53 protein-coding genes (2 of these 53 running past the window's edge) are annotated in these 57,671 nt (G+C 50.7%); 35 read left to right on the top strand and 18 right to left on the bottom strand.

Annotation, left to right across the window (positions count from 1 at the left end):
* Window positions 1-23, top strand: the end of a protein-coding gene (locus BMW65_RS18470) for a peptidylprolyl isomerase (protein WP_394332226.1). The gene continues 1,303 nt to the left of window position 1, outside the view; only the last 23 of its 1,326 coding nucleotides appear in the window; the start codon falls outside the window, past its left edge; it ends in the stop codon at window positions 21-23.
* Window positions 24-44: 21 nt separating this feature from the next.
* On the opposite strand, the gene BMW65_RS18465 is transcribed toward BMW65_RS18470, so the two are convergent.
* From BMW65_RS18465 to recJ, 7 genes are read right to left on the bottom strand one after another with little or no spacing between them, the layout of a single operon-like run.
* Window positions 45-911: a YybH family protein gene (locus tag BMW65_RS18465; RefSeq protein WP_090607626.1), complete on the bottom strand. Its 867-nt coding sequence runs from the start codon at window positions 909-911 to the stop codon at window positions 45-47.
* A gap of 16 nt (window positions 912-927) precedes the next feature.
* Complete coding sequence (gene cysS / locus BMW65_RS18460; RefSeq protein ID WP_090607624.1) at window positions 928-2,391, bottom strand: cysteine--tRNA ligase; 1,464 nt, start codon at window positions 2,389-2,391, stop codon at window positions 928-930.
* Window positions 2,392-2,409: 18 nt separating this feature from the next.
* A complete protein-coding gene (gene der, locus BMW65_RS18455; RefSeq protein WP_090607623.1) occupies window positions 2,410-3,711 on the bottom strand; it encodes a ribosome biogenesis GTPase Der in 1,302 nt (433 codons plus the stop codon).
* Window positions 3,712-3,715: 4 nt separating this feature from the next.
* Complete coding sequence (locus BMW65_RS18450; protein ID WP_090607622.1) at window positions 3,716-5,080, bottom strand: sensor histidine kinase; 1,365 nt, start codon at window positions 5,078-5,080, stop codon at window positions 3,716-3,718.
* A 38-nt stretch (window positions 5,081-5,118) separates the two neighbouring features.
* Window positions 5,119-6,630, bottom strand: coding sequence for a GH3 auxin-responsive promoter family protein (locus BMW65_RS18445; protein ID WP_090607613.1), 1,512 nt, complete (start codon window positions 6,628-6,630; stop codon window positions 5,119-5,121).
* A gap of 3 nt (window positions 6,631-6,633) precedes the next feature.
* Window positions 6,634-7,368: an LPS export ABC transporter ATP-binding protein gene (gene lptB, locus BMW65_RS18440; RefSeq protein WP_090607612.1), complete on the bottom strand. Its 735-nt coding sequence runs from the start codon at window positions 7,366-7,368 to the stop codon at window positions 6,634-6,636.
* A gap of 37 nt (window positions 7,369-7,405) precedes the next feature.
* Window positions 7,406-9,106 (bottom strand): single-stranded-DNA-specific exonuclease RecJ, encoded by a 1,701-nt coding sequence (recJ, locus tag BMW65_RS18435; RefSeq protein ID WP_090607610.1) that lies wholly within the window; start codon window positions 9,104-9,106, stop codon window positions 7,406-7,408.
* A 112-nt stretch (window positions 9,107-9,218) separates the two neighbouring features.
* On the opposite strand from recJ, the gene BMW65_RS18430 reads away from it, so the two are divergent.
* Together BMW65_RS18430 and BMW65_RS18425 are read left to right on the top strand one after the other, a co-directional pair.
* Window positions 9,219-9,998 (top strand): MBL fold metallo-hydrolase, encoded by a 780-nt coding sequence (locus BMW65_RS18430; RefSeq protein WP_090607608.1) that lies wholly within the window; start codon window positions 9,219-9,221, stop codon window positions 9,996-9,998.
* 17 nt (window positions 9,999-10,015) lie between these two features.
* Window positions 10,016-11,068 carry a threonine aldolase family protein gene (locus BMW65_RS18425; RefSeq protein WP_090607607.1) on the top strand — a complete coding sequence of 351 codons (1,053 nt, stop codon included), beginning with the start codon at window positions 10,016-10,018 and terminating at the stop codon, window positions 11,066-11,068.
* Here the strand turns inward: BMW65_RS18425 and BMW65_RS18420 are convergent.
* The 3 genes from BMW65_RS18420 to BMW65_RS18410 are packed head-to-tail and all read right to left on the bottom strand — an operon-like array spanning window position 11,059 to window position 15,292.
* Window positions 11,059-12,351: a flexirubin biosynthesis putative acyl-CoA ligase FlxY gene (locus BMW65_RS18420; protein ID WP_090607605.1), complete on the bottom strand. Its 1,293-nt coding sequence runs from the start codon at window positions 12,349-12,351 to the stop codon at window positions 11,059-11,061. The two genes, BMW65_RS18425 and BMW65_RS18420, sit on opposite strands and share 10 nt — an antisense overlap.
* Entirely contained in the window at window positions 12,348-14,021 is a 1,674-nt protein-coding gene (locus BMW65_RS18415; protein WP_177181209.1) for a C45 family peptidase, read from the bottom strand. The genes BMW65_RS18420 and BMW65_RS18415 overlap by 4 nt, the downstream gene beginning before the upstream one ends.
* A 47-nt stretch (window positions 14,022-14,068) precedes the next feature.
* Complete coding sequence (locus tag BMW65_RS18410) at window positions 14,069-15,292, bottom strand: NAD(P)/FAD-dependent oxidoreductase (protein WP_090607602.1); 1,224 nt, start codon at window positions 15,290-15,292, stop codon at window positions 14,069-14,071.
* 412 nt (window positions 15,293-15,704) lie between these two features.
* On the opposite strand from BMW65_RS18410, the gene BMW65_RS18405 reads away from it, so the two are divergent.
* From BMW65_RS18405 to BMW65_RS18350, 12 genes are all read left to right on the top strand, one after another.
* Window positions 15,705-17,261 (top strand): flexirubin biosynthesis tyrosine ammonia-lyase FlxA, encoded by a 1,557-nt coding sequence (locus BMW65_RS18405; RefSeq protein ID WP_090607601.1) that lies wholly within the window; start codon window positions 15,705-15,707, stop codon window positions 17,259-17,261.
* Window positions 17,258-18,388, top strand: coding sequence for a WG repeat-containing protein (locus BMW65_RS18400; RefSeq protein ID WP_090607599.1), 1,131 nt, complete (start codon window positions 17,258-17,260; stop codon window positions 18,386-18,388). Before BMW65_RS18405 ends, BMW65_RS18400 begins: the two co-directional genes overlap by 4 nt.
* Window positions 18,388-19,128, top strand: a complete 741-nt coding sequence (fabG, locus tag BMW65_RS18395) for a flexirubin biosynthesis SDR family reductase FlxB (protein WP_090607597.1) — start codon at window positions 18,388-18,390, stop codon at window positions 19,126-19,128. Before BMW65_RS18400 ends, fabG begins: the two co-directional genes overlap by 1 nt.
* A gap of 3 nt (window positions 19,129-19,131) precedes the next feature.
* Window positions 19,132-20,352, top strand: coding sequence for a beta-ketoacyl-[acyl-carrier-protein] synthase family protein (locus BMW65_RS18390; protein ID WP_090607596.1), 1,221 nt, complete (start codon window positions 19,132-19,134; stop codon window positions 20,350-20,352).
* 12 nt (window positions 20,353-20,364) lie between these two features.
* Window positions 20,365-20,616, top strand: coding sequence for an acyl carrier protein (locus tag BMW65_RS18385; RefSeq protein ID WP_090607594.1), 252 nt, complete (start codon window positions 20,365-20,367; stop codon window positions 20,614-20,616).
* A 9-nt stretch (window positions 20,617-20,625) separates the two neighbouring features.
* Complete coding sequence (locus tag BMW65_RS18380; protein ID WP_090607593.1) at window positions 20,626-21,492, top strand: LpxL/LpxP family acyltransferase; 867 nt, start codon at window positions 20,626-20,628, stop codon at window positions 21,490-21,492.
* A gap of 69 nt (window positions 21,493-21,561) precedes the next feature.
* The gene (locus BMW65_RS18375) at window positions 21,562-22,497 is read left to right on the top strand and encodes a hypothetical protein (protein ID WP_090607591.1); all 936 of its coding nucleotides are present in this window, start codon (window positions 21,562-21,564) and stop codon (window positions 22,495-22,497) included.
* Window positions 22,497-23,633, top strand: a complete 1,137-nt coding sequence (locus tag BMW65_RS18370) for a dialkylresorcinol biosynthesis protein DarB (protein WP_090607590.1) — start codon at window positions 22,497-22,499, stop codon at window positions 23,631-23,633. Before BMW65_RS18375 ends, BMW65_RS18370 begins: the two co-directional genes overlap by 1 nt.
* A 4-nt stretch (window positions 23,634-23,637) precedes the next feature.
* Window positions 23,638-24,075: a hotdog family protein gene (locus tag BMW65_RS18365; RefSeq protein ID WP_090607588.1), complete on the top strand. Its 438-nt coding sequence runs from the start codon at window positions 23,638-23,640 to the stop codon at window positions 24,073-24,075.
* Entirely contained in the window at window positions 24,068-24,529 is a 462-nt protein-coding gene (locus BMW65_RS18360) for an ApeP family dehydratase (RefSeq protein ID WP_143053921.1), read from the top strand. Before BMW65_RS18365 ends, BMW65_RS18360 begins: the two co-directional genes overlap by 8 nt.
* A gap of 6 nt (window positions 24,530-24,535) precedes the next feature.
* On the top strand, window positions 24,536-24,949 hold the full coding sequence (locus BMW65_RS18355) for a flexirubin biosynthesis protein DarG (RefSeq protein ID WP_090607585.1): 414 nt from the start codon (window positions 24,536-24,538) through the stop codon (window positions 24,947-24,949).
* Window positions 24,946-25,941, top strand: coding sequence for a BtrH-related acyltransferase DarH (locus BMW65_RS18350; RefSeq protein WP_090607583.1), 996 nt, complete (start codon window positions 24,946-24,948; stop codon window positions 25,939-25,941). Before BMW65_RS18355 ends, BMW65_RS18350 begins: the two co-directional genes overlap by 4 nt.
* Window positions 25,942-26,385: 444 nt before the next feature.
* Here BMW65_RS18350 and BMW65_RS18345 read toward each other — a convergent pair whose 3' ends face one another.
* On the bottom strand, window positions 26,386-28,917 hold the full coding sequence (locus BMW65_RS18345; protein WP_218145458.1) for a family 20 glycosylhydrolase: 2,532 nt from the start codon (window positions 28,915-28,917) through the stop codon (window positions 26,386-26,388).
* A 101-nt stretch (window positions 28,918-29,018) separates the two neighbouring features.
* Here BMW65_RS18345 and BMW65_RS18340 point away from each other — a divergent pair, with 101 nt between their 5' ends.
* From BMW65_RS18340 to BMW65_RS18255, 17 genes are all read left to right on the top strand, one after another.
* The gene (locus BMW65_RS18340) at window positions 29,019-29,771 is read left to right on the top strand and encodes an ABC transporter ATP-binding protein (RefSeq protein WP_090607581.1); all 753 of its coding nucleotides are present in this window, start codon (window positions 29,019-29,021) and stop codon (window positions 29,769-29,771) included.
* Window positions 29,764-31,053, top strand: a complete 1,290-nt coding sequence (locus BMW65_RS18335) for an ABC transporter permease (protein WP_090607580.1) — start codon at window positions 29,764-29,766, stop codon at window positions 31,051-31,053. Before BMW65_RS18340 ends, BMW65_RS18335 begins: the two co-directional genes overlap by 8 nt.
* Window positions 31,053-31,469 carry an acyl-CoA thioesterase gene (locus tag BMW65_RS18330; RefSeq protein WP_090607579.1) on the top strand — a complete coding sequence of 139 codons (417 nt, stop codon included), beginning with the start codon at window positions 31,053-31,055 and terminating at the stop codon, window positions 31,467-31,469. The genes BMW65_RS18335 and BMW65_RS18330 overlap by 1 nt, the downstream gene beginning before the upstream one ends.
* Complete coding sequence (locus tag BMW65_RS18325; RefSeq protein ID WP_090607577.1) at window positions 31,445-32,611, top strand: beta-ketoacyl-[acyl-carrier-protein] synthase family protein; 1,167 nt, start codon at window positions 31,445-31,447, stop codon at window positions 32,609-32,611. The genes BMW65_RS18330 and BMW65_RS18325 overlap by 25 nt, the downstream gene beginning before the upstream one ends.
* A gap of 2 nt (window positions 32,612-32,613) precedes the next feature.
* Window positions 32,614-33,228 carry a hypothetical protein gene (locus BMW65_RS18320; protein WP_090607575.1) on the top strand — a complete coding sequence of 205 codons (615 nt, stop codon included), beginning with the start codon at window positions 32,614-32,616 and terminating at the stop codon, window positions 33,226-33,228.
* An 8-nt stretch (window positions 33,229-33,236) separates the two neighbouring features.
* The gene (locus BMW65_RS18315) at window positions 33,237-33,491 is read left to right on the top strand and encodes a phosphopantetheine-binding protein (protein ID WP_090607574.1); all 255 of its coding nucleotides are present in this window, start codon (window positions 33,237-33,239) and stop codon (window positions 33,489-33,491) included.
* The gene (locus BMW65_RS18310; protein WP_090607572.1) at window positions 33,488-34,702 is read left to right on the top strand and encodes a beta-ketoacyl-[acyl-carrier-protein] synthase family protein; all 1,215 of its coding nucleotides are present in this window, start codon (window positions 33,488-33,490) and stop codon (window positions 34,700-34,702) included. Before BMW65_RS18315 ends, BMW65_RS18310 begins: the two co-directional genes overlap by 4 nt.
* Window positions 34,695-35,759, top strand: coding sequence for a beta-ketoacyl synthase N-terminal-like domain-containing protein (locus BMW65_RS18305; protein ID WP_177181208.1), 1,065 nt, complete (start codon window positions 34,695-34,697; stop codon window positions 35,757-35,759). Before BMW65_RS18310 ends, BMW65_RS18305 begins: the two co-directional genes overlap by 8 nt.
* A gap of 92 nt (window positions 35,760-35,851) precedes the next feature.
* Window positions 35,852-36,058 (top strand): DUF2683 family protein, encoded by a 207-nt coding sequence (locus tag BMW65_RS18300; protein WP_090607569.1) that lies wholly within the window; start codon window positions 35,852-35,854, stop codon window positions 36,056-36,058.
* Between the two features lie 353 nt (window positions 36,059-36,411).
* Window positions 36,412-37,149 (top strand): polysaccharide deacetylase family protein, encoded by a 738-nt coding sequence (locus tag BMW65_RS18290; protein WP_177181207.1) that lies wholly within the window; start codon window positions 36,412-36,414, stop codon window positions 37,147-37,149.
* Window positions 37,142-37,783: a flexirubin biosynthesis/transport protein LolA2 gene (locus BMW65_RS18285; protein WP_090607565.1), complete on the top strand. Its 642-nt coding sequence runs from the start codon at window positions 37,142-37,144 to the stop codon at window positions 37,781-37,783. The genes BMW65_RS18290 and BMW65_RS18285 overlap by 8 nt, the downstream gene beginning before the upstream one ends.
* Before the next feature lie 46 nt (window positions 37,784-37,829).
* On the top strand, window positions 37,830-38,198 hold the full coding sequence (locus BMW65_RS18280; RefSeq protein ID WP_090607563.1) for an ApeI family dehydratase: 369 nt from the start codon (window positions 37,830-37,832) through the stop codon (window positions 38,196-38,198).
* Window positions 38,199-38,201: 3 nt separating this feature from the next.
* The gene (locus tag BMW65_RS18275; protein WP_090607562.1) at window positions 38,202-38,669 is read left to right on the top strand and encodes a hypothetical protein; all 468 of its coding nucleotides are present in this window, start codon (window positions 38,202-38,204) and stop codon (window positions 38,667-38,669) included.
* A gap of 13 nt (window positions 38,670-38,682) precedes the next feature.
* Entirely contained in the window at window positions 38,683-39,864 is a 1,182-nt protein-coding gene (locus tag BMW65_RS18270; protein ID WP_090607560.1) for a DUF2062 domain-containing protein, read from the top strand.
* 40 nt (window positions 39,865-39,904) lie between these two features.
* Complete coding sequence (locus BMW65_RS18265) at window positions 39,905-43,603, top strand: 1-acyl-sn-glycerol-3-phosphate acyltransferase (RefSeq protein WP_090607559.1); 3,699 nt, start codon at window positions 39,905-39,907, stop codon at window positions 43,601-43,603.
* Complete coding sequence (locus BMW65_RS18260) at window positions 43,587-45,128, top strand: phytoene desaturase family protein (protein WP_090607557.1); 1,542 nt, start codon at window positions 43,587-43,589, stop codon at window positions 45,126-45,128. Before BMW65_RS18265 ends, BMW65_RS18260 begins: the two co-directional genes overlap by 17 nt.
* Entirely contained in the window at window positions 45,100-45,993 is an 894-nt protein-coding gene (locus tag BMW65_RS18255; RefSeq protein WP_177181206.1) for a cupin-like domain-containing protein, read from the top strand. The genes BMW65_RS18260 and BMW65_RS18255 overlap by 29 nt, the downstream gene beginning before the upstream one ends.
* A 108-nt stretch (window positions 45,994-46,101) precedes the next feature.
* Here BMW65_RS18255 and BMW65_RS18250 read toward each other — a convergent pair whose 3' ends face one another.
* From BMW65_RS18250 to BMW65_RS18225, 6 genes are all read right to left on the bottom strand, one after another.
* A complete protein-coding gene (locus BMW65_RS18250) occupies window positions 46,102-46,746 on the bottom strand; it encodes a response regulator (RefSeq protein WP_090607556.1) in 645 nt (214 codons plus the stop codon).
* A 336-nt stretch (window positions 46,747-47,082) separates the two neighbouring features.
* Window positions 47,083-47,715, bottom strand: a complete 633-nt coding sequence (locus tag BMW65_RS18245) for a response regulator (protein WP_090607554.1) — start codon at window positions 47,713-47,715, stop codon at window positions 47,083-47,085.
* 123 nt (window positions 47,716-47,838) lie between these two features.
* Window positions 47,839-48,588, bottom strand: a complete 750-nt coding sequence (locus BMW65_RS18240; RefSeq protein ID WP_090607553.1) for a hypothetical protein — start codon at window positions 48,586-48,588, stop codon at window positions 47,839-47,841.
* Between the two features lie 2 nt (window positions 48,589-48,590).
* A complete protein-coding gene (locus BMW65_RS18235) occupies window positions 48,591-51,563 on the bottom strand; it encodes a sensor histidine kinase (protein ID WP_177181205.1) in 2,973 nt (990 codons plus the stop codon).
* A 53-nt stretch (window positions 51,564-51,616) separates the two neighbouring features.
* Window positions 51,617-52,129: a peptide-methionine (S)-S-oxide reductase MsrA gene (msrA, locus tag BMW65_RS18230; protein ID WP_090607550.1), complete on the bottom strand. Its 513-nt coding sequence runs from the start codon at window positions 52,127-52,129 to the stop codon at window positions 51,617-51,619.
* A gap of 117 nt (window positions 52,130-52,246) precedes the next feature.
* Window positions 52,247-53,272 (bottom strand): glycosylasparaginase, encoded by a 1,026-nt coding sequence (locus BMW65_RS18225; protein ID WP_090607548.1) that lies wholly within the window; start codon window positions 53,270-53,272, stop codon window positions 52,247-52,249.
* Between the two features lie 172 nt (window positions 53,273-53,444).
* Between BMW65_RS18225 and BMW65_RS18220 the strand changes: the two genes are divergently transcribed.
* The gene (locus BMW65_RS18220) at window positions 53,445-54,698 is read left to right on the top strand and encodes a C40 family peptidase (RefSeq protein ID WP_090607546.1); all 1,254 of its coding nucleotides are present in this window, start codon (window positions 53,445-53,447) and stop codon (window positions 54,696-54,698) included.
* Entirely contained in the window at window positions 54,695-55,762 is a 1,068-nt protein-coding gene (locus BMW65_RS18215; RefSeq protein WP_090607545.1) for a dipeptide epimerase, read from the top strand. The genes BMW65_RS18220 and BMW65_RS18215 overlap by 4 nt, the downstream gene beginning before the upstream one ends.
* Window positions 55,763-55,808: 46 nt before the next feature.
* On the opposite strand, the gene BMW65_RS18210 is transcribed toward BMW65_RS18215, so the two are convergent.
* Window positions 55,809-57,197, bottom strand: a complete 1,389-nt coding sequence (locus tag BMW65_RS18210) for a putative oxidoreductase C-terminal domain-containing protein (RefSeq protein ID WP_090607543.1) — start codon at window positions 57,195-57,197, stop codon at window positions 55,809-55,811.
* A gap of 235 nt (window positions 57,198-57,432) precedes the next feature.
* Here BMW65_RS18210 and BMW65_RS18205 point away from each other — a divergent pair, with 235 nt between their 5' ends.
* Window positions 57,433-57,671: the beginning of a serine hydrolase domain-containing protein gene (locus BMW65_RS18205; protein ID WP_090607542.1), read on the top strand. The gene runs 1,270 nt beyond the window's last position; 239 of the gene's 1,509 nt are visible here — the first part of the coding sequence; it begins with the start codon at window positions 57,433-57,435; its stop codon lies off the right edge, out of view.

Below are 57,671 nucleotides of genomic sequence, written 5' to 3'. Positions count from 1 at the left end.
GAGAAGCGGTAGCCCAACAATGAGGTAAGAGCAACCGCTTGAATCTAAGACTCAAACAGCATTTCAATGATGACACGCCATTGGAAATCTGGCTGTAGCTGCCAAATGCGCACATAATTGCATTTGAACTGCCCATCGGCTGTCGCTACCGTAGCCCTACCGTACGAATAAGCAAGCTCGCCGCTATACGAACGGCTGGAAACCAAGGACTCCGCCTGTATCGCCAAATCCTGCTTCTTCGCAAAGGCAATAATGTCACTTTTTCCCACAATCGGTGTTTTCCAAGGAAAATAAAACCGGGCGTCGTCTGCTAAAAATTCCTCGTAGGCAACACCCGCATTTGATTTCAGTACGGCGGAAAGCAGCTGGTCATTGCTGCTGACGATTTCCTTCCGTTGCTGTATCCGCTCTTTGGTACGAAACTTTGTATAGTCTTTGTCATCCGGCTCGATGTACTGCAGTTCGGGTTCGGTACTCCCGCCATGGTGCTCCACCTGTGCACGAAGGTCAATCTTCCAATTGCCTTTACGGTCGCGGCGCCATACGGCGAGGTATTCCCCATACCGTTGTATAGCGCCTACCCGCTGGAATGTCATCGATCCCGCAGTCACCCCCCATTCCATGCTCTTGGCTACGGCAGCAAAGGTAGGTTTCCACGTCAGCACGTCAGGAATATTCGGTCGATTATTCAGGTACTCCTGTGCCGGTGTAGGTGCAGGGGTAAAGAAAATGGAGTTGCGATCTACGATAGACAACAGCGCGGCATGCGGGCTCTCCGTGGCTGACAGCCGCGCGGCCGCGCGATCTGCCGACAACAGGCTACCCACTTTGCCCAATACCTGTGCATAGGTATGGAAGGAAACGATGGTCAGGAAGAAAATAAGGATACTTAATCGGACAATATACTTCATCAATGGTGGACTGATATCAAATCTTATTCCAAAGTGTACCTTCTTTGCTATCTTTAAGCTGGATGCCGATGGCACTGAGCCCCTCCCGGATTCGATCCGAGGTTGCATAATCTTTATTCTGTTTGGCACCGTTCCGCAGGGCAATGATCATCTCCATCAATTGCTCAAAATCATCAGAGCCGGTATTGTCATCGATGAGGCCCAGCACATCATGCACAAAATGCTGCATCAACGTTTTCAGTCCAGCAAGTGACGGTTCGTCAATAGCCAGTTTACCGTCGTATACACTATTTACAATGCGCACAGCCTCAAACAATTCAGCGATGAGCACCGGACTGTTGAAATCATCATCCATGGCCGCATAGCAACGCTGTTGAAGCTCGTCTACCTTGAATTCCGCTTTTTTGGCTGTTGCCTTCAGCTTGGGTAGCAGCGCCATGGCATTCATGAGCCGCTTGAATCCCTTATCGGCAGCATCAAGTGCTTCATTTGAAAAGTCGAGCGTACTCCGGTAATGCGCTTGCAGCATGAAAAACCGCACGGCCATCGGCGAGTATCCGCGGCTAAGCAGCGAATGGTTCCCGCTGAACAGTTCATGCGGGAGGAATCCGTTGCCGGCAGATTTTGACATCCGCGCACCGTTTACCGTCAACATATTCGTATGCATCCAGTATTTAGCGGGCTGGGTATGGTTGCAGGCCTGCGATTGGGCGATTTCATTCGTATGGTGCGTGGCGGCCAGATCCATCCCGCCACCGTGTATATCGAATTGTTCGCCGAGGTATTTGCTGCTCATGGCAGAGCACTCGATATGCCATCCCGGAAAACCTACCCCCCAAGGCGAAGGCCAACGCATGATGTGTTCGGGTTTCGCCTTGATCCACAGCGCAAAATCAAGCCTGCCACGCTTCTCGTCCTGTCCGTTCAGCTCACGTGTATTGTTGAGCATGTCATCCAGCTTGCGGTTGGTGAGGGTGGTATAGTCATATTCCTTTACATACTTCTCCACATCAAAGTACACCGTGCCGTTCACCTCATATGCATAGCCTTGCTCAATAATTTTTTTGACCATCTCAATCTGCTCGGAAATATGGCCGGTAGCAGTAGGCTCGATGCTCGGTGGTAAGGTATTGAAAAGCCGCAGTACTTCATGGAATCCCAAGGTATATTTCTGTACGATTTCCATGGGCTCCAGCTTTTCCAGCTTGGCCTTCTTGGCAAATTTGTCATCGCCCTCGTCGTGATCCCCTTCCAGGTGGCCCGCATCGGTAATATTGCGCACATACCGGACTTTATAGCCGAGATGCAGCAGGTAACGGAAGATCAGGTCAAAAGAGACAAATGTACGGCAGTTGCCCAGGTGTACATCGCTATATACGGTAGGCCCGCAGACATACATCCCCACAAAGGGCGGATGCAGCGGCTCAAATTTTTCTTTCTTCCTTGTTAATGTATTATACAGCACCAATTGGTTGTCCATGGCCGCGAAAATACGAATTTATTTCTGCCGGAAATAGACTTGCACGGGAACCCCCTCAAAATCGAAGTTTTCGCGCAACTTATTTTCTACGAAGCGCCTATAAGGCTCCTTAATGTATTGAGGAAGGTTGCAGAAAAAGGCAAACATCGGGGATCTGCCCATTATCTGCGTCGCATACTTGATTTTAATGTATTTGCCCTTGGTAGCTGGCGGTGGGTAGCTTTCGATGATGGGCAGCATCACGTCATTCAGCTTCGAGGTGGATATTTTCTTCACCTTATTTTGATAGACCTTCGATGCCGCCTCGATGGCTTTGAAAATCCGCTGCTTTTCGGTGACCGACGTAAAAACAATGGGTACATCCGTAAACGGTGCAATTTTCTCCCGGATGAGATCCTCAAACACCTTGGTGGTCTTGTGGTTTTTCTCGATGAGATCCCATTTGTTGACCAAGATGACTATCCCCTTACGGTTTTTTTCGGCCAGGTGGAAAATATTGATGTCCTGTGCTTCGATGCCTTCTGTGGCATCCAGCATGAGGACCACTACATCCGATTCTTCAAGAGCCTTAATGCTACGCATCACGGAGTAAAACTCGATATTCTCTTTCACCTTGGTCTTGCGCCGTAATCCGGCTGTATCGATGAGGATAAAATCGTGCCCGTATTGGTTGTAGTGGATGCGTATGGAGTCACGCGTGGTGCCTGCGATGGGTGTCACGATGTTGCGCTCCTTGCCCACCAATGCGTTGATTAAAGAAGACTTGCCCACATTGGGCCTGCCTACGATGGTGTATTTCGGGCGTTCGTCCTCTTCCTCCTCTTCTTGCTCAAAATGTGTCACCACTTCGTCCAGCAATTCACCGGTGCCGGATCCCGTGATGGACGAAACCGGATAAATCTCACCCAGTCCAAAGCTGTAGAAGATAGTTGCCTCCTGCTGCAGGAGCGGATGGTCTACCTTGTTGACCACGACAAATACCGGTTTCTTGCTGCGTCTCAGCATGTCGGCAATCGCATCATCCAAGTCCGTAATGCCGGTGGTCACATCCACCATAAACAGGATGACAGACGCCTCCTCTATGGCAATAAGTACCTGCTCCCGTATGGCCGACTCGAACACGTCTTCGGATCCATGTACATACCCGCCGGTATCCACAACGGTAAATTTCTTTCCGACCCACTCACCTTGCCCGTAATGGCGATCACGGGTCACGCCGCTAAAGTCGTCCACGATAGCCTTGCGGCTTTCCGTCAAGCGGTTGTACAGCGTGGATTTTCCAACGTTAGGCCGTCCTACAATTGCAATAATATTTGCCATAAGGCTACAAAGTTACGGATAAGGAACGGGAGTCCAATGATTTTTCTATGGGCAGGCGCAACACAAATGTGGTACCGACACCCTCACGGCTGTCAAACGTAAGCGTTCCGCCCAACGTTTCCGCCAGTTCTTTGCACAGCAATAGCCCCAGCCCGATCCCTTTTTCATTCGCTGTGCCCACTGTTGTATGCGCCTTGAGCTTGAAAATAAACTGCTGCTGCGATACCGGTATCCCCACGCCCGTGTCAGCCACCGCAATGGAGACATGGCCATCGCTTTCCTGCAGGGTCACGGCCACCTTACCGCCTGACGGCGTGAATTTCAAGGCATTGTTGACCAAATTGCGGACGACTATCTGGACTACCGCTTCATCCGTCATGACGATGACATCGTTTGCGGGCAATTCCAGCGCGACGGACTTGCGTTGGGCCGCGCTTATCTCCATCTCCAGCGCGTTGCAGATACACGTGTTCAGGCTTACCGATTTTAACGTGATGTTGACACCTTGTAGCTGTTGCTGGGCCCATAGCAACAGATTGGCCAGCATATCGGAGGTGCCGCCCATCTGCCGAAGCAATTCCTCTTCGATAAGGTACCGTTTATCCGGATCCAAGTTGGACTTGAAGAGGATATTCATGTAATTGTAGATGCCACTCAAGGGGGTGCGCAGGTCATGTGCAATGATGGAAAACAGCTTGTCCTTCTCGCTATTCAGGCGTTCCAGCTCTTCTTTCTGCGCATTGATTTCCAGGTTCTGCCTGCGTATCGATTCTGCACGGTTGGCGGCCGACACGCGTTCGTATTCGTAGTTTTCGATCAGGTACGAGGTGCCGTAGTACAATACGGCTGACAAAATCATGTATTGCAGCAAATGATCCACAAACCTATCGGCACGCCGGACGTACTCAAAGGATACCAAATCGGGGTAGGTATACTGTGCATAGAGCAGCGCAGCCAATAATCCTACATTGACTATGCTCCAACCTATCTTTGCCCGATTGCTGGGGGATATGATGATCATGAGGAACAGCGCGATGAGGAAGCTGAGCAGGTTGGGCCCATCTATCCCGCCGGCAAACAAAAAAATCAGCACAAAGAAAAGGTTGCAGGAGATGCCGAACATCCACGTAGCCAGCGACAGCCGCCTTGCAAGGCGCGAAAGCAGGTAAAACGCAAGCAACAACGTGATGGATGCAAATAAGATGTACGTCGCTTCATATTGCCCCATGAAAAGATTGATGGGTACAGAAATGAGCAATCCCGCCATCCCGAATACGCACAGTGAATGGAATATCCGCCCCTGCAAAGAAAAATCCTTCGGCGACCCTTTTAGTATTTTCCATATGTTCGCAAACCGGTTATTGCTCATGACAGACGGCGGTTAGCGGGACAAAAGTAAACGTATATTCAGCGGATAAGCTTTAAGATATCATCAAGATAAGAGCGTTCATTGGCCAGTCGGGGCACCTTGTTTTGCCCGCCAAGTTTGCCCCGCGATTTCATCCATCGGTAAAACGTACCTTTGGGTGCATTGTGGATGATGGGGAAGCGCAGAGCCATATCGTTGAACCGCTTGGCATCGTAATCCGAATTGATTTCACGTAGCGTAGTGTCCAGCACCTTGCAGAAGTTATCAAAATCATCGGGTTGTTCTTCAAATTCGATGATCCATTCGTGTGCCCCGGCTTCGCCGGCATTGAAGTAAACAGGCCCTGCCGTATAGTCCCGGATGGAAGCCCCTGTCTCCGTGCATGCCTGCTTCACCGCATCATCCGCGTTGTCGACGATGACTTCTTCACCAAATGTATTGATGTATTGCTTCGTACGCCCCGTAATCTGGATACGATAGGGATGCAGGTTCACGAATTTAACCGTATCACCCAGCATGTAACGCCATAATCCAGCATTTGTGGAAATAATGAGTGCATAGTTTTTTCCCAATTCCACTTCATGGAGTGCCAATGTCTTCGGATGTTCATCAAATAGGTTTTCCATGGGAAGAAATTCATAATAAATCCCATAGTCAAGCATGAGCAGCAAATCTTCCGAATCCGATTGATCTTGCAATGCAAAGTATCCTTCCGATGCATTGTAGTTTTCCAGGTAATACATGGTATCGGCGGGAATGAGTTTCTTGAACTGCTCCCGATAAGGCTTGAAACTTACGCCCCCATGGCTGTAAAATTCGAGGTTGGGCCATACGTCCAGCAGGTTATCTTTACCGGTGATCTCGAGGATGCGCTTGGCCAGCACCACATTCCACGTGGGTACACCCGACAAATTTGTTACGTTTTCATGAATCGTAATCTGGGCTACGTTTTCTATTTTTTCTTCAAAATTAGGGTTTAGTGTGGTTTCCACGTCCGGTATCCGGTTAAACTCTGCCCAAAAGGGAAGATTCCGGATAAGGATAGAAGAGAGATCGCCGTAATAGGAATCGGAATTGAAGCTGTTGATTTGCGAGCTGCCACCCAATACCACCGCCTTGCCCGTCAGGATTTTGGTATCCGGCCGGTTGTGGCAATAGACCGAGTACATATCTTTGCCGCCTTGAAAATGGCAGTCTTCCAAGGCTTCTTCACTCACGGGGATGAATTTACTGCGGTCGGCCGTGGTGCCGGATGACTTGGCAAACCATTTGATATCCGAGGGCCACAGGATATTTTGTTCGCCTTTGATCATGCGGTCAATATACGGTTTCAGGCTGTTGTAGTCCTGTATGGGCACACGCTCCTTGTAGGTTTCCGGGGTGAGAATGGAATTGTAGCCGTATTTTCTCCCCCATTCCGTGGCTTCGGCGGTAGCGATGAGGCTTTGGAACCATTCGTCCTGCACCTCATGCGGATATTTCATGAAAAGCTCAATCTGGTGGATGCGCTTTTTCATAATCCAGGTAAATATCGAATTGATAAAGGCCATGAATTAAAGTTTTTTCCTCCGTAGCTCAAAATTCCTGCCCAGGTAAAATTTGCGGGCCATCTCATTGACGGCTATTTCTTCCGGTGTACCCGCCAGCATAATTTTACCTTCGGTGAGCAAATAGGCACGATCCGTAATGGACAACGTTTCCTGTACATTGTGGTCGGTGATTAAGATGCCGATGTTGCGGTGTTTGAGCTTGGAAACGATGGTCTGTATTTCTTCCACAGCGATGGGATCTACGCCAGCAAACGGTTCATCCAGCAGAATGAAATTCGGGCTGGCAGCCAGTGCCCTAGCGATCTCGGTACGGCGGCGTTCGCCACCGGACAACAGATCCCCCCTGTTTTTCCGCACCCTATTGAGGCTGAATTCAGCCAGCAACTCCTCCAGCTTTTCCTTGCGTACAGCCTTGTCTTTATGGTTGATTTCCAATACCGCCATGATGTTGTCTTCCACCGACAATTTGCGGAATACCGACGCTTCCTGGGCAAGGTAGCCGATGCCCTTCTGTGCCCTGCGGTACATCGGATCTTCGGTGATTTCTTCCCCATCCAGGTACACGTGGCCCTCATTGGGCTTAATGAGTCCCACAATCATGTAAAACGACGTGGTTTTGCCTGCGCCATTCGGCCCGAGCAACCCCACAATCTCCCCTTGTGATACCTCAAACGACACATCGTTTACCACCGTACGCTGCCGGTATTTTTTGATGAGGTGTTCTGCTTTTAAAATCATGTTATTCAGCTATCGGCTTTGACTATCAGCTGCCAATTCAACACTTGATGTCTTTTAAATTCAATTGGATGCTCCGTTTGTCGCGCCATACGTTTTCTTCCACCGTGTAGCAAATGTCAAATGGTCTGTCTGCATTAATCGCATCCGCATATGCTCCCAATCCAAATCCGATGCAGTCAAATGCCACCGTATTTTTCTGCATGACGGTCATCTTCAGGTGGCTCCCACCAACTACCGCCGCCATCCCACAGACCTGCACCTTTTTGCTCACAAAAAGCGGCGCTTCATTATGCGGCCCGAACGGCTCGAATTGCCGCAAAATACGGAAAAATTTCGCATCGATGTCCGATAAGTCCAATATTGCATCGATGAGCAGTTCGCGCTGGAGCATACCCGGCAGGATACTGGCCGATACCACCGCTTCGAAACGTTGTTCAAATAGCGGAATATTTTCGGATTTCATGGTAAGCCCCGCAGCGTATTTGTGCCCGCCAAACTGGTCGAGCAGGTCGCTGCACGCGTTCAGCGCCTCATAAAGGTCGAAGCCCACCACCGAACGTGCCGAGCCGGATACATGCCCGTTCGTTTGCGTGAGCACCACCGTGGGCCGGTAGTACTTTTCCGTCAGGCGGGTGGCCACGATGCCGATGACCCCTTTATGCCAGTCGGGCCGGAATACCACGGTGGTCTTCCGTTGCTTCAGCCCTTCATCACCATCAATGATGGCGAGCGCCTCTTCCGTGATGCGCAGATCAAAATCTTTCCGCTGGGAATTTTGCTCGTCGATGCTGCTGCTGTATACCGCAGCCTCCTGCTGGGATTTGCAAGTGAGCAGCTTCACCGCGTCCTTGGCATGGTCTATCCGGCCTGCAGCATTGATGCGTGGGCCGATTTGGAAAATAATGTCATTGACAGTAAACTGGCCGCTCCGATGGGTAGACAAGTCAATCAGCGATTGCAGCCCGCAGCACGGATTGCTATTGAGTTTCTGGAGGCCGAAGTGGGTGAGTATCCGGTTTTCGCCGGTAATGGGTACGATATCCGAGGCAATGCCCACAGCCACCAAATCCAGGTATTGGTAGCATTGGTTGATATCCATGTTGTTTTTCTGGATAAAGGCTTGGATGATCTTGAAGCCAATGCCACATCCGGGCAATTCCTTATACGGATACGGACAATCCGGGCGCTTAGGGTCGAGCACAGCTACCGCATCGGGCAAGTGTTCGCCCGGCAAGTGGTGGTCGCCGATGATAAAATCAATGCCCCGCTCGCGCGCATGAGCAACTTTGTCCAACGCCTTGATGCCGCAATCCAGCGCGATGATGAGCGTAAAACCGTTTTCGGCCGCATAATCAATCCCTTGGAAGGATATGCCATACCCTTCGGCATAACGATCCGGCAGATAAAACTCCAGCCGCGAATGAAACTGCCTGAAAAAACTGTATACCACGGCTACCGCAGTGGTACCGTCTACGTCGTAGTCGCCGTAGACAAGCACCTTTTCCTTATTGCCAATAGCCTGTTCGATGCGCGCAATGGCCTTGTCCATATCCCGCATGAGAAACGGATCGTGCAGCAAAGACAAATCCGGACGGAAAAACTGGCGGGCTTCCTCAAAATGCGCTATTCCCCTATTCACCAGCAAATCAGCTAATACCGCACTTACGCCGAGTTCCTCGCGGAGCTTTTGCGATGTTGCCCGGTCGCGGCAAGAAGTGATTGCCCATCTTTTTTGCATATGTTTCCTCTATAATAATTTGTCTCCCAATGGCAGCCGAGTAGATCGATAAATTTGTAAAAAGGGCAAATTTATCTAAGTTTGTGCACTACGAAGCGGTAAAGATAAAAACATGCAAGCACATTCCTTATTCGAAGGTTCATTTTCCGTAGATTCATCCAAAAAATTCATTCCATTTGATGCAAGTAAAGACAGCAAGAAAGATCGCCCGGGATCGTTGTTTATCCATGTGCATCCGTTCCTGATCGAATCGGCAAACGGGTTGCTCCTGCTGGATACCGGCATCGGCCATACCAACGCCAATGGAGGGCTACAGCTCCATGACAACATCCGTAAGGCAGGCTTCGACCCCAGCGACGTGCGGTACGTGCTGCTGTCGCACCTCCACAAGGATCACGCAAGCGGAATGGTGGCGGAGCAGGACGGTGCATTCCGGCTGGCCTTTCCTGATGCCGAATATGTGGTGCAAGAAGGGGAGTGGGAAGATGCGTACAGCGGCAAATCCGACTCGTACAAGACCGAGATTTTCGACGTGTTGCAGCGCAGTGGCAACCTGCTGCTCGTGGCGGGCAATGGCGTGCTGAATAATGAAGTCAGCTATGAAGTATCGGGCGGCCATACACCCCATCACCAGGTATTCCATATCCATACTGGGGGCGAACATTTCTTTTTCGGCGGCGACGAAGCGCCCGAACCCGAGCAATTTTTCCGGCAGTTTGCCGCTAAATACGATTATGACGGACGCAAGTCCATGGCTTTGCGCCAGCAATACTGGGAGCAAGGGAGCGTTGAAGGGTGGGTATTCCTGATGTACCACTCTACCAACATTGCCATCGGCCGGCCCCAACTGAAAGAAAACGGCGATTACCGGCTGGTGGATGCCGCAGATTAAAAAAACGATAAATCAACATGAGCACATATCACTATTATTTCCGGGATGACTACAGCGAGGGATGCCACCCCAATATTTTAAAGGCACTTCAGGAAACTGCTTTATCGCAACAAATCGGCTACGGCAATGATGACTACTCCGCCGAAGCAAAAAACCTGATCAAGCAACTACTCCCCGGCCATGAGGCCGATATCCACTTCGTTTCCGGCGGCACACAGGCCAACCTCATCGTCATCGCCGCCGCACTGCGGTCGTACGAGTCGGTCGTATCCGCGCAAACTGGCCACATCAACGGCCATGAGGGAGGCGCTATCGAAGCTTCCGGACACCGCGTGGAAGCCATCACCACAATCGATGGCAAACTGCGCGTAGCACAGCTTTCGCCATTGCTCACCCAACTGGACGTAGTAGGCAGCACCCAGCCCAAGATGGTTTACATTTCCAACACGACGGAGTTGGGCACGGTATACAGCAAGGCCGAACTGGCAGCGCTGTCTGAATTTTGTCGTGCGCAGGGTTGGTACCTCTACCTTGATGGCGCCCGCCTCCCCGCAGCGCTTACCGCACCGGGCAACGACCTGACACTGGCAGACGTGGCCGAACTGACGGACGCTTTTTACATCGGCGGCACCAAAAACGGCGCGCTGCTGGGCGAAGCCATCGTCATCACAAATCCCGAGCTAAAAACCGGATTCAAACATTACCTGAAGCAGAAAGGGGCCATGCTGGCTAAAGGTAGGGTATTGGGCTTGCAATTCCGTGAGCTGTTTCGCGACAACCTCATCTTTGACCTTGCTGCCCATGCAAACGCCCGTGCGTTGGCCATGGTGGCGGCCATTGAAAGCCTGGGATATACATTTATGGTGCCCCCCGCTTCCAACCAGCTGTTTCCGGTATTGCCGGAGCCCATCATCCAAGAACTGGCAAAAACCTACTTATTCCATCGCTGGCAAGCGGTAGACGAGCGGCACACGGCAATACGTCTGGTCACTTCTTGGGCTACACCGGCCGCTGCATGTGATCGGTTTATCGACGATTTGGAGCAATTGACACAAACTTATCAACGGTAGTCGATAAACGTAATGGCTTTCCGCGAGTTCTCCGGGAACTTGATCCGGTTGATTTCCTGGACGGAAACGAAGACAATCTTCGGGCTGACGCGCAGTTTGGCCCGAAAGCGATCTTTGATCCGAAGCAGGAGTTCATCGGAAATGGCATGGCTTCCGACCTTCACCGTGATTTCATCTTCGCCAAATTCATCCAATGAAATTTCGATGAGGTAGTTTTCTACTTCCTCCACATCGTTCAGTAAATCGAACAGTGCAGGGGGATAGAGCGTGGTTCCTTTGTATTTGACCATCTGGTTTTTACGCCCAATGACCGGCCCCAGCCGCATGGTCGTGCGACCGCAGGCACAAGGTTCATAATGCGGTTGCACAATGTCTCCCGTCTTGAAACGGAGCAGCGGCATCCCGGCTACGCCCAAGGTGGTGATCACCAATTCCCCAGGTTCGCCCTCCGGCACGGGATTGTTGTCCTCGTCCAAAAATTCCGCGATGATCAATTCCGGGTGATGGTGCCCTCCCACCCCATGCGCGCATTCCGTAAACGCCGTGGCCATCTCGGTAGAGGCATAGGTAGAAAACAATTGGATATCCCATTTACTTCGTATCCGTCGTGCAAGGGGGTTGAGCGCAAAATCCGGTGTACGCAAGGGTTCACCGATACAAAGCGCCTTCTTGATGCTGCTCTGCTGGTAGTCGATACCATTGGCCTCAGCATATTCAATCATCTTAAGCAAAAAGGATGGCACACAGACGACGGCATCCGGCCGAACACGCGCAACGGTATCCCATTGCAATTCCGGCACACCCGATCCCACGCGCACGATGCCTATACCCGCCATACGCGCACCGAGGAAATAGGCCAAACCCGCCATGAAACGCCGATCCATCGTCGTGGTGAGTTGGATAGTTTCTCCGGCACTCATGCCCATGCATTGATAGGACAGGCTTTCATTGTAAGCGAGCCGATTCAGATCGCTATCGGTAAGTGCCAGCAGCACCGGGTCGCCGGAGGTACCCGAGGTGGTCACATAATCCGCCACCTGCGAACTATCCACACAACGGAACGCTTGGTTCTCACGGTGCAGGTCGTCTTTGGTGGTCACGGGTACCTGTGCCAGATCTTCCAAAGAACGAATAGCGTCCCATGCGATACCATGGGCGCTGAATAGCCGCTGGTAATAAGCGGAATGCCGTCGGAGATAGGCCATCAACTCCCGTAACTTTTCCTCCTGGAACCGTTTGATCGTCTCCCGATTGGCTTTTTCGATTGCTGGTATGGGTATCATGATTTTTTTTCACACATTTTAATCCGCTTTTCAATCAGCCGCCTGTCCGGCGCGGTGGTCACTTCCTTACTCGCGGCCTGCCGGAAATAAGACAGCGCTTCGGCATAATGCTTTTGCTTGAAATGATATTCACCGATGAGGAAGCTGGTTTTCCAAAACTCCGGGTTGAGCCGCAACAACGCAGCGATTGCGCTATCCGGCACCTGCATGCCGGCAGCAATAGCAACCTCCAATTCCTGCATTTGCATCCTAAAGGACTGATAGTTTTCAAAATCGGCCGAATGGACAAAGGGATCTTCCGGAATGTTCAAGGCATTTGTAGCCCATATCGTATCACTATCGGCCAATGACGCCCGCTGGAAGACCTCGTCCAGCTGGTAAGCTACAAACTCACCCAATTGGTAGGGATTTGCCGATACCCACATGATACGATCTGCGGGCTGGAAGATGACCCCATGGTGCGCCAGCAACTGGTTGATGGCCATTTCATTGCCATAACCCAAAGGTGTATCCCCTTTTCCCTCACGGTTGCGCAGCATGTCAGCTGCCGCCGATGGTGTAAGCCGCGGCGTAGCTGCAATAAGCTCATGCATGCGGTCAAAACGGTATTTCGAATGGCTTTCGGCCAATTGCCGCAGGTTGTTCTTGTCCGATTGGTAGGATTCGCTTTGGAAATGATTGGCACAGACCAATAAGTCAGCTCCATTTTTCACCTCGAATACACCGAACTTCTTTGGTGATACTTCGATAATCACAGCTTTCCCATCTACGGCGCTACCTACAAGAATGGATTCCGAAACGAAGACATCGCGTCGCCTGGCAATGTCGATAGCTTCATCAAGCGTGGCCGCATATTGAAGGATTTCCCGGGTGAGCAGTGAAATGGGTGTTTTGGCCTTTAGCGGCATTGCTGATTTGCCCGCATTGATGGTGACGGTAAGCCCTTTTTCGTTCATACCGGAAACCGCACCAACCATACCCGCCCAGGTAACCATGGCATGGTTGTATCCGCTGTCGGGCCGGATAAAGGCAACCATCTTCTCCTTGGAAAAATCATCCCCGACGTAAAAATCAAAATTGCGCCCAATCAGCAGCTTCCCGTCTGCGGTATGCCGACCCCAGGCGGCGAAAGAGGTGCATCCAACCAATGCCAGATCCTGCAACGCGTGCCCAATATCATGGGCACCGTGGAAATACAGCAACCGCTGGTAAGGCGGAGCAATGAAATTGAAGGTATCTGAGGCCGAATGGGAAAGGCCATAGATTTCCACTTGATATTCTTCGGGTACGTGATCAGCGAGCTGTCGGTTGAAAAAGCTGAGGAAGCCGCGCAGCAGGCGTTGGCGGAACCGTGATGGCACGAGATCCTGCACCTGTGAGACAAATGCCGATTCTTGTTGATGGAGCAGCTCTTCCGTGAGGATACCGTTGGTCAGCCCACGTTCCAGTGCATTGCCCGATACATAGAGCTCCCATAGCCCTTGGTCATTTTTACGGAGCTTGCCATGCGGCATCACATAAAAGTCCGGTGAAGGTGTTTCCCGTTGCCCCACTTGGCTATGGTACTGCGCCATAGGAGGCAATTGCCTGATACCAGCACAAGCAGCCACCATCAGCATTACACAACACCCGATAACGATGCAAGTTTGATATCGAAATGGTTTTGCCATATGCATTAACTTCGACTTTCGGCTTCGAATCCCGGACTTCCGGCTTCTTACGGTAGCAAATGGGTCACGGCCTTCACCGCGCGGTCGTGCTTCTTCACAAATGGGTTTTCCTTGTCCCATACATAGCCCGCCAATACCGAACACACTTTGCGGCGCACGTCTTCATTCACCTCCTTATGGAAGAAAAACTTCTGCAAATCGCCCGAATACCAATCCCGTATGTAGGAACGGAACACATTGACTCCCCATAGCATGTGTTCTTCATATTCATGCTCCCAATCCACTTGCCCACCAGCCAGTTGCTTAGCGGCCAAGTTGGCCGCCAATGCGCCTGATTCGGTCGCAAAACAAACGCCCGATGAGAATACGGGATCCAAAAACTCCGCACTGTTGCCCGTGAGCGCAAAGCCATTGCCGTATAACTTTTTCACCGCCTTAGCATAGGATACGATTTGCTTAGGCTCGAAAAGAAAATCCAAACCATCAAACCGCTGGCGGTAATAGTCGGATTGCTGGATGATACGCTGGAAAGTCTTGGAATTATCGCCCTGATTGATGGCTTCCAAATGCTCCTTGGGACATACCAGCCCCAAGGACGTCCGCCCATCCGAAAACGGAATGACCCAAAACCATATCCGTTGTTCCAATACGTCAAATGTGATGCGTGTGCCTTCTATCCCTATGGGGCGACGAAGATCATGGACATGCACAAATGTGGCGGCCATGGGCGCAAACGTAGAAGGCTTGTCCAGATCCAGCAACCGTGGCAGTACGCGGCCGTAGCCGCTGGCATCGATAAGGTAGCGTGCATGGATTTCTTTCCGGTTTCCCTGCTCATCGCGTACCGTAGTCAAAGAATCGGTACCAGCAAACACCACATTTTCCACTGTGGTACCAAAAGCGATATCAACACCCCTGTGCTGCAAGGTGTCCGTAAGCGTCTGATCAAACTCCGCGCGTGGCAATTGCCACGTCCAGTCCCAGCCGGGGGAAAACTTCTGGCTGAAGTCAAACCAGCATACATCTTCGCCCCGTAAAAAACGGGCGCCGAATTTCTTTTCAAACCGCTTGGCTTCGACAGCCTCGATGAATCCAGCCTCATCGAAGTGATCCATACAACGGGGAATCAGGCTTTCGCCAATGACAAAACGGGGGAAATGCTCCCGTTCAATGACTTTTACCTTAACGCCTTTCTGGTGCAAGATGGAAGCCGCTACAGCCCCGGAAGGGCCCGCTCCAATTACTAAAACATCAACGTGCTCTGAAATCATGTAAATAGCGAATGGACGCGCCAAACTTAGACAAAGTTGCCTATAAAAGCAAGGTTTATTCCCTGTCACGGTAGTGCTCAGCAACTGTTTCCCAACTAAATTTTTATAAATGATTAATTTAAATAGAGTAAACTTTTATATACCATCGTATTTTAATCGTAAATTCATCGTATTTTTATCGTATTATATACGATGAATTTACGATAAAATATGGTTCAATATATCATAATTAGTAAATGTCATTCCGTAATTTATAAATCTTTATATAAGTTTTATCCAGGAAAAAGTAAATAGCCAGGGCGTTGCCGGCTTGGTGCCTGACGTCGCATTGCATATGCCCATAGACAGTTGGATATCAAAGCCAATTTAGCTAAGTTTGCAACCACTTTAATTGACGTATTTCTCGAATTAAATGATAGAACTAACGAACCCGATAGCGTTGGCCGATTTTTACGCGGTGCTCTTCGAAAACCAAAAAATCAAGTTGACCCAAAGCACATCGGATAGGATAAACCAAAGCCATCATTTCCTGAAAAATTTCGCCAAGGATAAAATTATCTATGGCGTAAACACGGGATTTGGCCCCATGGCACAGTACCGGATAGCTGAAGCAGACCAAATCCAACTGCAATACAACCTCATCCGTAGCCATGCGACCGGTATGGGCGAGGTGTTGGATCCCATCTACGCCAAATCTGCACTTTTAGCCCGCTTGCATACCTTGTCTTTGGGCTATTCGGGTGTGCACCCCAATGCCGTGGCACTGATGACGGAAATGTTAAACCGTGACATCGTGCCCGTCATCCACCAGCATGGTGGCGTAGGTGCCAGTGGCGACCTGGTGCAGCTGGCCCACCTGGCATTGAACATGATCGGCGAAGGGAACGTCTGGTATCAAGGCAAAGAAACCGCTGCGGCGCAAGCGCTCGCCAGCGAAGGGTTGGAACCCTTGCAAATCCACATCCGCGAAGGGCTTGCCCTCATCAACGGCACGTCGGTGATGACCGGAATCGGTATCGTAAACACCATCTATGCGCAACGGTTGCTGTATTGGTCAATCACTTGCTCGGCCTGGATAAACGAACTGGTAAGGGCTTATGATGATCACCTCTCCGAAACGCTCAACGGTACGAAGAAACACCATGGCCAACAGCAGGTAGCCGCATTGATGCGGGAAATTATCGCCGATAGCAGCCTGATCCGCAAACGGCACGAACACCTGTATGACCGCCGGGTAGAAGAAACCATCTTCAAGGACAAATTGCAGGAATATTATTCCATCCGCTGCGTACCGCAAATCCTCGGGCCAATATGGGATGCCCTGCACCATTGCACGACCACACTTGTCGAAGAGGTCAATTCGGCAAACGACAACCCCATCATCGACGTTGCTTCACAAAATGTCTTCCATGGTGGCAATTTCCACGGCGACTACATCGCCTTTGAGATGGATAAACTGCGCATTGCCACAGCCAAACTGACCATGCTGATGGAACGGCAGCTCAACTACTTGCTCAACGTCTCGCTGAACGAAATCCTGCCTTCGTTTGTCAACTTGGGCAAGCTTGGGCTCAACTTCGGCATGCAAGGCGCACAGTTTACCGCGACATCTACGACCGCAGAAAACCAAACGCTGGCAACGCCCATATACACACACAGCATCCCAAACAATAAGGATAACCAGGATATCGTAAGCATGGGCACCAATGCGGCGTGGCTCACCAAGAAAGTCATCGACAATGCGTATGAAGTGCTCGCCATCCAATTGGTCACGCTGGTGCAAGCCGTGGACGCGCTGGATTGCCGGGATAAACTTTCCTCAAAAAGTGGAGAAGTTTATACGAATATACGGTCAATTGTCCCTACCTTTAAAGAGGATATCACCTTGTCGCCTTACCTGGCAAGGGTAAAAGATTATATCAAAGCACATGATGCTATTCATTTAAATTTAAACACGTTTACGTCATGAAACCGCTATTTACCTGTTTACTGGCATTCGCTGTTTGCCTCTCGTACGCCCAAGAGCTGGCACTGGTCAAAACGAACAAAAAAATCGGCTACATCGACACCCAGGGCAACCTAACCATTGCGCCACAATTCGACAAGGCTGGTTCGTTTTCCGATGGCCTCGCCGCTGTGTTCGTCAATGGAAAGTGGGGCTATATCAATGCCCGTGGTGAAACGGTCATTGAGCCGCAATTTGATGCCGCGAAGGCATTCAACAGCGGCCTGGCCATCGTGGAAAAGGACAAGCTGTGGCAATACATTGACAAAACAGGCACTGCGGTTGAAATGCCAGCGTCCGACAAATTGTATGACTTCAATGAAGGTGTGGCGTTTCTCCGATCGGGCGATTTGGTAGGTTTGATAGACAATAAAGGTCATGTCATCCTGAAACCCTCCTATGCCGAAATCCAATCCTTCACGAATGGGCTGGCCAAGGTGCGGCAGAACGGCAAATGGGGTGTCATCGATGTCGGCGGCTCAGCCGTAGTGGAGCCCCGTTATGATGAAATTGATATTTCGGACAATGGCATCGTCATCGCCCGCGAAGGCACGACATTTGGCCTTATCAGCAAGGGTGGGCCCTTCACGCCGGTGGATGGGGCAGACAAAATATGGACATTCCTTGGCGATGAGCCGCTGACCTACGCACGGAAAAATGACAAGCTGGGATTCATCAACCAACAAGGCGAATGGGTAATCGAGCCACAATATGACAAGGCACGGGCTTTCCGGAATGGCTTGGCTCCGGTATATGTGGACAAAAAATGGGGCTATATCAATGCGCAGGGCGAATTGGCAATCCAACCCCAGTACCCCGATGCGGAGATTTTCAGCCCGGACGGCCTTGCGCCTGTAAAGGTGGGCAAAGAATGGGGTTTCATCAACGCCACTGGCCAACTGGTGATCCCTGCTGAATACGGCATATCGGTGGCGCTGATCGGTTTCCTGACCGGTGGTGACGAAAAAGGCTTCATCAACGGCCTCGCCCGTGTCAAACATAACGGCAAATGGGGCTTTATCGACACCAGCGGGAAGGTGCTGGGCAACGAATGGTTTGACAACGCGGAGCCTTTTGAAAAAGCGAATTAATGGCAGATAAGAAATACGCACTGGTGACCGGCGGTTCCCGCGGCATTGGCCGGGCAATCTGCATTGCATTGGCCAGCGAGCTGAACTACCCAGTCTTGATCAACTACCAGTCCAACATACAGGCGGCAGAAGAAACCAGGGATATCATCGTGGCAGGCGGCGGCGAAGCCGAACTGATCCAGTTTGATGTAAGTAATGGAGCAGAAACCCATGCTGCGCTGGCCAATTGGAAAGACCAGCATCCGGAAAGCATCATTGAGGTCATTGTCAACAATGCCGGTGTGGCGCGCGATGGTTTATTTCTATGGATGGAAAACGACGACTGGACTACGGTAATCAATACCAGCCTGAACGGTTTTTACCACGTGACAAAGCCGCTCATGCAGGACGTCCTGCGCCAACGTTACGGCCGGATCATCAACATCGTCTCCGTATCGGGTGTAAAAGGCACCCCAGGCCAAACGAATTATTCCGCCGCCAAAGCTGGCCTTATCGGGGCCACCAAGGCACTGGCACAGGAAATAGCCAAGCGCAATGTCACCGTCAACGCGGTGGCACCGGGTTTTATCGAGACGGATATGACCCACACACTGGACGAAAAGGAACTCAAAAAATTGATACCGTTAAACCGGTTTGGGAAAGCCGAAGAAGTAGCTGACCTGGTTTGTTTTCTGGCTTCAAAGAAAGCTTCATACATTACCGGAGAGGTAATTAACATCAATGGGGGAATTTATTCGTAAAACATGCAACGCAGGGTCGTCATCACCGGAATGGGCATCTATTCTTCGTTGGGGAAAAACCTCGATGAAGTAAAGGATTCGTTATACCATGGCCGTTCGGGCATTGTCTTTTCGCCGGAGCGCAAGGATTTCGGCTACCGTTCTGCGCTCACGGGATTGGTGGAAAAGCCCGACCTGACGAAAATCCTTTCGCGCAGGCAGCGCATCAGCATGGGCGAAGAAAGTGAATATGCCTATGTAGCCACTCGGGAGGCCCTGCATAACGCGGGGATTGGCGAGGGCTTTTTTGACGAGCACATCGTGGGCTTGGTATATGGCAATGACAGTGTATCGCAAGCAGTGATGGAATCCATCGATATCGTACGCCAGAAAAAAGATACCATGCTGGTCGGGTCGGGTGCCATCTTCAAATCGATGAACTCATCGGTGACCATGAACCTTGCTACCATCTACCGCATCCGGGGCATCAACATGACCATCAGCGCGGCATGCGCAAGCGGCTCGCACGCCATCGGGCTGGCCTACCTGTTTATTAAGCAGGGGTTGCAGGATTGCATCATCTGCGGTGGCGCACAGGAAACCAACAAATATGCCATGGCCAGCTTCGATGGATTGGGGGTATTTTCCGATCGGGAAGACGAGCCCACAAAAGCTTCCCGCCCGTTTGACAAGAGCCGCAACGGCTTGGTACCGGGAGGCGGTGCAGCCACCATCATCCTGGAGGAATACGAGTCGGCCATACGCCGCGGGGCACCCATATTGGCGGAAGTGCTGAGCTATGGATTTTCGTCCAACGGCGACCACATTTCCACCCCCAACGTAGAAGGGCCGACACGGGCAATGGAAATGGCAATCCAACAAGCAGGCCTCTCCCCTGCCGATATCGAATACATCAACGCCCATGCGACATCCACGCCCATGGGCGACGCCAACGAAGCCCGTGCATTATCCCAGCTATTTGGCGCAGGCCCTTACATCAGTTCCACGAAATCCATGACCGGGCATGAATGCTGGATGGCCGGAACCAGTGAGGTCGTCTATTCGCTCCTCATGGCACAACATGGCTTTATCGCCCCTAATATCAACCTGGAGGAAGTGGACGAAACCGCCAGAAACCTGAGTTTGGTAAAAAATACCATAAACCAAAAATTTAATGTATTTTTGTCAAATTCTTTTGGATTTGGCGGAACAAACTCCGCATTAATTGTAAAAAAACTGGAATAGTGTAGCTTAACCATGAGTAGGGACGAGATAATTGACATTACCAATAAGTTTTTAATTGAAGAGTTTGAAGTAGAATCCGAGGTTGTCCAACCCGAGGCAAATCTAAAGGATTCGCTTGATTTGGATAGCCTGGATTACGTGGACTTAGTGGTCATCATCGAATCAAATTTTGGCATCAAACTGGAAAGCAAGGATTTTACCGACGTCAACACGTTTAACGACCTCTATGATTTAATCGGCAGTAAGCTGCATGCCATCGCCTAATCAAATCCAATGGCTGAATGGGAAGGAAAATCAAAAGGAACGGTTTCCGGATACAAAATATTTATTTTCCTGATTAAACATGCGGGGATAAATGTTGCCTATCTCCTGCTGGTATTTGTCTCCCTTTATTACTTCTTGTTTTCCCGCCGTCAAACCAGTGCCATCTACCGATATTTTCGCAATCATCGCCGTCATGGCTTCCTGATAAGCCTAATCAATACGTACCGCAATTATTTTGTCTTCGGGCAGACCATCATCGACAAGGTGGCCATTACCGCTGGTCTTGCCCACCGATACACCTACGAATTTGATGGCATCGAGCACATCCGTCAATTGGCCAAGGACAATAGCGCAGGTATCCTTATCAGCGCTCATGTAGGCAATTTCGAAGTATCGCAGTATTTCATGGGCGAATTTGACAAGCCAATCCATCTGGTGACCACCGACGAGGAGCAACGGGCCATTAAATCCTACCTGGCCAGTATCATGGCCAAACCGAAAACCGGATTCATCGTCGTCAAGGACGACCTGTCGCACGTCTTTGAAATCAACCGGGTCATCGACCAAAAGGACATGATATGCTTCACCGGGGATCGTTTCGTGGGTGGGGCCAAGACATTGACAGCCAATTTTCTTGGCCAGCCGGCGCGTTTTCCAGCAGGCCCTTTCCTCATCAGCTCACGCCTGAGCACACCGGTGCTTTTCGTTTATGTGATGCGCGAACGGCATAAACATTATCACCTGTATGCGCGGACGGCCGTATTTGATCATCGCGATGCCCAATCGCTGCTCCATGCTTATACGCGCAGCATCGAACAAATTTTGGTAAAATATCCGTTGCAATGGTTTAATTATTATGATTTTTGGGGTGCTTAACGTTGGTGATCGGTGACGGGTGATCGATGGTCAGGAGTCTGTTGTCTAATGTCTATTTTCTAATGTCTAATGTCTAAAAAAGTTCTTATCGTATACTACACCCAAACGGGCCAACAGAAGGAGATCCTGGACAATATCCTTAAGCCATTGGCGGCCGATAGCGATATAGCACTTACCTTTCATCGGATACAACCTGTCCAAGACTATCCTTTCCCCTGGGATGGCTACAGTTTCTTCGATGCTTTTCCAGAGTCATTCTTACAGATTCCCTGTGCCCTCGAACCGATGGGAGCGGACATCCTCCGGGAGGATTACGATCTCATCATCCTTGGTTACCAAGTGTGGTACCTCTCGCCGTCCATCCCGTTCAATTCATTTTTGAAAAGTGAGGAGGCAAGGGCCCTTCTGAAGAATAAGCCCGTCGTTACCATCATCAACTGCCGCAACATGTGGGCAATGGCACAGGAAAAAGTGAAGTGGGCACTCCATGGCATCGGCGCCAACCACGTGGGCAACGTGGTCTTGGTAGACCGGCACCTCAACCATATCAGCGTCATTACCATCGTGCACTGGATGATGACTGGCAAAAAAGATTCGTACCTCGGAATATTCCCCAAGCCGGGGGTCGCTGAAGAAGCGATCCATGCGTCCGAGAAATTTGGCGTACCGATACGTACTCATTTGAAAAACGGCAACTATGATACCCTCCAGCGGGCACTGGTGCAGCTGGGGGCTGTCCATGTAAAACCTTTGTTGGTATTTACTGATAGAAGGGCCAATTCGTTATTTGCCAAATGGGCCAGCCTCATCCGAAGCAAGGGGATACCGGGGGATCCAGCCCGCAAACCGTGGCTGAAGGCTTTCAACTATTACCTGATTTTTGCCATATGGGTATTAGCACCTATCGTCAGTTTATTATTTTTAATACTACATTTGCCCTTCCTTCCCCTTATCCGGAAGGAGACGCGGTACTTTCAATCTGTTAATATCAAAGAATCCCGGTAATGCCAACGGTATACATCAATGCAATAGCGAAGTTCCTACCTAATGATCCCGTTTCCAACGACCGCATGGAGCACGTATTGGGTGTCATCAATGGCACACCCTCCCGTGCACGCGCCATCGTGCTGCGAAACAACCGGATCACGGCGCGTTATTATGCCATTGGTGCCGACGGGCAGCCAACGCATAGCAATGCCGAGCTGACCATCGAGGCCATCAATAGGCTGCTGGAACAATCGGGAGCCGACAAGCGGCAAATCGATGTGCTTTCCTGTGGCACCTCCACGCCCGACCAACTGCTACCTTCACATGCCAGCATGGTACATGGACTGTGGCAAAATGGCCCCATGGAAATCAATTCCGCTTCGGGCATCTGCACTTCGGGGATGAACGCGCTCAAATATGCATACATGGCCGTGGCCACGGGAAGTACCAGGCAAGCGGTGTGCACGGGCTCCGAACGGGTATCATCCTGGCTACGCGCGGATAAATTCAACAACGAGTCCGAGCGGCTTGCCGCGCTTGAGCAAAACGCCATCATTGCCTTTGAAAAGGATTTTCTCCGCTGGATGCTGTCCGATGGCGCAGGTGCCATGCTGCTGGGCGCGCAGCCCACTCATCCGGGCCGCTCATTGGCCATCCATTGGATTGATGGGATCTCCTATGCCCACGAGCTGGAGCCCTGCATGTATGCCGGAGCGGTCAAAGCCGACGGAACATTGATCCCCTGGAGTGATACCGCACCGGAAGCTTGGCTCGACCAATCGATATTTGCCATCAAACAGGACATCAGGTTGCTGGAGGCACACATCATTCCCAAAGGGGTACAAAGCATCCAAGCGGTGCTGCGCAGGCACGGGGTACAAGCAAGCGACATCGACCACTTTCTTCCCCACATCTCGTCTTACTTCTTTAAGGATCGGCTGTGTGAAGCGTTCAAAAAGGCAGGGGTTGACATTCCTGAAGAAAAATGGTTCATCAACCTCCATAAAGTGGGCAACATGGGCGCGGCATCAAGCTATATCCAGTTGGAGGAGCTGTTTAATTCAGGCAAACTCCAACCGGGTGAAAAAATTTTGCTTTCCGTCCCGGAAAGCGGAAGATTTTCTTATGTTTATGCGCTATTGGAAGTCACCTAACGATATGAGCCTTGTTTCATCAAAAGAAGCTATCGGGAAGCTCATCCCCCAACAGCTGCCCTTTGTGCTGGTCGATAAGCTTATTGAACACGGAACCGACCATATTATTTCCGGTTTTGAAGTCCCGGCACAGCATGTGCTGGTAGCTAGCGACGGCCGACTCACGGAGGCGGGGGTCATCGAGCATTTTGCACAGACCATTGCCTTACACCAAGGGTATGACTATTTCTTGCGCAACTTAACCCCACCGACGGGGTATATCGGATCCATCAAAAATTTCGAAATCTACCAGCTGCCCCGAGTGGGGGATGAACTCCGCACTACCATCAAGATACTCCAGCGACTATTTGGCGTCACCATGGTGAGCGGCGAGGTCACATGCAGGGAACAACTCATCGCCATCGGCGAAATGCGAACCGTCATAGCTAAAGAACTTGGATAACCGTAGGCCATTCCCCGATATTGAAGAGCTTATCCCCCATAGGCCGCCCATGGTCATGGTAGACCGTGTGGTATCCGTGGACGGACTCAAGACGGAAACATCTTTCCTCGTGAAATCGGAGTGCTTATTTGTGCACCGGGGTACCCTCTCGGAAATGGGAATGCTTGAAAATCTTGCGCAGACGAGTTTTATCTTTCTCAACTATTTTTTTATCCGACCCAACGAGGCCCTATGGGATAAGGAGAAAGACAATTTGGGAGTCATCAGCACGATCCTTGACCTGGAGGTCGTTACATTGCCTAAGGTGGGCGACCGATTGCTGACCTCCACCCATACCGAGCTTGTTTTTACCTCGGATTTTTTGAAAATTTGCAACATTCAAGGCCAAGTGTCCGTCAATGGAACGATGGCCCTCACAGCAACCATGAAAATGCTGTTGCAAACCAATGACTAATGAGGTATGAAGAAAGAAGAAGTACCGCAAGACAACGGGAGCCTGGCCAAAAAGAATGTGCACGAACTGTGCTACGCGGTGGACGAAAACGGCCGCTATACCACCGTACCGAGTACCGGGTGGGAGGCGAAGACATTGGCCTTGAATGAATCGCTTGAACTCATCGACGAACGGATAGCTGCCACAAGGCAGGCCGTCCTGGCCGGCGAAGCCAGCCCCATCGCGTACTACATGGAGCTGCACCGCATGGATGTATCGCTATTGGCCAGCTATGTGGGCATACACCGTTGGTTTGTGAAGCGGCATTTCCAGCCGAAGCGCTTTGCCAAGCTAAGCGACAAAACGCTCCGAAAATATGCCGATACCTTTGGCATCACCATTGAGCAATTGCAATCGCCCTTTCCCCATCCGAACACATGAAGATACCTTTTGAGCACCGCCAATCTGCCCATTGCGAGAATGGGGTGATTTCGAACCTGTTGAACCATCGTGGCGTTCCTATTTCAGAACCATTAGCCTTCGGCATCGGCAGTGGCCTGTTTTTCACCTACCTACCGTTTATCAAGGTCAACTTCGCCCCGGGCTTCAGCTACCGCCCCATGCCGGGTTATATCTTCAGGAAGCTGGCCAAGCGGCTGGGGATCAAGGTAAAGCACCAGCGGTTTTCGTCGACCGAAAAGGCAAAGGCTGCCTTGGATGAAAAACTCCGGCAAGGCATTCCGGTAGGCCTGCAGGTGGGTGTATACCACCTCACGTACTTCCCCGATGAATACCGCTTCCATTTCAACGCCCACAACCTCGTGGTGTATGGAAAAGAAGCCGGGGAATACCTCATCAGTGATCCGGTAATGGATTATACCACCCAGCTCAGTGAACGGGAGCTTGAACAGGTGCGCTTTGCCAAGGGGGCTTTAGCTCCGAAAGGACACCTCTACTACTTAGAACGGCTTCCAGACCACTACGACCTCCAGCGGGCTGTGAAAAAAGGCATCCGGCAGACCTGCAACGATATGCTGGCCCCCGTACCCATTGTAGGGGTAAGGGCCATGAAATGGGTGGCCCGCAATATCCGCAAATGGCCGAAGACCATCGGCATCAAGAAAACGAATCATTACCTCGGCCAGCTCGTGCGCATGCAGGAAGAAATCGGCACGGGCGGTGGTGGATTCCGCTTTATCTACGCTGCCTTTCTCCAGGAAGCGGCTACGCTGCTGGATAAACCGATACTCCGGCAGCGGGCAGCAGAAATGACGTCCATCGGTGATGCCTGGCGTGACTTCGCGCTGAATATCTCCCGCATCTATAAAAACCGTAAATCCGGCAACGACCGGTATGACCAGCTCGCTGAGCAGCTCACCGCGATAGCCGAACGGGAAAAACAGTTTTTCACGCAGTTGAAACAGGACATTTAAAAATTAGTATAGCCAAAATGGGCCGCAGGAGCTTCTTTTGCGTTTGCCCGCAGGGCTTTTCGTCGCTGCCGCGACAGGGCTTTTCTCCGCTCAAGCCGCGGGGGCTCCTACTTTCTTCCGCAGAAAGTAGGCAAAGACTCGCCACTTGGGTCTTTGCTACGGCTGGTAGTGCATCAACCTGCTTGCCGCAAATCCCCTATGTGGCATTTAATGGTGTACGGAGGGTTGCTGCTGAAAGCCGTGCGGGAATAAATTCGTGGCCAGAGCGGCCAGCCGAAGCGCTTTGGTTACTTTGGCGCGACAAAGTAACATGCCTGCGCGGCATAGCGCGCAAAGGGGGTCGCTTCCAGCGACAAAGGCCTGCACAGCCTCATGTGCATAAACAAAACCTTCGTTTTTTTTAATGCGATAACCCTGTATATCGTAAAATAAAACCGTTAAAAATTATTTCCAATATACCGTACGCCCCCCTCGCCCCGCGGCGTTGAACACGCGGAAGGCCACGGTACCCGTTGCAGGCAGCGGCTCCGTATACACCGCGCTCTGCGCCGTAGGTTCGCTGCCGTCTGTCGTATAGCGGATTACGAAACCCGGAAACTGCACATTGGCAGCCAGCTTACTGTCGCGCTGGGCGACGCCTGCCGTAGGTATGCGGTATTGATAACCACCGCCATAGTGATCCAAACGGGACAGCTCGCGTTTGCCCAAGGCATTCAAAAATGCCGACCAATCAGCGGCATACAGCGCCTTGGTCTTACGTTCATTGGATTCGCTGGCCCAAGCAGGGTCAGCCGCCCATGCCCGCTCGGCAAAACCGAGCAGCTTGGGCAGCAGCAGGTATTCCATCCGCTCGGGCGACGTGATGATTTCGCTCCATAAAGGGGCTTGCAACCCGACGATGTTAGCCCTTCCGGCAGCGGTCAGCCGTTCACCGCTCGCTTTTTCCTCCAAGCTCCGGTAGTAGTCGTACGGGACGAAGCGGAACAGCTTTTCAATGTCCACATAACCGCCCCAGTACTGGCCGGGCTCGTAGAAGCTCTCGTTGTAGGCCAGGTCAATATAAAAATTCGTCACGTTGGTAAGTACCACCTTGTAACCCGCATTGGCCAGCCGGTAAGCCAGATCAACGTTTGCCCCTTGGTTGGCCCATACATCCGTATGGAAATTTTCACGTGCAAAGCGCGGTTCCACGACCATGCGGGGGCGGCCGTTTACCACGGCCTTCTTCATGCCGATTTCTTCCCATCCTGAAAGGTAAAGCCCCCGTGCGCTGAGCAGCTTGTTGATACGATTGAAATAGTAGTGCCACAAATCATCAGTGTGCGGGACGCTGCGATCCGCAGCCAACAGGCGGCGAACGGCGGGTGAGCGCTCCCACACGCCATTGGGTACCTCGTCGCCACCGAAATGGATGGTTTCCAAGGGTGCCCCCGCTTCCTTGTATATGGCGATGAGCTCATCCACCACCTTTTCCAGAAACACATAAGCACTCGGCACCGCAACGTTGATGACGTTGTCGTTCCAATGTTGCACCGAACGGTACGCCGACTGGTCTTCCAAATCGCGCAGCAAGTATTGCGATGCTGCGGCACTATCGCCCTTGGCCAGGTAGCTGGCGTATCGAGCATCCATGGACTTGATGGCGGCCCGTGCGTGGCCCGGGGTCTCGATTTCAGGGATGACGCGGATGTGGCGTGCCGCAGCGTACTGGAGCAATTCGATGTAGTCAGCCCGGCTATAAAATCCACTTCCGGTGGCATTGTCCGCATCAGGTCCCGAGCCATACGACGGCATGAGGCGCCGCGCATCGTCCAGCGTGTGCCCGCGCTTAGCCCCTACATCGGTCAGCTCCGGCAATCCCGGTATTTCCAGCCGCCACGCCTCATCTTCGGTGAGGTGGAAATGCATGATGTTGACCTTATACAGCGCCAGCAAATCCAGGATCTTCATCACCTGCTCCTTGGTCTGGAAGTTGCGTGCTACATCCAGCATCACGGCACGATGGGCAAACTGCGGCGCATCTGTCAGCGTGATTCCGGGAATAGCAATGGCAGGCTGCTTATCCGCCCATGAAGTGGGAGGCAGGAGATTTTTCAGTGTCTGGATGCCATAAAAAGCCCCTGCACGCGTCGCCGCCTCTATCACTACACCGGTGGTATCTACCGTGAGCGAATACCCTTCGGCGTTTCCGCCTGCTTTTTGCCGAAGCACCAAGGCCTTGCCTTGCTTTGCTTTAGCTATTTCGGGCACACGGTCAAGCACCTTGGCCAATTCGCTTTGCAGGTACGATGCCTCGGGCTCAAAAGCTGCATCCGTGATAATCGGCACCGTGGGATCTAGTTTGAATACACCGGTCGTATACGCATAAGCCACGGGTGTAGGAAGTACCGGTAGCAAGGCCGATACAGATACATCCGTGATGGTTTCATTTTGAGCATATATGCGTGCCGCAAGGCCGATTTCGAGGCTGTCGGCCTGCGCAAATGGTTTGATCACCAGGGGCAGGGCGGTACCCTCCGGATGGCCATCATCCACGAGGTAAAAGCCTTTGGGCAAATCCGTCATGTTCTTGAGCCGCCGTGACAATACACGGAGCTGTACCGAATCACCGGGAGCCAGCGGCTTCCATCCCTGCCGTGGGGATAAGGAGAAAAAGTCGCCATTAATAAAACCGATACCGGCCAACGCAGTATCTGGCCCGGTTATTTCCGCAGTGCCGACATTGTTGAAATAAATCGTCCACCCGGTTGCATCCAACGTGTCCGTAGCCTGGTTGCTAATGGTCAATAACGACAGGGTTTGATTGGTACCCGAATAAGGCGAGGCCACAATTTCCCATTGCAGCGACAGGGGTGCCTTATCCGCTACTACCGCCGTTGGCGACGAGGCACAGCCAACGAGGCCGCACAGGACCACGAACTGGAAAAGGCGGCTATAGGATACGATGCAGCATTTCATAGCATTCTTACGCAACATTTTTTTTGCAATATACAACATTTCCCGTTTTTTGATAGCACGGTGATATCCACCGCTGCAACGGCCTGTTACTTTTGGATTTTTTACCTTATTTTCGTCCCATGGAGGAAATCATCCGCATACACCAATTGTCCAAACATTATGCGGGCAGTGAGCGGTACGCATTGAAAGACCTGTCGCTTTCGATTAAGAAAAATGAGATTTTTGGCTTACTTGGCCCCAATGGGGCGGGGAAAACAACTTTGATTTCCACGCTGTGCGGCATGATTAAACCCACATCAGGCGAATTGCGTTTCAACGGGCTCAGCTATCGGCAAAACCGCAGAAAAATACAACAGCAAATCGGGATTGTCCCGCAGGAGTACGCACTCTACCCTACCCTTACCGCTGTGGAAAACCTTTATTACTTTGGAAGCCTGTATGGTTTGCCTTCGTCGGAATTGAAGCGCCGCATCAGCGATGGGCTGCATCGCGTCGGACTGACGGACTTTGCAAAGAAACCCATCAAGACGTTCTCCGGCGGCATGCAACGGCGGGTCAACCTATTGGCAGGCATCCTGCACCGGCCCAGCGTGCTCTTCCTGGATGAACCCACGGTAGGAGTGGATGTCCATTCAAAGGAAGTCATCATGGCCCTGCTCCATGAACTCAATGCGCAAGGCACCACCATCATCTATAGCTCGCACCACCTGAATGAAGCCCAGCACTTCTGCACTAAAATCGCCATCATCGACGCAGGGAAAATCGTGGTGGAAGGCGAGCCACAGCAGCTCATTGCATCCGTAAACGGGGCGACAACCCTTGAAAATGTATTCATCCATCTTACCGGAAGCCAACTTAGGGACTATGCATAAACTATCCGTATCGGCGTATAAAGAAGTATTGCTCCTGCTGCGCGACTGGGGCGGGCTGGCCATCCTGTTTTTTATGCCATCGGTGCTGATCATTACCATCACCCTCATCCAGGAAAGCACCTTCAAAGCCGTGGGCGAATCTACGCTACCCATCCTCTTGGTCGATGAAGATCGGGGAGAAATCGGCCGGCTGGTGGCTCAAAACCTTGCGGAGGCACCCAACGTGCAATTGATTACCGCGGTGGATGGCAAGCCGCTTTCCCAAACGGCCGCCAGCACATTGGTGGGTGATGGACAATACCAAATCGCCATCGTCATCCCCGAAGGGCTCAGCGATGAACTGAATGAGAAAGTGGCGCACAACGTGGATAAGATATTGGGGGAATTTGCTTTGACCGAGGCAGATAGCACCAAACAACTGCAGCGCAATGAACAATGGGATCCGAAAGAGGTCATCATTTATTTCGATCCCGCAGCGGGACAGGCTTTCCGCAATGCTACGAAAAACAACATCGAAAAGATGCTTTCCAAAGTGGAGGTGGAAAAAATCTACGCGGTATTCATTGACCAGATGGAGCTCGAAGAAGACCCGGGTCTGCTGGATAATGAAATCATTGCGTTTAAAGAAACCATTGCGCAAAAGGGTAATGATGGCATCATTCCCAACGCCGTGCAGCATAATGTACCGGCCTGGATCCTGTTTGGTATTTTTTTCATCGTGGTGCCACTGGGCATCAACCTCGTGAAAGAAAAAAATCTGGGAACATACATCCGCCTGCGGACGAGCCCGGTTTCTTACCTGGTCATCCTCGGCGGGAAAATCCTCACGTACACGGTGATTTGCCTTATCCAGTTCGCGCTGATGCTGCTCATCGCCCGGTATGTTTTCCCGCTCATTGGGCTAATACCCTTTGAACCCGGTACGCAGTTGCCCCTGATGATACTGATTGCCTTCATTTCGGGCCTTGCCGCCATTGGACTCGGTATCCTTATCGGTACCATTGCCGAAACGCAGGAGCAGTCGGCCCCCTTCGGGGCCATCTTCGTCATCATCCTTGCCGCACTTGGCGGTGTATGGGTACCGACGTTCATCATGCCGGAGGTGATGCAAAAGGTGTCTGCCTTCTCGCCGATGAACTGGGGCATCTCGGCATTCTACGATGTGATCCTGCGCCATGGTACCGCTGCCGACATCGCCCAACCGCTAAGCTTTCTGCTGCTGTTTTTCGCTGCCACCTTATTGGCTGCCATTCTTTACGACAAACGACACCAATCGAATTGATGACTCAACAACTCCAACATACGACCAGTTTCCGCGTACGCTTCAATGAAACAGACCCATTAGGCATCGTTTGGCATGGCCACTACGTCACGTATTTTGAAGATGGGCGCGAGGCCTTCGGGGAAACTTTTGGTATCTCTTATCGCCATATCCGGGATCAGGGTTTCCTTGCACCGGTGGTCAAATGTGTGTGCGAGTACAAATCACCTTTACGCCATGGCGACTGGGCCGAGGTGGAAACCGTATTTGTGCCCAATCCCGCAGCAAAGATGGTTTTCCGCTATACCATATTCAACCGGGCACGGCAAGTGGTGGCCACCGGGGAGACCATCCAGGTGTTTACGGACATGAAAGGTGAGTTGATACTCACCAACCCACCATTCTTTGCGGAATGGAAAGCAACATACGGATTGTGATGAAAGCAGCTGTGTTTATCGCCGGAGATCATTTGATTACCCCATTGGGCTTGGGAAGCGCCGCCAACTTCGGGCGAATCCTGGCCGGGGATGTGGCCATCCAACCCATTGAAGATACCGACCTTTCGGATCACCGCATCCATGCCGCGCGGATTGATGAAAACGTTTGGTTGGATAACATCCACCACCCGCAACGCTATACGCGCTTGGAGCAACTCATTATCCTGGCCTTACAGGCCATGATTGATGCATACCGCATTCCGGTAGACCACAGTACGTTGGTCGTGCTATCGACGACCAAAGGCAATATCACGTTGCTGCATCGCTCCCAAACGGCTATTCCGGCAGAACGGGTGTTCCTCCCTGTGATGGCCGATGCGCTCCAACATTACTTCGGCTTCGAAAACCGCTTTATCACCCTTTCCAACGCCTGCATATCGGGTTCGCTGGCCATTTCGGTGGCACGGCAGTTGCTGCAGCACAACGATAAGTACCAGCAAGCGATTGTCATCGGTGGTGATGAAATCTCCCGGTTCATTGTCTCGGGTTTTGATGCGTTCCAAGCCTTGGCCGATGAGCCGTGCCGCCCTTTCGACCGCGACAGGAAGGGCCTGAACCTCGGCGAGGCCATTGCGGCGGTCTACCTGTCAAAGACCCCAACGATAGGAGCCATCAACATCATGGGGATAGGCTCCTACAACGATGCCAACCACATCTCGGGTCCTTCCCGTACGGGCGAGGGACTGTACCGCAGTATCCGGGAAGCCATGCGCCAAGCTGGCGATCCCGCGCTTGATTTTATCTCGGCGCATGGCACTGCTACGGCCTATAACGATGAGATGGAAGCCATCGCATTGCAGCGCTGTGGCTTGACTGCCGTTCCCGTACACAGCCTCAAGGGGTATTATGGGCATACCTTGGGCGCAAGCGGACTGCTGGAAACCGTACTGGGTATCCAATCGCTCAAACACGACCAACTGATCCCATCGATGGGATATGCACAGCAAGGCACCAATCACGCGCTGAATATCATCACGCCGGAGAACCAAGGTACGGAGCGAAACACGACGCTGGGGACCTTCCTGAAAACAGCCTCGGGGTTTGGCGGCTGCAACATCGCTACGGTATTCCAAAAAATATAGCCATGGACAAACATCGCCATTCCATCCAGTCGTATTGCCTCATCCGCGACCGTACCATTACCGTAAATGGGCAGCGCTACCTGGACGTGGAACCTACAGCGGCGCTTCTTGATTTCCTCAAGACGGCTTATCGCCAATTGGATATCGACTACCCCAAGTTCCATAAAATGGATGGACTCAGCAAGGCCATTTTCATTGCCGTGGAACTGATAGCACGGGAATCCGGGCCTTATAACGACGATACGGCGCTGGTTTTTTCCAACTATTCGTCCAGCTACCTTGCCGATAGCCGCCATGCCATGGACATTTTCAATGGGACGCACCCCATGGCAAGTCCTGCGACATTTGTTTATACGCTGCCCAATATTGCGATGGGCGAAATCAGCATCCGCCATCAATTGCATAGCGAGAATGTTTTCTTTATTTTTGACAGCTATTTGCCGGAATTTCTCGTACCTTATGGCACGGCAATGCTGGACGACGGGAAAACCAGCGGTATCCTCAGTGGATGGACGGAAGTAACGGATACGCGATGCGACGTATTTTTGTACCATATTGGCAAAACAGGCGGTATGCCACATACTATTGAGCATTTGAAACGATTATATCAAGGATAAGGAAGAAAATGAGTGAATTGACCCAAGAGCTGAAAGCAAAAATCATTACCCAACTGAATTTGGAAGACCTCACCGTGGATGATCTGGACGACAATACCCCGTTGTTCGGTGATGGGCTGGGGTTGGACTCCATCGATGCGCTGGAGCTCATCGTCATGCTTGACAAGGGCTATGGCATCAAGCTGGCCGATCCCAAGGAGGGCCGGAAGGTGTTTGAAACCATCCAGACCATGGCCGACTATATCGAGGCAAACCGCAAATGAATCCGCCAAGCCCGATAGCCATCACCGGAATGGGCGCCATCTCTGCCATCGGGGAAGATGTGGCTGCCAACTTCCGTTCCCTCGTACAATCACGCCATGGCATCGGGCCTATCACACTGCTGGACACCTACCACCGGGATAAATTGATGGTCGGTGAAATCAACATCACCAATACGGAATTATACGACCGGCTGGCCATCCCTCGTCACGAGGCTTATACCCGCAGCACGCTGCTGGCCATGGCCGCTGCAAGGGAAGCGATGGCCATGGCGGGTATCGATACCAACGACGATTACCGGACGGGGCTTATCTCGGCGACTACGGTAGGCGGCATGGATGCCACGGAGCGCTATTACGACGACTACCTTGCCGCTGAAACAAACCGGCATTTTATCCCCACGCACCCTTGTGGGTATGGCACCGAACAAATGGCCCGTTACCTGGGGGTGAATGGCTTTATTACCACCATCAGTACGGCCTGCTCCTCTGCGGCAAACGCCATCATGCTGGGTGCCCGGATGATCCGGGCCGGGCTGCTCGACCGTGCTATCGTGGGTGGCACGGATTGCCTATCAAGGTTTACCATCAACGGCTTCAATTCGCTGATGATCTATTCTCCTACCCATTGCCGGCCTTTCGACGAAAACCGCGACGGGCTGAACCTGGGCGAAGCAGCTGCATACTTGGTACTGGAAGCACCGGATTTGGCTGCCCGGCAATCAAAAAAGCCGCTGGCCTACCTAACAGGCTACGGCAATGCCAACGATGCATTCCACCAGACGGCCTCATCCGACAACGGCGAGGGGGCTTTCTTGGCAATGAAAACGGCCCTCGAATTAGCGGCACTAAAACCCTCCGACATCGATTACATCAATGCACATGGCACCGCCACACCCAACAATGACTTGACGGAAGGCCACGCCCTGCTCCGTGTATTCGAATCTCCGGACGCCTTGCCACCATTCAGCTCGACCAAAGCCTTTACCGGGCATACCCTGGCAGCGGCGGGCGCTATTGAGGCGATTTTTTCCGTACTGGCGCTACAACACCAGGTGGTTTTTGCCAACCTGAACTGCTCACAACCCATCGCATCGTTGGGCATCCGGCCGCAGACCCGTCTGGAAACGAAACAGATTAACCATGTGCTGTCCAATTCGCTCGGTTTCGGAGGGAATAGCAGCGCCCTGTTATTTTCAAAAGCAGATGATTAGGCCCATTTACATCCACGGCAGTGGCTGCGTATCCATCCAGCCTACCTTTGAATCGGGTTATCACTTTGAAACCCTTCGGGCGTATGCCCAAAACACCGTACCTGCGTTTGATCCCGACTATAAAACCTACATCCCGCCCATGCAATTGCGGCGCATGAACAAAAGCATGCGCATGGCCATCTTTGCTGCCCGCAGCGCCTTACAAGAAGCCGGGAAAGACACCGCAGATGCGGTCATCGCCGGCACCGGGTTGGGCTGCTTGCACGATTCTGAGCGTTTTGTGGAAACCTTGCTGGCTGAAGAAGGCCAGTCGCTGAATCCAACACCGTTTATCCAATCGACCCACAACATGGCGGCTGCGGCCATCGCCCTCTCGCTCGGGTGCAAGGGGTATAACATGACGTATGTAGCTAATGCCAATTCGTTTGAATCGGCCTTGCTGGATGCCCAAATTTATTTGGCTGAGCACCCCGAACAGGCGGTACTGGTGGGTGGCGTCGATGAACTGGGCGTAAGGACGGTGCAATTCTGGGACATCGCGGGTTACCTAAAGCACGACACCCCTGCCATTCCCACCCCGTTGGGGGCCATGCCATCGCCCGGCGAAATCGCCGGCGAAGGTGCGTCCTTTTTCGTCGCGTCCCATCAGCCAGGACATGAAGCCCTGGGAAAAGTTACCGCCGTGGAGACCTACTTCGATGCGACTGATGCATCCGTATTCATCAGCCACTTCCTGCAACGCCACAATCTGGATGCCAGCGCCATTGATGCGGTGCTACTGGGCTATAACGGCGATGACCGCTACGACCAGGCGTATGCGACGGTTGAACACACGTTGTTGGCTGGAATACCACAGATCGGATTCAAGCATGTCCTGGGTGAATACGATACGGTGATGGCCAGTGCGCTTTTCCTGGCATTGCGCTTATTCAAGCGGCAGGATATCCCACAATCGCTCCTGCTTAATGGCACCCAACCCCGTTCGTTGCAGCGGATCCTCATCTATACCCAACGGCGCGGGAAAAACCATGGATTGATTCTGGTGGAAAAAAAATGAAGTCGAATATACAGCAATAGTTACAGTCTATATTAATTTTGCATTTAAACACGGCTTTTGCTATCTTTACATAAACTGGAGCATCTGGAGAAATGCAAACATTAATCGTCCAACCACAGAATAAAGAACAGCTTAGGGCGGTGGAGTCCGTTCTAAAACTGCTAAAGGTGAACTTTATCATACAAGAAGATACACTACCTGCTTATGTGATAGATGGCGTAACGGAATCTATGCAGGAAGCGAAAGCGGGTGAACTTACCCCTTTTAAGAGTATTCGGGAAATGCTTGATTTAGAATGAGCCTTGAAATACATTATACGCCTAAAGCAAAAAAGTCACTTAAGTTTTTATACGCTTTCATTGAACATAAATTCGGGGAAACCACATGCGGATAAGTTCCTGCAAAATGCAGAAAAGACTATATTTTTAGTCGGAGAACAGCCCTATATTTTCAAAAAAAGTGAATTTGGTGAGCAGCATATCAGATTAGGTTTGATAGCCAGGCAAACTTCATTTTTGTACGAGATAACCGACGATAAAATCATTCTCCATTTCTTCTGGGATAACCGGCAGGAACCTTTCTACGAGCACAACGATCACTAATGTCTCCTCTTTCGTGCAAGTCTTTCACAAGCATATTTCTTCCACTCGCGATGTTACTTATCATTGTGACAACACTTATCTTATCTGCCGATTTACCGTGGCAAACGATATTGCTCCCATTGGCAGTTGGCTTAATCTGCATCGCCATCGGCGCATTCAACATCCAATGGAACTTCTTTATCAAAGCCATCCATAACGGCGATGCTTCCCACCGGCAAATCGCCCTTACGTTTGACGATGGCCCGCATCCGGTATACACCCCCCAGGTGCTTACCCTATTGGAAAAACATGCTATCCAAGCCACATTTTTCTGCATTGGCAGACAGGTAGATCAACACCCGGCGGTGGCCAGGGAACTCCACAAACAGGGGCATACCGTCGGCAACCATTCCTACACCCATGGAGCGGCCATCGATTTCAACACGAAAGCCCAATGGCTGGAAGAAATCCAGCGTACCGACACCGCTATCACGAATTGCGTGGGCCGCAGGCCACGTTTTTTCCGACCGCCGTATGGGGTGACTACCCCTCATCTGGCAGGCGCCCTAAAAAAAAGCGGCCATTCCGTGATTGGCTGGCGCGTGCGCCCTTACGATACCGTGCAGCGCTCCCCTGAACGCATCGTGCAGACCATCCTGAGAAAAACCAAGCCGGGTGATATCATCCTGCTGCACGATACGCACGACCGCATTGTCCCCGTTTTGGAACAGTTGTTGCCCGAACTGAAAAGACGCGGATTCTTTTTGGTGACCGTAGAAACATTGACCCAACAACAGGCTTATGCATAAATACGTTATTGCCACAATTGCATTATTGATGACCTTCTCGGCGGGGTTTGCCCAACGGAAAGCGCTGACACCCGCAGAAGTGGCAGCACTCAAGGCAAAGGTAGCCGCCAACACCAAAAGCCTGCAATCGCTGGAAAGCGACTTTACCCAGTCCAAGCAGTTGAGCTACATGGATGATGCCATCAACGCATCCGGCAAGCTGTATTTCAAGGCTCCCCGGAAAATCCGGTGGGAATACCTTCAACCAACGGGATATGCGGTGGTTTTTGACAACCAAACCATGCATGTGGACGAAGGCGGTGGAAAGCAAAGGCACCTTGATATGGCTTCCAACAAGCGGTTAAAGGGCTTAAGCGACTTGTTGGTGGGTACCGTCCAAGGAGGGGATCTATTTGATGATAGCCGCTTTGCCATCACGTACTACCGAGAGGGCATAGGGTATGTAGCGACATTGATACCGAAAGAAAAAGCACTCCAGCGCTATATCAAACAAGTGGAATTGACATTAAATGGCAACAATTTTCTATTAACGCGCGTCAAAATCACCGATCCCACACAGGATTATACGTTAATTGATTTCGAAAACCAGCGGAAAAATGCGGCGATACCCGAAGATAAGTTCATGATCAAATAGCCCAGTTTGTCACCGATATGCGGTGGATTTTTTACTTTTGCTTGCTATGTCCCTTTTACCCAATTTTTATTCGTTAGTAGCGTTCACGGCTCATGGCCAAAAGGTATCGGCCTCGATTGCCATAAACAAGGCACATCCGGTATTCCAGGGCCACTTTCCGAACCACCCAGTGACACCGGGAGTCTGCATGATGCAAATCATCAAGGAGCTGGCAGAAAAATGGGCGGATTGCGCCTTGGTACTGAAGACGGCAAGGAATGTAAAATTCATGGCCATTATCAACCCGGAAGACCATCCAAACATTCAGGTGGAGTTGGATGTTGAAGAAGAAGACGGCCTGCTGGCTATCAAGAGTACCACCTCCTTCGAAGATACGGTGGCACTCAAATTCAGCGGCGTCTTCCAAAAAGTTTAGACTATGAAGAACTTATTTTTTTTCCTTGCGGCATTAGTATGCGCGGTGCTCGTACGGGCACAGGATCTAACTAACATCCGGCTCTTGTATAAAGATGCTACCCGATCTGAGGAACAAGCCCAAGCGTTCTACGAACCGCTAAAAGCGGTATCCAAGTCAGCTAAACCGGTATTGGTGGCTTACAAGGGATCGGGGCTCATGCTGCTGGCCCGGTATGAAAAACTGTCGGAACGGCGTGCAAAAGTCAAAGAAGCAGCACAATGGATTGAGCAGGCGGTGGCTGCCGAACCGAATAACCCTGAAATCCGGCTTATCCGCCTCAGCGTGCAGGAACACCTTCCAAAATTCCTCCGGTATAACCAAGATATCGAAGACGACCGCAAGTTTGTGCAACAAGCGCTCCCGTCGTTGGAAGATGAGGGATTAAAAGCCATGATCAATGGTTATTTCGACGAGTTTTCAAAAAAATGAACCACGAACCTAAATGACTTCCAACGAGGTATTGGCTACTATCAACGCTTGTGTAATCATCCCCACCTACAACAATGCCAAAACGCTCAGACGGGTGCTGGACGGTGTGCGCCAATATACGTCGCATATCATCGTGGTCAATGATGGTTCTACGGACGACACCGCATCCCTGCTGGCTCATTATTCGGACCTGACCATCATTCACCTGCCACGCAATAAGGGTAAAGGATGGGCACTCCGCATCGGTTTCCGTGCGGCCGGCAGGCAAGGATTCAGCTACGCCATTACCATTGACTCGGATGGCCAGCATTTCCCGGAGGACATCCCGCGGTTTGTGGATGAAATCGAACGTCATGGATCAGCATTGCTTATCGGCGACCGCAACATGAACCGGGAAGGTATCCCCGGCAAGAGCAGCTTCGGCAACCGGTTTTCCAATTTTTGGTTCCGGTTTGAAACGGGCATCGCGCTCGCCGATACGCAATCGGGTTTCCGGCTCTACCCGCTTAACCGGATACAGGGGATCCGCTTCTATTCCACCAAATTCGAATTTGAGGTGGAGGTCATCGTCAAAGCGGCCTGGCGGTGTATTCCCGTGCGCAATATCCCCGTAAACGTATTGTACAACCCCGCAGAGCGGGTATCGCATTTCCGGCCGTTTCGCGACTTTACCCGCATCAGTATCCTCAACACCTGGCTTGTGCTGGTCACGCTGCTTTACATCCGCCCGCGTGCGTATTTCCGTTCATTCACGGAAAAGGGATTCAGGCGTTTTTTCCTCGAAGACCTGCTGCATAGCGATGATTCGATTTTGAAAAAAGCCTTGTCTGTGGCTCTGGGCGTACTCGTGGGACTCTCCCCGATTTGGGGATTCCAGACGATTACCGTATTGTTCCTCGCGCTGGTGCTCCGGCTGAATAAACTGATTGCCTTTGCTTTTTCGAATATCAGTCTTCCACCGCTCATCCCCTTTATCATTTATATCAGCCTGCAAATCGGCGCGTTACTTTCAGGGCAACCCGCGGGTTCAAGTTTACTTTTTCAGTGGGCAGAAATTGGCACATATGGGACGTTTATTCAACAACATCTGACTGAATATGTCGTGGGCAGTTTTGCATTAGCTACCGTCAGTGCCGTCATCTTCGGCCTCGGCGCTTATTTACTGTTGAACATAAAGGATAGGCAAAAGGTGTAGGAGCAATTTATAATTCTATTACCTTTGCTTACCTAATATAATGGATGAATTGGCTTCCTTTTTCTATACGATATTCCGCTACTTTCAAAAGCACCGAACCGCGTTCTTTCTTTCCGTCCTATTGTGCTTTGCCTTGGTAGGTTATTGGGGCAGCCGGATACGCTTTGAAGAAGACATCATGAAGCTCATTCCGGCAAGCGAAGATGCTGAGCAATTAGCCAATGTCATGCAATCGGTGAAATTTGCCGATAAAATTGTCGTCAACATCACGACACCGCATGCAGACCATGTCGCTGTACTGCAAGCCTATGCCGATGCCTTCACCGAAGCCCTGGAAAACGATGCCTCATCGTATATCCAGCGCTTGCAGGTACAACTGGAAGACGATCAACTGCTGGATCTGATGGATGTCGTCAGGCATAATTTACCGCTCTTTTTGGAGGAAAGCGACTACCAACGGATCGATTCGCTGCTGGTGCCCGATTCGGTAGCAGCCAGGGTACAGGAAACATACCGGACAGTCACCGCTCCCCAAGGGCTCATCACGGCATCGCTGGCCAGGCAAGATCCACTGGGGATGTCCTACATGGGGCTTCGGAAGTTCCAGCGCCTGCAATCCGGTGAGCAGTTTACCTTGCAAGATGGCTACCTGATAGCCGAAGGCGGCAAAAACCTGCTGGCCTTCATCACCCCGTCCATGGGCAGCAGTGAGACCGCGCAAAATACCCGGCTCATCCAAATCCTCGACCGCACCATCCAGACACTGAACACCCGGTTTGAAGGGCAGGCCACGGCATCGTATTTTGGCGCAGCGGCAATGGCCGTAGCCAATGCGCAGCAGGTCAAACGCGATATCCAAGTCACGCTGTCCATTGCACTGGTTGCACTGGTTGCGCTTTTTATCTATTTCTATCGGCGCGCATACATCCCCTTGATTATCCTGGTACCCGCTGCTTTCGGAAGCCTGCTGGGGATAGCTGTGCTTTATTGGCTTAAGGGCACGATATCCGCTATCTCCATTGGCATCGGCTCCGTGCTGCTGGGCCTGACGCTGGACTACTCGCTGCACATCCTAAGCCACTACCGTGGCACGGGCGATGTAAAAAAACTATTCGACAGCACCACAAAGCCCTTATTGATGTGTGCGATATTCACGGCGGTAGACTTTCTCTGCCTGATGTTCCTGCATTCGGATGTGCTGAAAGACCTGGGCATCTTCGCGGCCGTCAGCGTATTGGGGGCGGCATTGTTTGCCTTAGTCTTTATCCCGCAGGTATATGCGCCACGCGAGGCGATTACGATGCGGCGCAACACCTTCATCGATGCCATCGCCCGCTACGATTTCAGCCGCAACAAGTGGGTGCTCGGTATGGGGCTCATCCTAACTGCCATCAGCCTATTTACCTTTCAGCGGGTGGGTTTCAATGATGATTTAGCAGCACTGAACTATCAGCCCGAGCAGTTGAAGCAGGCCGAGCAAGCCCTCGACTCCCTCAATGACTATGCGGCCAAATCCATCTACTTCGTAGCCTATGGCGACACCTATGACGAAGCGCTGGAAAGGAATCGTGCACTGTACCGCCGACTGGAACAGCAGGAAACCCAGGGGGCAATCCATGGTTTTCAATCGGTAGGGAGCATCGCCTTTTCAAAGGCACAGCAACAGGATAAAATCAACCGCTGGAACCAATTTTGGTCAGGCCGGAAAAAAGAGCAGCTCACACAGCGACTCATTGCGGAAGGCCGGAAAGTCGGTTTCAAGGAAAACGCCTTCGAACCGTTCTTTGAAACCCTATCGCAAGCTTACATGCCACTGGACACGGAAGACGAAGCCTTGCTAAACAACCTGTTTCTGGATGAATTCATTGCCGTGCGGGAGCACCTGACCACCATCACGACCCTGGTGAAAGTCGGCGACGACCACACTGCCCAATTGGTGCAATCACTGACCGACAACGAAGCGGGGTTGCTGGCCATTGACCGCAAGCATTTACAGGAAAGGCTATTGAGTAATCTCGAAACCGACTTCAACAACTTATTCTTTATTGCATCGGTAGCCGTATTTGTTGTCATCTTCCTGTTTTTCGGCAGCCTGGAACTCACTTTGGTGACCAACATTCCCATCTTCCTCGGATGGCTGGTGACACTGGGACTGATGGGAGCGTTTGGTATCCACTTCAACGCATTCAACATCATCATTACCACGCTGATTTTTGGGTTGGGGGTAGATTATTCGATCTTCGTGACGAAAGGATTGCTGGAACACTATACCTATGGCAGCGAGGATATGCCGGCGTATAAGTCGGGCGTGGTGATGTCTGCCCTGGCCACTATCCTATGCTTCGGTATACTGGTCTTTGCCAAACATCCAGCCATCCGATCGATCGCGTTCATTCCGCTTATCGGGTTGCTCGTCGTGGTACTGATGTCTTTTTCCATCCAGCCCTGGCTATTCCGTATTTTCATCAGCCGCCCCCAAGAACGGGGCAATACGCCCTGGCGCGTGACCAATCTCCTACTCACCGGCTTCACCTTCGGTTATTTCTTCCTCGGCGGTTTGGCGGTAAGCCTGCTGGCACAAGTACTGATTCCCATCCTCCCTATCCGTAAAAAGAGAAAATTCAGGTTGCTCCACCGCATCATACAACTGTTTTTCCATAACCTGATGTTCCGTACCCCCGGCGTGCGGATGACCATCATCGGCGACCGGAAGGCGGCTTATGGACGGCCAGCCATCGTTATCGCCAACCATACATCCATCCTGGATACCCCGACGATGGGTTTGCTGCATCCCTTGCAAATCTTCATGATGAACGACCGACAATTGCGCTCTCCCTTTTTCGGGCGGCTGATGCGCATGGTAGGCGCGCATCCGGCATCGGAAAACAATCCGGGAAGCCTGGAAAAGCTTCGGAAAAAAGTGGAGCAGGGCTATTCCATCATCATCTTCCCCGAAGGTACGCGATCGCTGACCACCGCTATCCAACGCTTCCATAAGGGTGCTTTTTTTCTTGCGGAACAGCTGAAGGCTGATATACTGCCCGTATTGATCCACGGCAATGCCCTCGCCTTGCCGAAAAACGACAACATGCTAAAGACCGGCCCCATCACGTTGAAAATACTCCCGCGCATCCGGCATGACGATGCGGACTTCGGGGTGGCATACCGTGAACGCGCCAAGCGCATTGCTGCGCATTTCAAGCAGGAGTTTAGGGCCTTGCGCAACGAACGGGAAACCGCCGACTATTTCAGGTCAGCACTCTATGCCAATTACCGTTACAAACCAAAGGCTATCCAGCGGGAAGTGCGGGCCATTTTTAATAGCCGCAAGGCCAATTACCACCGGCTGGCACGGTTGCTTCCACTCAACGGCGGCTTTTTCCATTTGGGCTGTGGCTATGGCGTACTGGATTTTTTGCTGGCATATGACAGCGCTGAGCGCCATATAGCCGCATGGGATACCGATTTGGAAAAAATACATGCCGCACAGCATACGTATACGGTAAACAGGTATCCGCTTCGGTTCCTGGAAGATCCGCGGCCTGTGGACGACTACCAGGTACTGATGGTATCTGGCCATGTGGCTTTGGACTGGACAGCTTATCTACAAGCCGCAACATGGTTGGTATTCGAAAACGTAGAAACCATAGAATTAAGTATCTTAGCCGAACAAGGGTTTGAAGGGATTTTTGATCACGAAGGAATAAAAGTCTTGCGAAAAAATGCGCGAATCATATGATGTCATCGTCATCGGTAGCGGCTTAGGTGGACTCGTATGTGCCACCACCTTGGCCAAAGAAGGACTCTCCGTGTTGGTACTGGAGAAAAACAACCAATACGGTGGCAACTTGCAGACATTTGTGCGTAACCGATGCATCTTTGACACCGGCGTGCACTACATCGGCGGACTGGACAAAGGGCAAAACCTCTACCGATACTTCCATTACCTGGGTATCGCCGACAAGCTACGCCTCAAACGCATGGATCGGGATGGCTTTGACATCGTGACCTTCGACAATGATCCCAACGAATACCCCTATGCCCAGGGCGGTTCCAATTTTGTGGAACAACTTAGCCGATATTTTCCCGAAGAACGCAACGGCATCGAACGGTTTTATGCCACGATGAAAGCGACCTGCCAACGTTTTCCCCTGTATCGCCTCGATGCCACTGAAACGTACCAGTGGAACGAGGAGACACTCGGCCTTAAAGTAAGCGATGTCATCAATAGCTGCACCTCCAATCCCAAACTGCGGGCGATACTTGGCGGCACGAACCTGCTTTATGCAGGAATTGAAAATAAAACCCCATTTTATGTGCATGCATTGTCCATCAACTCATACATCGACAGTGCATGGCGATGTGTCAATGGCGGGGGACAAATTGCCAAATTACTTATCAAAGAACTGCACCGGTATGGAGGGGAGACACGCAAATGCCAGGAAGTCGTGCAATTCCACCTGGAAAATGGGGTGCTCCGCTCGGTTTCTACGGCGGATGGCAACACCTACCGTGCGGCATCGTTTATCTCCAACGTCGATCCCAAAAAGACCCTCAACCTGATTGGCGACTATCCGGTACGGAAATCCTATGCCAGCCGTATCCGCGAGGCCGAAAATACCATATCATCCTTCAGCTTGTACATCGTGCTGAAACCACGGTGCCTGCCCTACCTGAATAGCAACTACTACCATTTCAAGGACGAGGCGAGTGTATGGAGCAATGCGCACTACCGGGTAGCAGACTGGCCAAATGGCTACATGGTATCCATGAATGCAAAGCACGGCCACGAGCGCTGGGCCGAGACGATGACCGTATTTACCTACATGCGCTTTGATGAGGTAAGCGAGTGGGCCAATACGTACAACACGGTAGCGAAGGCCAACTATCGGGGAGCCAGCTATGAGCAATTTAAACAACGGAAAACCGAAATCATGCTCAACGAATTGGAAAAGAAATTTCCGAACCTGCGCGAACATATAAACGCCATCTATGTATCCACGCCACTGACCTACCGGGACTATATCGGTAATGAGACTGGGGGCATGTATGGCTTCGTGAAAGACGCAAATCACCCCCTCCGAAATTCCCTGCCCCCCCGCACTAAAATCAGGAACTTATTGCTCACTGGCCAGGGTATCAGTATGCATGGCATCTTGGGTGTGACCATCAGCGCTATGCTGACCTGCACGGAATTATTGGGCAAAGAATATCTCTTGGGAAAAATCAACACGTATGGCAACGCTGAATTTACAACCACTTGAACGCCTATCATCCATCGGCAAGGACGCATTTATCAACCGTTATTACCGCCCACAGCGGCCTGTACTCATCGAAGGGCTCACCGATACCTGGAATAGCAAATGGACATTTGAACATATCAAATCGTTGGCCGGCGACCAAATCGTACCGCTATATGACAATAAGCCCGCCCAAGGAAAACAAAGCGTGTATGATCCGGTGACGCAAATGCGATTTGGCGACTACATAGACTTGCTGCAAACAACGCCGACCGATCTCCGCATTTTTTTCTATACCCTGAAAGACCATTGTCCGCAACTCCTTGAAGATTTCGACTATCCGGAGATTGGCTTAAAATTTTTTAAACGGTTGCCTGCCTTGTTTTTCGGGGGCGGCGAATCGAAGGTCTTTGCCCATTATGACATCGATTTGCCGGACAACTTGCACATCCATTTCGAAGGCAATAAACGGGTGATGCTCTTCGGCCCGGATCAAAGCAGGTACCTGTACAAGGTTCCGTTTTCGATACACAACATTGATAAAATCGACATGGACAACCCCGATTTCCAGCGGTATCCGGCACTGCGGCACGTCCGGGGATTCGAGGTATACATGAAACATGGGGATGCCCTTTATATGCCCAGTGGTTGGTGGCACTACATCACCTACCTGGATGGCGGCTTTTCCATGACCCTGCGTGCCCTTCCACGTACGCCCAGGCGGGTGGCTGGCATGCTGTACAATGTATTCGTCATGCGCCTCATTGACAACACCATGCGAAAGATTAGGGGCCAGAAATGGCTGGATTTCAAAGAAGAGTGGGCATACCAGCGCACACAGCGTTTGGTAAAAAAAGCAGCGACCAGCTCATTGCCCTTCGAAGGGTAATTTGCAAGCCGCTGCTGCATGCATTCGATCAGCTATCCAGCATTGCGTTCTATCATATTAAGGAAAAGACCGGATCTGTCGACATACATGGAAAAGGTTAAGGTCGTATTACTTTGGATGTTTATATTTATTAATCAGTTCTGCACGGCTGTTGATCTGTAATTTGCCGTAAATATTACGAATATGAAATTTTACCGTATCTACGCTAATAAAAAATTTTTCGGCCACCTGCTTGTATGAATCCCCGTTTTGGAGCATGGCCACGATTTCAATCTCACGGGGGGTAAGCCGTTCTACCTCCGCGGTATCTTCTTTGTCGAGAAAAGGATTGAAATGCCCAATCACCATCCGGGCTACATGCGGGCTCATGACAGAACCACCATTCAATACCTCTAATAATCTTTCCTCCAGCTGGGGTAATGGCGTATTTTTTAGCAGGTAGCCCGAAGCACCTGCACACAACGCTTGAAATATGGCATCTTTGTCTTCAAATACCGTGTACATCACCACTTGGGTTGAAGCTGATTTCCGTTTGACATACCAAGCCGTTTCAATACCCGATTTGCCTGGAAGCCCTATGTCACAAAGCAACAAATCGATGCGCTGCTCCTTCCACATATCCATAAAATTTTCTGCGGAATGGGCGGTGAGCACAAGTTCAAAAGACTTGGATGAATCAAAAAACTCTAGCAATGAATCAAGAATAACTTGCCTGTCTTCGATGATGGCCAAACTATACCTTTCAAGCTTCATACAATACGTTATTCCATTTGATTACCTTACAAAATTATCACATTGAATGTTACTTTTTCCCGCCCAAATGGGTGGTTTTTTTAAACGCAGATACTTGCCCAGTCGCCTAATTAGGAGACGACTGGCAAGCCGCTGCAAAGAGACATATATCCAGCAAAAAACAACCAGCGTTGCGTTCTACCACCGCAACATGGGGAAAACTGGTCAAGGCTATGATATATGCAAAGCGTTTAACACGATTACGCCCAAGTCTACTCATTCCTGAACATGGCAAATGTATTTCTTTTTACTTTTATGATTTCCCACCCAAAAGGGTGGTTTTTCAGAAATATTCGGTTAATATTTATTAATGAGTTCGGATCGCGAATTGATTTGCAATTTGCTGTAGATATTACGGATGTGGAACTTCACCGTATCCACACTGATAAACAACTTTTTAGCCACGGTTTTATAGGATGCGCCATGCTGGAGCATAGAGACTATCTCAATCTCCCGCTGGGTAAGGCGATCGGCTTCTTTTGCTCCTTTTTTATCCAATAACGGGTTGAAATAACCAATTACCATACGCGCTACCTGTGGGCTCATCACGGATCCGCCATCCATCACTTCCAGCAACTGCTCCTGAATTTTGCTCAGTGGCGTATCCTTGAGCAAATAGCCTGAAGCACCGGCACACAACGCCTGAAAAATGGTATCCTTATCTTCGAATACCGTAAACATAACCACTTGTGTAGAAGACGATTTGCGTTTTACATACCAGGTGATTTCTATTCCCGACTTGCCTGGAAGACCGATATCACAAAGCAATATATCTATCCGTTGGTCTTTCCAAACACTCATGAACTCTTCAGCTGACATTGCAGTAAACAAAAGTTCAAATTGCGCAGAAGCCCTGAAATACCCCTCTAATGCTTTATGTATAATGATGTTATCTTCAATGATAACCAATTTAAATTTATCATTTCCCATAGGTAGTGAAATAACCCCAACGTGTAGGAATAGCTGTTTTTCAAAGATTGGGTGTAAAGGTAGCCTATTTTGTTCACGGTTAGCCTACCCTTTTGGGGTAGTTTTCGAAAAATAGCAAAGCCATCAGGTCCGGTGTGTTCGCGCACCAAAACAAATCCAAATGCTGAAGATCAAATACAATGTGCTTAACCATATGAGCTGGCTAGAGTCCTTGAGGATATACGCCGCTTGAAGCCTATTGAACAGGATACTGAGTACCATACTTACTTGAATTACAATAAATAATGAGTAGATAACTGTTAACAAATTTAAGAAAAAAAGCAACTTGGAGGATATATCTCCTTCTGTAGTATCTACCATAAATAACAGCCGCCACTGTGCCAGTAAATACACAAAAGCAAGGGACAACCGGATAAGGTAATGCCACTGCTGATCAATAAAACCATAGTCATGCTGAAAGCCGATACTGATATTTTCGACCAACTGTTGCATCAGTGCATTTTTTTCAGCATCAGTAGCCAATGCATAAGGCATAATATCAACTAACCCGAAGGCGAATGGAAGGGCGTGCAGGTACCAATACCGGGGCATTTTTTTTGCAGGATAGAGTTTGAGCTGCACGTAAAAATAAAAACAGGGAGCAATAAGATAATACAGTGGAATCCCTTTATTATAGCAGTTGGGCAGTTGTTGGATGTATCCCGTGATAATCATCATGTAGACAAATACATACCACATAATGGCAAACAACCCCACATTGAACAAGATATCAGCGGGATTGCGCCGGGCTTTCACATCGGATAAACGTAGCACGATAGCCAGTGCGCTGAAAAAAATACCGATGGTAGCGAAGATGATAACCAGGCGATCCATGGTCAGCTAATCTTAAAAAAAGAAACGAATTCCTTGTATCCGGAAAAAAGATAGCGTCGGATAGGTACGCTCACGACTACTTCGTATCCGTTTTCTGTGAAGCCGGATTTCAGTGTAGCACCTATCTGGGTGGCACGTAAGTGCATGTTCTGTTGTCCCTGCCCCTTGCGGCCCATCCGCAGCTTGTCAGTTGCCATACCCTTCTTCTTGCCATCATCCTGGATGACCATTTTAATTTCCTTGCCGGTATGGTGCAACCTGATGTACACGGCGCTCGCCTCCGAATGCTTACAGATATTGTGTATGGCTTCTTTAAAAATCAGATACAGGTTTTGCCGTACCGTCTGCTTGATCAACTTACCTTCTTCCTGATCCATGTCAAAGGTAATGGACATGTTTTTGGGCTCAAGCAGCTGACGAGCAAGAAATTTCATCCGATCACTTAAATTCCCCTGTTGGTTGTTGCGCGAATCAACAGCCCAAATAATGTCATCCATCATTTGGATGGCCTCACGGCTATAACTGCCCAAGGACTCGACGGATCGCCCCAGTATTTGGCCGGGCTTCAGGCGGAGCAGATCGGTCTGCATAGCAATACCGGTAAGCAAACCGCCGACTTCATCATGCAAATCGCGCGATATGCCCCTCCTCAATTTGTACTCGTCTTTAATCTTACGCGAACGTTCGTAAAGGATGTAACATAAAATACCACTGACACCGAGAATCAGCAAGACATAAAATCCCAGCGTTTCTGTAAATACGGGTTCTTTATGAATTACCCACGTGTGTATTTGTTCTGCTTCGGAGGCGTTGATGGCCTGGATTTTTACGGACACATAATAATTGCCTGCCGAAATCCCGGACAAGTTGATTTGGGAAGACACCGGCATTTCCTGGTATTCTTCCATCAGTGGAGCTATCCTAAATAGCATCCGATAGGCTTGCCTGTAATAATTCGGACGGGCAAAATCCATGGAAAACCACACCGCATCTGACGGCAGGTAAATGGTATCCTGTAATGTTTTCCGCGCATAATCATCCACATAGCGATTAGTCTTGAGTCCCATGCGGGTTCCCGACAACAGTGGTTTGTCCATATAAATGGGAGAAGCATGCAGCAATTCGGTGGGTGTAAAGCTGATGTATCCGCCTATCCCCCCCATGAATAACAAATCCTCTTTTTTATCATAAAAGATTGCCTGGTGGTTAAACTCTTCGAAGGGCAAGCCATCGGTGTGCTGATAATTGTACAGCCGATTGTCTTTCAGTATGGATAACCCTTCATGGGTTCCCATGAACAAGGTATGGCTTACATCCATCAATTGATACACGGTATTGCTGGCCAATCCATTGTCTACGTTGACCATACGGCTATGGGTTCCCTTGCTATCGAGGATGACCAATCCTCGCCCTTTGGTAGCCAGGTAAACCGAATCGCCCGACAGCGCGTGCGCATACACATTCAGTTTGGTTTCGTCAGCCGGGTACACTTTTCGAAACGAGCCTGGCTTCCACGAAAAGAAACCCTGATCCGTTGTATAGGTGACGTCTCCCCCCGAATAGGAAATGGATTGCACGCGCATACCCCGACTAAAAAAACCATACGTTGGGCACATCAGCGGACGGACAATACCTGAAGAAAGCGCATATTGCCATATGCCATTATAGGTGCCTACCAGCAAGGTATCCGGCGATTGGCGAGCTATGCAGTAGGCCATGCCATTGAACCGTTCCTGCGTCGTGTCCGGCAGGTGCAAGGGGGCTGCGGATACTTTTCCATTTACGAGGAAATTGAGGAAATCGCCTTCCATAGCAATGCAGGTCGTATCATTGGACAATGCAAAAAACGTATAATAATTGTTTTCAGGTGCCGCGGTATAAGGCTGAAGATCGCTGGTTTTTGACCAGCTGTCCAAATAACCATAACCCCCAAAGTAATACGTGTCTTGCTGACGTACCATACCCCGCGCACTTCCGCAAGCGATAAAATTAAACGGTATCTTGGCCGGAAATACGCTGTATACGCCTTGATCGGTACAAAGCAGCCATTCATCCTGCCCTTGCTGCCAGCCATTGAGCCGTTTATGCAATATGCCTTCGTCAATGACATGGGTATCTTCATCAAGCAGCCTGAATGCAGTATCCCGGCTAAATTCGAAATATTTATCTTCATGGAATACGATTACCTTATCGTCCTTTACGAAAGACCAATGGTTCCAGTTTGTGAAATCATTCGTTGGAAATTCGCTGCGCGGCAGGTAACGGAAACCATCGCCATCAAACAGGTAGTAGCCCTCGGAATAAATCCGAAGCAAGACACCGCCATCAACGGGCAGTAGATCTTCGAGGTGGTCAAATAATCCTTTCGGAAACGGTACAACCTGCTTTTTGCCGGTATGCAGTGCAATGCCGTAAAGCTTATCGCCGAAAGCCAACCAGGCATGCTCATTATCCACCACCAACAACTTGCCCAAGGGTTTCCGATCAATGATGGCACGCGTATCAAAACCGGAGATACGTTTTTTGGTAGACTCATCGATCTGCCATATTGTGCCTTCCCCATCGGCCAGAAAAAATGCATCGCCCCGATTGAACAGGGCAAAAACAGATTTGCCAATCAATCCATTGACGTAGGGCAGTTGGGTTGGAAAAGACCAGGTATTGGTATCAAACACAAAAAGCCCATTGCGGGTGTCAATCCATAGCCGCCCCCAAGAATCGGCAGTAACGGCGCTGACCTCGTCAAAGGGCAATTGTTGTTTATAAAGCCTGGAAAAAGCGGTTACATTCACCCCATTGTACCGATATAACAGCCCGCCGGACACCACCCACACCATACCCAGCTGATCTTTTGCTGCGCTGCTAATCATCTGGTGATGATTGTCGATTCCCGTAAGCACCTGTGCATAATGGTATGGGGAGGCCGCTGCACGGCAGTAGGGAAGCAACAGGCCAACCAAAAGCTTGATGAACATCAAGCACCATATCTTTCGGTTGGGGCTAGGGCTTTTCATTGATCACTGGGAAATCACTGCAAGCTCTTCAGAAACTTGTGCAATTTGGGGGCAATTACGGCCGAACAATAGGCGTTTTGGGGATTGTTGTTGAAATAATCATGATGATAATTTTCGGCGACATAAAAGGGTTGTGCAGGAGATAGCTCCGTCACAATGGGATCGTCGTATACTTCGTGGGTGGCCAGTTGCCTGATAAATTCTTCGGCCTCGATACGTTGCTGTTCGTCGTGATAGAAGATAACCGAGCGGTACTGTGTCCCCACGTCATTGCCCTGCCTGTTTAATGTCGTGGGATCATGCGTCTTGAAAAACACTTCCAGCAGCCTCCTGTAAGGAAGCACTGTTGCATCATAATCGATCTGCACGACTTCCGCATGCCCCGTAGCACCGGTACAGACCTGTTCATAAGTTGGGTTTTCGCGCTGCCCGCCCATATAGCCCGGCAGCACACTATTCACACCCTCTAATTGCTTGAAAATTACTTCGGTGCACCAAAAGCACCCTCCTCCAAATGTCGCTATCATTTTTTTCTATTTTTTTTCTTCCGGATTTCAGCTACCGGGTATCAGCATTGCCTATCATCAAGAGCCTGGCAGCTGATTACTGGTAGTTTTTAAAGATAGGTGTTTTACTCCCAAAAATCAATACACGCTTGCTCCCGGCAATAGCAAATCTTGCTTTTGCCCGTCGCACACGGCATACGAAAACCCTTTTTGCAAAGAAAAGGCACCGTATTCCCCGTTTTTATTCAATGCCAAGAACCCGACTTGGATTTGTTTGGCGGTATCTGGTTTCTTTTCGATAATGCGTTCCACCGCTTCCTTGCAGGCATCTTGCGGCGATCGGCCTTGCCGCATCAACTCCACTACCAGAAAGCTACCCACCGTGCGTATAACCTCCTCGCCCACGCCGGTGGCTGTAGCTCCCCCTACCTCATTATCCACGTATAGCCCGGCCCCTATAATTGGGCTGTCGCCGACCCTTCCACGCATCTTAAAGGCCATACCGCTTGTCGTGCAGGCACCGGAAAGGTTGCCTTCGGCATCCAGAGCCAATATGCCGATGGTATCATGGTTATATTGATTGCCTGGTAGCTTTTCGGTATTAAAAGACTTATTTTCGATATTAACGACGGGTTCATATTTCTTTTCCTTGAGCCATGCTTTCCATGCTTTTTCTCCTTCGGGGGTAAGTAGCACTTCTTGCTCAAATCCATTTTCAACGGCAAACTGCAACGCCCCTTCGCCCACCAGCATCACATGGGGTGTCTTCTCCATGACCATGCGGGCTACCGAGATGGGATGCGCAATGTTTTCTAACGCGGCAACCGACCCACAATTTCCTTTATCATCCATGATGCATGCATCCAGCGTGACGTGTCCATCCCGATCGGGATACCCCCCCTTACCTACCGTCAGGTTTGCCAAATCCGCTTCGGGCACCCGCGCACCCGCCTCCACGGCATCCAAGGCCCTGCCCCCTGCTTTCAGCACCTCCCATGCCGCTTGGTTGGCAGCAACGCCAAAATCCCAGGTGGATAGGACAATGGGTTTGTTGATTGTGGTGCTTTCCCCTGCCTGATGGGCACAGGCCGCCAACATATCGGCCGTTGAGAGCAGGGAAGCGCCCATTGCTCCTGCTTTAATAAATTTTCTCCTATTGATCATGTTAAGCGTATTATTTGATGCCAAATGCGTATTCGAAAACGCTATTATAGTAAAAAGTTGCTATAAATCACGCATGCGTAGTTTTTGGATTTTTCGACACTGCGCAACCCGTACGATTAAAAAAATTGCACAATAGTGGATTATAGCTTACCTTAGGCAGAAACTTGCCGCTATGAAAACCTTCAAATATATAATACTGTCCCTATTTTGCTGCGCCACAGGCTTAGCTAGCCCAGCTCAGGCGCTTTTTCCCGATTCTGTCGTATACCAAAGAATCGAACAACTGGCCAAAGAGACCGAACGGCGTTATGCGCCGGACAAACGGACTGCTATTTTTGAACTGCATGTTGCCGACAGTAATGCCCGTCTATTCCGGATAGTCACGACAGAACCAAAAGCTGGTGAATATTTCAATCAATTATTGGCTGGAAGCACGATTTCCAGCACAAATGTAACGATAAATCTGCTACCGGACAGCAGTATAGGAGGGAATATCGCGGGAATTGTAAACCTTTCCGTGGCTAATCTTCGCGTTGAGCCCAGCAATCAGGCCGAATTGGCTTCACAAGCTTTGCTGGGCACCCAGGTAGATTTGCTGCAGGAACAAAATGGCTACTACCGCATACGCACACCGGAAGGGTATATTTCATGGGTAAGTACCTCATCGGTAACGCCCAAGTCCACACCGGAGCTGATCCAATGGCGGGAGGCGAAAAAGGTGATTTTCATTGCCGACTTCGGGCATGCGTATACGATGCCCGATGAACAATCATTGCGGGTTTCGGATTTGGTAATGGGCAATATACTCCTCGCTGGACAGCAAGCTAACGGTTTTGTGCAAGTGCGGTATCCCGATGGCCGTGATGCATACATCAAACAGGATCTGATCCGGCCTTTTGATGAATGGCTCGGCACGGTAAACCCAACGGCTGAAGCCGTCTTGAAAACAGCAAAGACCATGATGGGCGTCCCCTACCTATGGGGAGGCACCTCGGTAAAGGGGGTAGATTGCAGCGGCTTCACCAAAACGGCCTACTACATGAATGGGATCGTCATTCCCCGAGACGCCTCGCAACAGGTGCTTGCCGGCCAATTTGTGGACATCTTATCAGCCGATACCTTGGATACCCAAAAGGCGCTCCAGAACCTACAGCCTGCCGACTTGCTTTTCTTTGCTTCGGGCAAAAACCGGGATCCCAACGCACGGGTCACCCATGTGGCACTTTACCTTGGCAATGGCGAATTTATCCACTCAGCGGGGACGGTACGCATCAACAGCATGCTGCGTGACGCCCCGAATTATGAAGACTTCGAAACACGCACGCTGGTAGCCGCCCGCCGGTATATCAGGCAGTCGGATCCGGCACTCCAGCCCGTTGCACAACATCCCGCTTATACCCTGCCTACTGAAAAGCTACACGAATGAAAACACCTGCAACTATACGCAAATCCGGAAAATTTACGCTACGCTACCGTCCTTATACCTTAGCGCTCAAACATGTCTTCACGATTGCCTCAGGATCACGCAACACCACACCCGTGGTGCTCACGGAACTGGAATACGACGGCATTGTCGGCTACGGCGAAGCCTCCATACCGCCTTACCTGGGCGAATCGCATGAAAGCGTGTTGGCCTTTTTGGACAAGGTGGATCTCGCTGCGTTCAACGATCCATTCCTCACGGCCGACATCTTGGCCTCTGTAGATGGCATTGCTCCGAAAAACACGGCGGCCAAAGCTGCCGTGGATATCGCCCTACACGATTTGCTCGGCAAACTCATGAACCAACCCTGGCATCGGATATGGGGTTATGCTCCTGCGAAAGCGCCAAATACTTCATTCACCATCGGCATGGATACCGCAGACATCGTGCGGCAAAAAGTACAGGAAGCCGAACCCTATAAGCTACTCAAGGTCAAGCTGGGGTTGGATACCGATAAGCCAATGATAAATACCATCCGTGAAGTGACGGACAAGCCGCTTTGCGCTGATGTAAACCAAGGATGGAAAAGCCGTGAACAAGCATTGGAAATGGCTTATTGGCTTGCTGAACGGGGTGTCGTTTTTCTTGAACAGCCCATGCCCAAGGAACAAGTAGACGACAACGCCTGGCTCACCGAAAACAGCCCCATTCCCACCATAGGCGATGAAGCTGTACAACGGCTGGAAGATGTCCATAAAGCTTTCGGTGTATATACCGGCATCAACATCAAGCTCATGAAATGCACGGGCATGCGCGAAGCGCACCAGATGGCCGAGCTTGCACGAGCGTTGAATATGAAGGTGATGCTGGGTTGCATGACAGAAACATCCTGTGCCATTTCTGCGGCGGCGCAGCTATCTCCCGCCGTGGATTGGGCAGACCTGGACGGTGCCCTACTCACCAGCAACGATGTATACCAGGGCATGAAGGTCGTAGACGGCAAGGTGGTGCTGCCCGATGGGCCGGGTATCGGCATCTCGCCGAATGCTGCTGTGGTACAGGGGTGACCAGCAAAGGAAGACGGGCTTCGCCGGGCGAAGCCCGTTTTGTTTATTAAGGCGTTACGGTTTGGGCCTCTTCCAGGGCTTTGGTTGTTAAGTAATATTTCGCAATCATATTGGGCACTTCCCAGTCGGGCATGCTGCCTGATTGCAAGAATGAAAGGTATTTTTTGGTCACTTCGGCAAAATGCTCTTCGTGCGTGGTCACTAAAGATGAGGGAATATTGATCCGGTAACGTCCATCCCCCAAGGATTCAAAGGCTACGCCTTCGTAGGTTTCCCCCAATTGTTTAATCGCAGCGGCCAATGCCTCTTCGAAGGCCTGGGCGGTCCGCTCACCCGTTGACTCCACATACAGTACGGGCTTATATTGTTCTTCTGCACCCTGCCGGATGATGAGATTGGCATACTGCCCCCGCATAATGGAGTAATGGGTATCCCCCGTACCCTGGGGCGCTTCGAAGTTCCAAATAACCGATACTTTGGCGTGAACGCCTTTGAGCACATAGTTAATCTCGCCATTGGCAAATACGGCTACGTTGCCATTACCGTCTATTGTTTCAGATAGAAATGCCGGCACCACATCAAGCCCCGTCGAACGGGTGAATTGCTCGGGGGTGACCAGGGTAGGCCACCGCTTTGCCCCAACGAGCTGGATATCGTTTTGGTAGTCGATGGTTTGGTCTGGAAAACTCTCCCATTGCACGAGATCCACCAAATGCGTGGTCACATCCACCAAGCCTTCTCCTTGCTGTTTGGTATCATAAAACCATGCCGGCCGTATCAGCGGGTTGCCAGACACTTCCTTAAAAAAATGGTGCACACTTTCTTTGGTGATGGCCGGATTGTCTGCGCTGCCCGTTGCCAAGCCGCCAAAAAAATCCGGCAGTTGCGACAGCGCTTTCTGCAACATCGTATTGATTTCATACCGTTCGGTCATGATATCATAAAGCAGGACACCGTTTTTCGATGCATTGGCAAATGCCGCCTCCAGTGCTGAAAAACCCGCCTGATTGATGACCATCGGTTTATCGGCCAATACGTTTAGTCCGGCGTCGATAGACTGGCTGATATAATCGATTTTATGTTGGTTATTGCCCGCTAAAACAACCACATTGCCCCGCCTTTCGGTCAGCATTTTTTCAAGGAAATCATCTCCCTGGTACACGACCTCCTCCCAACGCGTGGGGTCATCGGCACGGGTGTTATATTGGTCGATGAGTGCAAGATGGGCATTCAACTCCGACCCCTCCGGGGCATAGACATGCACGATGCTGTCTACTTCCGGATACATAGACTTCTGCACCAGTGCAGCATGGAAATGGCCCGGTGCCAATGTAACCAAACGGATATCCTTCTGTTGCATGTTGTCCTGGCCCGTCTGGCATGCAGCAAAGCAGCCAACGGCTATTAAACTAATCAGTGTTCGTTGTTTATTCATCCAATTTATTATGTTTTATTTAATCCCGTGATTTATAACTGCCGATTCGCCACTATAGTAGTAATTGGAGCCAATAAAGTTATCAAAATTCCAATCAAGATGCGAATAAAAACCGATGTTGGTGCAATCGAGCATCGGCCTATCCATGATTTCGATACTAATCAACCGTTATACTAAAATCTAGATCGCCGTACACGACACTTTATTGCGTATCTTTGGCTAAGAAGATATCAACATGAGCACAGTCATTAAATCCCTCCGTCGGTTGTCGGTATTATTTTTTATGCCCTTCAACCTGACGTATGCACAAATGGATACTACGCCAAATCGTATCCTGAAGGCGCTGCCAGCTGTCGACAGTATCTACCAAACCTTCGCTTCCCGGTACCATTCACCGGGGTTGGCCTATGCCATTGTTTACCAAGGCAACGTCATGCATGCCGGCACGCTGGGGCATACCGATATTGAAAGGAA

The sequence above is a fragment of the Parapedobacter koreensis genome (assembly GCF_900109365.1).
Classification (GTDB): domain Bacteria; phylum Bacteroidota; class Bacteroidia; order Sphingobacteriales; family Sphingobacteriaceae; genus Parapedobacter; species Parapedobacter koreensis.
This window is presented reverse-complemented; position numbering and strand designations above follow the sequence as displayed.

What these genes read in the sequence shown, in the direction of transcription:
- BMW65_RS18465 (WP_090607626.1), bottom strand. Translation starts at nt 911, where the DNA reads ATGAAGTATATTGTCCGATTAAGTATCCTTATTTTCTTCCTGACCATC.
- cysS (WP_090607624.1), bottom strand. Translation starts at nt 2,391, where the DNA reads ATGGACAACCAATTGGTGCTGTATAATACATTAACAAGGAAGAAAGAA.
- der (WP_090607623.1), bottom strand. Translation starts at nt 3,711, where the DNA reads ATGGCAAATATTATTGCAATTGTAGGACGGCCTAACGTTGGAAAATCC.
- BMW65_RS18450 (WP_090607622.1), bottom strand. Translation starts at nt 5,080, where the DNA reads ATGAGCAATAACCGGTTTGCGAACATATGGAAAATACTAAAAGGGTCG.
- BMW65_RS18445 (WP_090607613.1), bottom strand. Translation starts at nt 6,630, where the DNA reads ATGGCCTTTATCAATTCGATATTTACCTGGATTATGAAAAAGCGCATC.
- lptB (WP_090607612.1), bottom strand. Translation starts at nt 7,368, where the DNA reads ATGATTTTAAAAGCAGAACACCTCATCAAAAAATACCGGCAGCGTACG.
- recJ (WP_090607610.1), bottom strand. Translation starts at nt 9,106, where the DNA reads ATGCAAAAAAGATGGGCAATCACTTCTTGCCGCGACCGGGCAACATCG.
- BMW65_RS18430 (WP_090607608.1), top strand. Translation starts at nt 9,219, where the DNA reads ATGCAAGCACATTCCTTATTCGAAGGTTCATTTTCCGTAGATTCATCC.
- BMW65_RS18425 (WP_090607607.1), top strand. Translation starts at nt 10,016, where the DNA reads ATGAGCACATATCACTATTATTTCCGGGATGACTACAGCGAGGGATGC.
- BMW65_RS18420 (WP_090607605.1), bottom strand. Translation starts at nt 12,351, where the DNA reads ATGATACCCATACCAGCAATCGAAAAAGCCAATCGGGAGACGATCAAA.
- BMW65_RS18415 (WP_177181209.1), bottom strand. Translation starts at nt 14,021, where the DNA reads ATGGCAAAACCATTTCGATATCAAACTTGCATCGTTATCGGGTGTTGT.
- BMW65_RS18410 (WP_090607602.1), bottom strand. Translation starts at nt 15,292, where the DNA reads ATGATTTCAGAGCACGTTGATGTTTTAGTAATTGGAGCGGGCCCTTCC.
- BMW65_RS18405 (WP_090607601.1), top strand. Translation starts at nt 15,705, where the DNA reads ATGATAGAACTAACGAACCCGATAGCGTTGGCCGATTTTTACGCGGTG.
- BMW65_RS18400 (WP_090607599.1), top strand. Translation starts at nt 17,258, where the DNA reads ATGAAACCGCTATTTACCTGTTTACTGGCATTCGCTGTTTGCCTCTCG.
- fabG (WP_090607597.1), top strand. Translation starts at nt 18,388, where the DNA reads ATGGCAGATAAGAAATACGCACTGGTGACCGGCGGTTCCCGCGGCATT.
- BMW65_RS18390 (WP_090607596.1), top strand. Translation starts at nt 19,132, where the DNA reads ATGCAACGCAGGGTCGTCATCACCGGAATGGGCATCTATTCTTCGTTG.
- BMW65_RS18385 (WP_090607594.1), top strand. Translation starts at nt 20,365, where the DNA reads ATGAGTAGGGACGAGATAATTGACATTACCAATAAGTTTTTAATTGAA.
- BMW65_RS18380 (WP_090607593.1), top strand. Translation starts at nt 20,626, where the DNA reads ATGGCTGAATGGGAAGGAAAATCAAAAGGAACGGTTTCCGGATACAAA.
- BMW65_RS18375 (WP_090607591.1), top strand. Translation starts at nt 21,562, where the DNA reads ATGTCTAAAAAAGTTCTTATCGTATACTACACCCAAACGGGCCAACAG.
- BMW65_RS18370 (WP_090607590.1), top strand. Translation starts at nt 22,497, where the DNA reads ATGCCAACGGTATACATCAATGCAATAGCGAAGTTCCTACCTAATGAT.
- BMW65_RS18365 (WP_090607588.1), top strand. Translation starts at nt 23,638, where the DNA reads ATGAGCCTTGTTTCATCAAAAGAAGCTATCGGGAAGCTCATCCCCCAA.
- BMW65_RS18355 (WP_090607585.1), top strand. Translation starts at nt 24,536, where the DNA reads ATGAAGAAAGAAGAAGTACCGCAAGACAACGGGAGCCTGGCCAAAAAG.
- BMW65_RS18350 (WP_090607583.1), top strand. Translation starts at nt 24,946, where the DNA reads ATGAAGATACCTTTTGAGCACCGCCAATCTGCCCATTGCGAGAATGGG.
- BMW65_RS18345 (WP_218145458.1), bottom strand. Translation starts at nt 28,917, where the DNA reads ATGTTGCGTAAGAATGCTATGAAATGCTGCATCGTATCCTATAGCCGC.
- BMW65_RS18340 (WP_090607581.1), top strand. Translation starts at nt 29,019, where the DNA reads ATGGAGGAAATCATCCGCATACACCAATTGTCCAAACATTATGCGGGC.
- BMW65_RS18335 (WP_090607580.1), top strand. Translation starts at nt 29,764, where the DNA reads ATGCATAAACTATCCGTATCGGCGTATAAAGAAGTATTGCTCCTGCTG.
- BMW65_RS18330 (WP_090607579.1), top strand. Translation starts at nt 31,053, where the DNA reads ATGACTCAACAACTCCAACATACGACCAGTTTCCGCGTACGCTTCAAT.
- BMW65_RS18325 (WP_090607577.1), top strand. Translation starts at nt 31,445, where the DNA reads ATGGAAAGCAACATACGGATTGTGATGAAAGCAGCTGTGTTTATCGCC.
- BMW65_RS18320 (WP_090607575.1), top strand. Translation starts at nt 32,614, where the DNA reads ATGGACAAACATCGCCATTCCATCCAGTCGTATTGCCTCATCCGCGAC.
- BMW65_RS18315 (WP_090607574.1), top strand. Translation starts at nt 33,237, where the DNA reads ATGAGTGAATTGACCCAAGAGCTGAAAGCAAAAATCATTACCCAACTG.
- BMW65_RS18310 (WP_090607572.1), top strand. Translation starts at nt 33,488, where the DNA reads ATGAATCCGCCAAGCCCGATAGCCATCACCGGAATGGGCGCCATCTCT.
- BMW65_RS18305 (WP_177181208.1), top strand. Translation starts at nt 34,695, where the DNA reads ATGATTAGGCCCATTTACATCCACGGCAGTGGCTGCGTATCCATCCAG.
- BMW65_RS18300 (WP_090607569.1), top strand. Translation starts at nt 35,852, where the DNA reads ATGCAAACATTAATCGTCCAACCACAGAATAAAGAACAGCTTAGGGCG.
- BMW65_RS18290 (WP_177181207.1), top strand. Translation starts at nt 36,412, where the DNA reads ATGTTACTTATCATTGTGACAACACTTATCTTATCTGCCGATTTACCG.
- BMW65_RS18285 (WP_090607565.1), top strand. Translation starts at nt 37,142, where the DNA reads ATGCATAAATACGTTATTGCCACAATTGCATTATTGATGACCTTCTCG.
- BMW65_RS18280 (WP_090607563.1), top strand. Translation starts at nt 37,830, where the DNA reads ATGTCCCTTTTACCCAATTTTTATTCGTTAGTAGCGTTCACGGCTCAT.
- BMW65_RS18275 (WP_090607562.1), top strand. Translation starts at nt 38,202, where the DNA reads ATGAAGAACTTATTTTTTTTCCTTGCGGCATTAGTATGCGCGGTGCTC.
- BMW65_RS18270 (WP_090607560.1), top strand. Translation starts at nt 38,683, where the DNA reads ATGACTTCCAACGAGGTATTGGCTACTATCAACGCTTGTGTAATCATC.
- BMW65_RS18265 (WP_090607559.1), top strand. Translation starts at nt 39,905, where the DNA reads ATGGATGAATTGGCTTCCTTTTTCTATACGATATTCCGCTACTTTCAA.
- BMW65_RS18260 (WP_090607557.1), top strand. Translation starts at nt 43,587, where the DNA reads ATGCGCGAATCATATGATGTCATCGTCATCGGTAGCGGCTTAGGTGGA.
- BMW65_RS18255 (WP_177181206.1), top strand. Translation starts at nt 45,100, where the DNA reads ATGGCAACGCTGAATTTACAACCACTTGAACGCCTATCATCCATCGGC.
- BMW65_RS18250 (WP_090607556.1), bottom strand. Translation starts at nt 46,746, where the DNA reads ATGAAGCTTGAAAGGTATAGTTTGGCCATCATCGAAGACAGGCAAGTT.
- BMW65_RS18245 (WP_090607554.1), bottom strand. Translation starts at nt 47,715, where the DNA reads ATGGGAAATGATAAATTTAAATTGGTTATCATTGAAGATAACATCATT.
- BMW65_RS18240 (WP_090607553.1), bottom strand. Translation starts at nt 48,588, where the DNA reads ATGGATCGCCTGGTTATCATCTTCGCTACCATCGGTATTTTTTTCAGC.
- BMW65_RS18235 (WP_177181205.1), bottom strand. Translation starts at nt 51,563, where the DNA reads ATGTTCATCAAGCTTTTGGTTGGCCTGTTGCTTCCCTACTGCCGTGCA.
- msrA (WP_090607550.1), bottom strand. Translation starts at nt 52,129, where the DNA reads ATGATAGCGACATTTGGAGGAGGGTGCTTTTGGTGCACCGAAGTAATT.
- BMW65_RS18225 (WP_090607548.1), bottom strand. Translation starts at nt 53,272, where the DNA reads ATGATCAATAGGAGAAAATTTATTAAAGCAGGAGCAATGGGCGCTTCC.
- BMW65_RS18220 (WP_090607546.1), top strand. Translation starts at nt 53,445, where the DNA reads ATGAAAACCTTCAAATATATAATACTGTCCCTATTTTGCTGCGCCACA.
- BMW65_RS18215 (WP_090607545.1), top strand. Translation starts at nt 54,695, where the DNA reads ATGAAAACACCTGCAACTATACGCAAATCCGGAAAATTTACGCTACGC.
- BMW65_RS18210 (WP_090607543.1), bottom strand. Translation starts at nt 57,197, where the DNA reads ATGAATAAACAACGAACACTGATTAGTTTAATAGCCGTTGGCTGCTTT.